Raw genomic sequence first — 56,627 nt, 5'->3', positions numbered from 1 at the left:
GTACAGATGCTCGGCGGCGACGGTGAAACTACCGAACCGTGCGACCGCAAGAAAAGCGCGCAACTGGCGCAGGGTGACATTCATCGTCACATCCGATTAATCGATCGAAAAAAACCGTTGAAACTATAAGTTTTTCGGCAATACAATGCAAGCATGACTGATGGTCGGAGGAGTCATCCGGCCCCACACGGAGGAAGACGCCATGGCACTCATCCAGAAAATCCACCACGCCGCCTATCGCTGCAAGGACGCCCTCGAAACCGCCCGCTGGTATGAAAAATACCTCGGCATGAAGCTGATCCTGTCGATCGCCGAAGACCAGGTTCCCTCGACGAAAGAGCCGGATCCGTACATGCACATCTTCCTCGATGCCGGCAATGGCAACGTGCTCGCTTTCTTCGAGCTGCCCACGCGGCCGCCGATGGGCCACGATCCCAATACGCCGGCCTGGACCCAGCATCTCGCGCTCGAGGTTGCCTCGATGGAAGACCTGCTGGCGACGAAAGAGCGGCTCGAGGCCGACGGCATCGAAGTGATCGGCCCGGTCGATCACGCCCTCTTCCAGTCCATCTACTTCTTCGATCCGAATGGCCATCGCCTCGAGCTCGCCTGCAATACGCTACGACCGGGCATGCTAGAGGCGCTCGACGAGGTGAAATGGGAGATGCTTGAGGAGTGGTCGAAGACGAAGAAAGCGCCCAAGCATGCGCGCTGGATGCACGACGGCCGCTACAAAGAGATGTTCCCGCTCGCCTGAATCCTTTGGAGATTTCCGACCGATGAAACTCGCCACGCTCAAAAGCGGCGGGCGCGACGGCACGCTCGTCGTCGTCAGCCGTGACCTCGGCCGCTGCTACCCCGTCGGCGCCATCGCCCGCACGCTGCAGGAGGCACTCGATCGCTGGGACGAAGTACGCGACGATCTGGCGCTCGTCGCCGAGTTGCTCGAACGCGGTGCCCTGAAGGACGCCCGTCCTTTCGACCCCGCCGCCTGCCACAGCCCGCTGCCGCGCGCCTACCAGTGGGCCGACGGCTCGGCCTATCTCAACCACGTCGAGCTCGTGCGCAAGGCGCGGGGGGCCGAAGTTCCCGCCTCGTTCTACGACGACCCGCTGATGTACCAAGGGGGCTCCGACAGTTTCATCGGACCGTGCGACGACATCGTCGCCGACGAATCCTGGGGGATAGACTTCGAGGCCGAAGTGGCGGTGATCACCGGCGACGTGCCGATGGGCATCGACCCCAAGGCCGCGCTCGAAACGATCCGCCTCGTGCTGCTCGTCAACGACGTCACCCTGCGCAACCTCGTGCCCGGCGAGCTCGCCAAAGGCTTCGGTTTCTTCCAGTCCAAGCCCGCCTCCAGCTTCAGCCCGGTGGCGGTCACCCCCGACGAACTGGGCGAGGCCTGGCGCGACGGCAAGCTGCACCTGCCGCTCGAAGTCCAATACAACGGCCGCCCCTTCGGCCGGCCGAACGCCGGCGTCGACATGACTTTCGACTTCGGACGCCTCATCGCGCATGCCGCGAAGACGCGCGAGATGGAGGCCGGCAGCATCGTCGGCTCGGGCACCGTCTCCAACAAGCAGGGCGGACTCTACGGCTCCAAGATCGAGAACGGCGGCGTGGGCTACTGCTGCATCGCGGAGGTGCGCATGTACGAGACCATCGAGTCGGGCGCGCCGCAGACGCCCTTCATGCGCCCTGGCGACACGGTCGAGATCGCGATGCACGACGCCAGCGGTGCCTCGATCTTCGGCAGCATCCGCAACCGGGTGAGGGGGGTGGGACGATAAAGCAGAAGGCGTTTTTCAACGAATCGATCCTCCCGAAGAGGAGGGTGTAGAGGAGACGAGCAATGGGAAAAACGAAAGCCTTAGTCTTGGCCGCGGTGATGGGATTCACGAGTCTCACCGCGATGGCGCAGGTGAAAATTGGCGTGACGTTCTCGATGACTGGGCCTCTCGCCTCGTTGGGGATTCCACCGAAGAATACGTTGGAATTGTTGCCGAAGGAAGTCGCCGGTCAGCGCATCGACTACGTGATACTCGATGACGCTTCCGATCCCACGCTCGCGGTGAGCAATGCCCGCAAGCTCATCGGTGAGAACGGCGTCGATGCCATCATCGGGGGCAGCAACACCCCGACCTCACTCGCCATCATCGACGTGGTGGCCGAGAACAAGGTGCCGATGCTCTCACTCGGGGCGAGCGACCGGATCCTCTCCCCCATGGATGAAAAACGTCGCTGGGTCTTCAAACCGACCCAGGATGACGGGATGATGGCCCGGGCCATCGCCGAGCACATGGCGGCACAAGGCATCAAGACGGTCGGCTTCATCGGTTTCGCCGATGCCTACGGCGAGAGTTGGTACCAGAATTTCAGCGCAGCGGCCGAAAAGCATGGCCTCAAACTCGTCGTGAACGAGCGCTACAACCGTACCGATACCTCCGTGATGGGGCAGGTAATGAAAATGCTGGCCGCCAATCCCGACGCGATCCTCGTGGCCGGCGCCGGTACCCCTGCCGCCTTGCCGCAGAAGACGCTGAAGGAGCGAGGGTACAAAGGGTTCTACTATCAGACTCACGGTGTGGCCAACAACGACTTTCTGCGCGTGTGCGGACGCGACTGCGAAGGGACTTTCCTGCCGGCGAGCCCCGTGGTCGTGGCGCCGCAGCTGCCTCAGGAGCATCCGGTCAAGACGAGCTCGATGGCTTACTACGGTGCGTACGAGGAGAAATTCGGCAAAGGATCGGTCAGCCAATTCGGCGCCTATGCCTGGGATGCGTGGAAACTGATCGAGGCCGCCCTCCCCGCCGCATTGCAGAAAGCCAAACCCGGTACGCCGGAATTCCGCACCGCCCTGCGTGACGGGATCGAGTCGACGAAAGAGCTCCCCGCGGCCAACGGCGTCTTCACCCTCTCGCCCCGAGGTCACCAAGGTCTGGATGATCGGGCGCGCGTCATGGTGCGCATCACCAACGGTGGCTGGGAATACGTGCGCTGACGCGATGATCCAAGGAGCAGACATGGAAACAGAACTCAGAGGAACGGCAGTCGGTCGCTGTCCGGTTGCCCACGATGCCCCGTCGAGCAATGGTTGTCCCGTGCATCTAATGGCGCAGGACTTCGATCCGTTCCAAGACGCTTACATGGCCGATCCGGCGCAATTCGTTCGTTGGGCGCGTGAGCAGGCGCCCATTTTCTACGCACCCAAGCTCGATTATTGGGTAGTGGCACGCTACGACACGATCAAGCAGATCTTCCGCGATCCGGTAACCTTCAGTCCGGCCAACGTCTTGCAATCCTTTGCGCAGCCTTCGCCCGAAGTGCGTCGGGTGCTCGAGCGCTATGGCTACGCCTTCAACCGTACCCTGGTCAATGAAGACGAGCCGATGCACCTGGAGCGGCGGCGGGTGTTGATGGAGCCTTTCACGCCCGAGCACCTGGCGGAACACGAGCCCATGGTGCGCGAGCTGGTACGCCGTGCCGTCGATCGGTTCATCGACGAGGGCCGTGCCGATCTCGTCGACCAGATGATCTGGGAAGTCCCTTTCACCGTCGCTCTGCACTTTCTCGGAGTGGATGACGACGACCGGGAGAAGATGCGCCGTTTCGCCATCGCCCATACCGTGAATGCCTTCGGTCGCCCTTCTCCCGAAGAACAGCTCGCCGTGGCCGAGACGGTGGGGCAGTTCTGGCAGTTCTGCGGGGAAGTGCTCGAGAAGATGCGGCGCACCGTCGACGGCCCAGGCTGGATGCGCTATTCGATCCGCCAGCAAAAACTCTACCCTGATGTCGTCACCGATTCCTACCTGCACTCGATGATGCAGGCGATCATCGTCGCAGCTCACGAGACGACGGTGTTTGCCACCACCAACGCCCTCAAGACCCTGCTGGAGCACGAAACCGACTGGCGCGAGATCTGCGCCGATCCCTCCCTCATTCCGGCGGCGGTCGAGGAATGCCTGCGCTACAACGGACCGGTGGCGGGGTGGAGGCGTCGCACCACCCGGGAGGTGGAAGTGGAGGGAGTGCGTCTGCCGGCCGGAGCAAACATCCTCATGATCGTCGCCTCGGCCAACCACGATCCCTCGCATTTCGACGATCCCGAGTTCTTCGACCTCGGCCGCGGCAACGCCTCCGAGCATCTCAACTTTGGCTACGGGGCGCACCAGTGCCTTGGCAAGAACCTCGGTCGCATGGAGATGCAGATCATGATCGAGGAACTCTCCCGCCGTCTGCCGCACATGCGCCTGGCCGAGCAGCGATTCGACTACCTGCACAACGTCTCCTTCCGCGCACCGCGCCATCTGTGGGTCGAATGGGACCCGGCGCAGAATCCCGAACGGCGCGATCCCGGCATCCTCAGCTTGCGTCAACCCTTGCGCATCGGCCCTCCCCGGGCGAAGGATGTCGTGCGGACCATGGAGGTCGCGGCGGTCGAGCGCCCCTCGGAGGACATCGTCGTCCTGCATCTGGCTCGCCCCGACCGGCGTCCCTTGCCGAGCTGGTCTCCCGGCGCGCACATCGACATCGAATGCGGCGACCCTGAACGCTCGCGGCAGTATTCCTTATGTAGCGATCCGGAGAATCGCGACGTATGGCGGGTGGCGGTGCAACGAGATCCCGCTAGCCGCGGCGGCTCACGCTGGATCCACGAACAGGTACGCCCGGGCATGTTGCTGCGCGTACGGGGACCACGCAACAGTTTCCGCCTCGACGAGAGCGCTCCTCGTTATCTCTTCCTGGCAGGAGGCATCGGCATCACGCCCATCATGACGATGGCGGCACGTGCCAGGGAGCTGGGGGCGGACTACGAGCTGCACTACAGCGCGCGTTCGCGTGCTTCGCTCGTTTTCGCCGACGAACTTCGCCAGATCCACGGTGAGCGGCTCCATTGTTATGTCAGCGGGGAGGGGGTGCGCAACGATCTGGCCGCGTTGATCGGCCGCACGCCTGCCGGTACGCAGATCTATGCCTGCGGACCGCAGCGCATGCTGGACGATCTGGAGCGGCTCGTCGAGGGGCGACCCGATCTCGTGCTGCGTGTCGAGCATTTCTTCGGTGAAGCCTCGCACCTCGATCCCACGAAGGAGCGGCCATTCCAGGTCGTCCTGCGCAATTCCGGCCTCACCTTGGAGGTTCCGGCCGACAAGACCTTGCTCGAAGTCCTGCGCGCCTACAACATCGAGGTGCAAAGCGATTGCGAGGAAGGTCTGTGTGGCACCTGTGAAGTCTCGGTCGTCGAGGGGGAAGTCGACCATCGTGACAGCGTACTCACCCGTGCCGAACGGCGCGAGAACCGGCGCATGATGTGCTGCTGCTCGCGCGCAAAAACCGAGCGTCTGGTACTCGACCTGTAATCCATCCTGCCGGGGAAGCCGATGAAACTCTACACCTACTTCCGCAGTTCCGCCGCCTATCGCGTGCGCATCGCGCTGGCGCTCAAGGGGCTGGGCTACGAGGCGGTGCCGGTGCATCTGCTGCGCGACGGCGGCGAGCAGCACCGGCCGCAATACCGGGCGATCCATCCCGGGGGGCTGGTGCCGGCGCTGCAGACCGACGGCGGTGAGGTGCTGGTGCAATCGCTGGCGATCATCGAGTATCTCGAAGAAACCCACCCCGAACCGCCGCTGCTGCCGCCCGATCCGCTGGGGCGGGCGCGGGTGCGCGGGCTGGCGCTGACGATCGCCTGCGACGTGCATCCGCTCAACAACCTCGGCGTGCTGCGCTACCTCACCGAACGGCTCGGCGCAAGCGAGGAGCAGAAACTCGACTGGATCCTGCATTGGATCGAACGGGGACTCGGCACGTTCGAGCGCTTGCTCGACGATTCCCGCACCGGCCGTTTCTGCCACGGCAACACGCCCACGCTGGCCGACTGTTGCCTCGTGCCGCAGGTCTTCAATGCCCGGCGCTACGAATGTTCGCTGGATGCCTTTCCGCGCATCCGCGCCATCGTCGAAACCTGCGAAGCCTTGCCGGCGTTCCAACAGGCAGCTCCAGCCCATCAGCCGGACGCACCGCAGCCTGCCTGAGAGGGCGCCGTCATTCCGATCAGGGCGGCGCAGACCGCCCGTCCGTGGAGCGTCCCGCCGCGCGCTCCCGGGGGTCTTCTTCGCGGCCGAAGGGGGGAGGAAATGCATCAGCCGAACGACGAACCGCGCAAATCCATCTATTACTGCTACCAGGTCTTCCCTCCTTATCTGCCCCACGGCGCCCAACCCCGCCAGAAAGTGGTCATCGTCGGCGCCGGACCCGTGGGCATGACGCTGGCGCTGCTGCTCGCCCGCTATCGCATCCCCAGCGTCCTCATCGAATCGGAAGTGCAGGTAAGCGAAGGCAGCCGCGCCATCGTCTATACGCGTCGCTCGATGGAGATCTTGCAGCAGGCGGGCGTGGCACGCCGCATCGCCGAAGTCGGGCTGCCGTGGCGCTTCGGCAACTCCTACTATCGCGGGCACCGGGTATTCCGCATGGAAGCGCCGCACGACGAGGACAGCCGCTTCTACCCCATGATCAACCTGCAGCAGCAATACCTCGAAGAGTTTCTGCTCGACGAGGTGCACCGCAGCGGTCTCGTCGAGGTGCGCTGGGGCAACAAGCTCGTCGGCCTGAGCCAGCGCGATGATGGGGTGGAGGCGCGCATCGACACGCCCCGCGGGGAATATACGCTCTCGACCGACTGGCTCGTCGCCGCCGACGGCGCCCGCTCGAGCGTGCGCAGCCTGATGGGGCTCTCGCTGGTCGGAGCCTCCTACACCGGGCGCTTCGTGATCGCCGACATCAAGATCGACCTCGATCTGCCCACCGAGCGGCTCGCCTTCTTTGATCCCGAATGGAATCCCGGCAACACCGTGCTGATGCACCGCCAACCCTTCGGCATTTGGCGGATCGACTTCCGCCTGCCGGAGGGCGAAGAGCCGGAGGAAGCGCTGCGCTTCGAGGTGCTCGCGGCGCGCATCGACGCCCATCTCCGGATGATCGGCTACGAAGGCAAATCCTGGGAACTCGACTGGTGCTCGGTCTATTCCGCCCGTGCCCTCACCCTTGAGGACTACGTCCATGGCAACGTCGTCTTCGTGGGCGACGCGGCGCACGTGCTGCCCATCTTCGGCGTGCGCGGCGCGAACACCGGCTTCCAGGACGCGTTCGACCTCGCCTGGAAACTCGCCTTCACGCTATATGGCTGGTCCGACCGCTCCCTGCTCGCCTCCTATTCCGAGGAACGCGTCGGTGCCGCCAAAGAGATCATCGAAGAGGCCGGGCGCAGCACGCGCTTCATGACGCCGCCCACCACGGGCCATCGCACGATGCGCGACGCCGTGCTGTCGCTGTCGATCGAGAACGGTTTCGTCGGGCCGCTCTTTCACTGGCGCACGTCCCGCCCGCACGTCTATGCGCGCTCGCGCCTCAACGCGCGTGACGACGATCAGGCGCTTTTCCTCGAAGGGCCGGTCGATGGAGCGCCGATCCCCAACGTCAAGCTCGGGCTCGACGATTTCCTGCTCGATCACTGGGACGAATCGATCCACCTGCTCGTCTTCACCGAACACGAAGCGCTGCCGGCCGACGTCACGACGCTGCAGCAACGCCTGCGGGCGCGGGGCGTGCCGCTGCGCCTGCTCGCCATCAGCCTCGGCCGGCGCCGCGTCGAGGGCGCCGACCTGACGCTGCCCGATCCCGAAGGCCGCTGCTGGCGCAAATACGGCGCGAGTGCCGACGGCGCGACCTACCTCGTGCGTCCCGACCAGCACGTCGCCGCCCGTTGGGGCAACTGCACCGCCCATCGCATCGCCCCCGCCCTCGAACGGCTCGTCAACCGCCTGGGAGAATCCGCATGAACGTCGCCGATCTGGAACGAATCTACGATCTGCTGGCCGACACGATCGACGCCGTCCCCGAAGACAAGGTCCGGCTCTTCCTCGCCAAATTCGCCCTGCTCGCCGCCCATGCGCTGGATGATGCGCGGCAGGTGACCGCGCTCATCGAAAACGCCAAGGCGGATTTGTAATTCCGGCAGACGGGGAGAGGCGTGATGGCCATCTGGTTCAGAAGATTCGCGATGTTGACGCTGGAATCGGTGACGGCGCTCAGCCTGGGCCTGATGGCCCTTCTCGTCTTCCTCAATGTGGTGTTGCGTTACTTCTTCTCTTCGGGATTGCCGGTAGCGGAAGAACTGTCCCGTCTCCTTTTCGTGTGGGTCGTCTTCCTCGGGGCCATTCTTGCCGCCCTCGAGCGGAAGAACATCGCCTATCTCGGCCTGTTGCGCCGCCTGCCGCCCCTGATCCGCACGGCTTTCGTCGTGGCCGGGGCCGTGCTCCTGCTCGTGTTCGGAGGGATGTTCCTCTACGGGGGATGGCTGCAAACCCGAATCAACATGGACAACCATTACCCCATTCTCGGCCTTCCCTATGCCCTTCTCTATCTGGCCGCGACGGTCTTCGGTTTGGGGTTGATCGTCATCGTGCTCGCGAACGCGTGGGTGGCATGGCGGCAAAGGGATCCGCGCTTGCTGGCGATCGCGGAAGGTGAGGATGAACTCGCGGTCGAAATGGCGGAAGAAGAACGAAAAGCCCTTGGGGAGGAATGATGGAGACGCTGCTTTTCGTTGCAAGCCTTCTTGGGGGGATCGCGGTCGGGCTGCCGATCGCCTACGCGATCCTCGCATCATCCCTCCTCGTGATGGCGGCAATGGGCGAGTTCGATCTCCAGGCCGTGGTACAGGGGGCGATCGCCGGCGTGGACAGTTTCGTCTTGATGGCGGTCCCTTTTTTCATTCTCGCGGGGGAGCTGATGAACGCCGGAGGGCTGTCCCGGCGCATCGTCGGCATGGCCATGGCCTTCGTCGGCCATCTGCGCGGAGGGATGGGCTACGTGGCGGTGATTGCCGCGGTCATCCTCGCGAGTCTCTCCGGCTCCGCCGTGGCCGACACCGCGGCACTGGGATCCATTCTCATCCCCATGCTGCGGCAGGCGGGATATGGTCTTGAACGCTCCTGCGGTCTCATCGCTTCGGGGGGAATCATCGCGCCGATCATTCCGCCTTCCATCGGGTTCCTGCTCTACGGGGTCGTCGGAAACGTTTCGATCACCAAGCTTTTCCTTGCCGGGGTCTTTCCGGGTCTCCTGATGGGAGCGGCATTGCTTCTCGCATGGGGATGGCTCAGCCGTTCGGAGGAAGGGATGGCCCGGCAGCGCCTGTCGTGGGGGGCACGTCTCCGGGCCCTGGCTGAAGGAGGGTGGGCACTGATGATGCCGGTCATCATCATCGGCGGCCTGAAATTCGGGGTCTTCACGCCGACCGAATCCGCCGTGGTGGCCGTGTTCTATGCGCTCTTCGTCGGGGTATTCATCTACCGCGAGCTCGACGCCAAAAAAATCTATCACGCCTTGCTGGCGGCCACCAAGACCACATCGGTCGTCCTGATCCTCGTGGCGACGTCGGCGGTTGCTTCCTACGTCATCACGATCTCCGAGATTCCCGCGCAGATCACGGCAATTCTCCACCCCTTCATGGGCAGCCCGACAGCCCTGGTGGCGGTGATGCTCCTCGTAACCTTCTTCCTGGGGATGGCCCTGGAATTCATCCCGGTCATCCTCATCCTCACACCGGTGTTTCTGCCGATCCTCGCCCAAGGGGGGATCGATCCCGTCTATTTCGGGGTCGTTTTCATGATGACCGTGTCGGTGGGCATGCTGATGCCACCGGTCGGCGTTGTGCTCAATGTCATCAGCGCCATCGGCAAACTTTCGCTGGAGCGGGCCGTGTACGGGGTGTTGCCCTTCATGGTGACAGAGATCATCCTCGTGATTCTCATGATCCTGTTTCCGGCGCTCGTCATGGTACCGCTGCGCTTTCTTGCTTGAACCACACCAGGGAGGAAATCATGTCGAAATGGGGAAGAGTCATGGCCGCGGTCCTGATGCCGCTGGTTTTCACGCTGCCGCTGCGCACGGCGCATTCGGCCGAGATACGGGCAAAGTTTGCCGTCACGATGCAGGAGGATTCGCATCAAGGACAGGGGGTGGCCAGGTTCATCGAGCTCGTGCGGCAGAAAAGCGGCGGACGGATCGTCATTAAACCCTATTACAATGCCGCGCTCGGCAACGACGTGCAGGTGACCTCGGCGTTGCAGGGAGGCAGTATCGAATTCACGGTGCCCCAGACGTCGACGCTGACCGGCTTGGTGCCGCAGTTCGAGGCCCTCGATCTGCCGTTCCTCTTCGAGAATGAAGCAGAGGCGGAAAAAGCGCTCGACGGGCCGCCGGGGCAGAAGCTACTCGAACTCCTGCCCCCGAAAGGGCTCGTGGGTTTGGCTTATTGGGAAAACGGGTTTTTTTCCTTCACCAACTCGAAACATCCGATCACGCGGCTGGAAGACTTCAGCGGTCTCAAGATCAGGGCCGTGCAGTCCAAGCTTTCCATGGATACCTTGTCCGCCTTGGGGGCGACGCCCGTGGCATTGCCGGTGCCGGAGATTTACACCGCGCTCGAGACGAAGACGGTCGACGGACAGAGCACACCACCCGCCGTTACCTACGCCCTGAAATTTCATGAAGTGCAGAAGTACGTCTCGCTCACGAATCATGCCTATGGTGCCTTTCTCCCGCTGGTGAGCAAGAAATTCTGGGACAGGTTGAGCGAGGATGACCGGCGCATCCTCGTCGAGGCGGCCAGGGAAACCGCCGCCTTCCAGCGTGGTATTGCCCGGGAGAAGAATCGCCTGGCCGTGCGGAAAATGGAGGAGGCCGGGTTGCAGGCCAACGCGATTTCTCCCGAGGAGCGCCAGCGGATGAAAGCGGCTACCGGAGCGATCTGGTCAGGGTACCGAAAGTCGCCCGAAGTGGGTCCGATTCTGGAAGAGATAGAATCCTTCCTGGGAAGGAAAGAGTGACGGACAAAAGGATGCGACGCAGAGGAACACGACGGGAGCGACGGGGTGCCGGGTTTCCCTGCCGGGAGCACGGGGCATGACCGAACTGCAAACCGTCGTCCTGCTCTCCCTTCTGCTGGGGTTGCAGCCGATCACCACCGACCTCTATCTGCCGGCCCTGCCGGGGATTACGGCGAGCCTGGGGGCGAGCGTGCCGCAGGCGCAGCAGACGCTGGCGGCGATGCTCTTCGCTTTCGGCGTGGCGCAGCTCTTCTGGGGGCCGCTGTCGGATCGCTTCGGGCGCAAGCCCATCCTGCTCGCAGGGCTGGGGCTCTACGTGGTGGCGGCGCTGGGGTGTACCTTCGCTACCTCCATGGCGCAGCTGCTTGGCTGGCGCGTGGTGCAGGGAGTGGCGCTGGGGGCGTCTGTGATGGCGGGGCGGGCGATCGTGCGCGATCTGCACGATCCCCTGGCGGGGGCGAAACTCCTGAGTCGCGCCTTCTCCGGCCTCGGGTTCCTCGCCTGCCTCAGCCCCCTCGTCGGCGGGGCGACGGTGCGCGTCCTGGGCTGGCGGGCGACGCTTTTCGTGCTGGCCGTGGCCGGGGTGGTCACGCTGGCATTTACTTGGCGCGTTTTTCGTGAAACGCTGGCGCGGCGCAATCCGCACGCCCTGCACCCGGCGGCGCTGCTGCGGGCCTGGCGCGAGGTGCTGGGACACCGCGATTTCTGGATCTTTACCTTGCTCGCCTCGTCTTCCTACGGCGGGCTCTTCACCTTCCTCGCGAGCTCTTCCTTCATCTTCATCAATTTCTACCGGTTTTCACCCACCGAATACAGCCTGGTGATGCTCGCCAGCGCCTCCTCCTATCTTTTCGGAACGGTGCTGTGCCGCCGTCTGCTCGGGCGCTTCGGGCTGAGGCGCACGGTGCAAGCGGGCGGCGTGCTCTCCTGTGCGGCGGGCGTGATGATGGTGATCCTGCTGCTGCTCGGTCGTGGCGGGCCGATGGGGTTGCTCCTGCCGTTCTGCGGCTTCATGATCGCGCATGGCATCCATCAGCCGTGCGGCCAGAGCGGAGCGGTCGGTGCGTTTCCCCAGTCGGCGGGCGTGGCCTCCGCCCTGAGCGGGTTCGTGATGATGTCGATCGCCTTTCTCACCGGGGCGGTGCTCGGCATGCTGGCGCGCGACACGCCCTGGCCCTTCGCCGGCCTGGTCGCCTTCTGGGGAGCGATGCTCTGCGTGCTCGCCTTCGCCTTCGTGCCCCGTTCCCGGCTCGTGGCCGGTGAATCGGCTCAGGGCGAACGCCCCGGCTGATTCCTGTTCCAATGGATTCATACAAGTAAATCAAGATCACAGAAGAATATGCGGGATCATCAGGTAGACTTCTTTGATCACATGTATTACACTGAAGTACAGTAATCAAAGGAGTAAATCATGGCCACCAGTCGTATGGTTCAAGCCCGCGTGCCGAGTGAAATTCAGGAGGCCGCCAATGCGGTAATCAGGGCATCTGGCCTGACCGTAAGCGATGTCATTCGCGTGCTGATGACCCGCATTGCTCAGGATAAAAGCATTCCAATGACGCTGTTCCAGCCTAACACCGAAACGCTCGAGGCCTTTGCCGAAGTCGAGCGTGGCAACCTCCAGCGATTCGATTCCGTCGATGAACTGTTCGCCGATCTTCATGCGGAAGATTGAGGTCACGACCGCATTCAAGCGGGATTTCAGGCGAGCATCCAAAGGGCCATACCGCGCCATTCTGGACATCGAATTGAAGCAGGTCATCACGCTGCTGGCAAACGATAGGCCACTGCCTGCAAAGTTTCGTGACCACGCATTGGCAGGCAAGTGGAAGGACTATCGAGACTGCCACGTCCGCCCAGACCTGGTGCTGATTTACCGACGCCTCGATGCGGACGACGAAAACCCGTGCCGCCTCGTTCTGGTACGCCTCGGTTCGCATGCGGAACTCGGTCTGTAGGGGTCTGTACCACCGAGAAGTGTCAATGACCATCAGAACGGATCCGCGTTTGGCCAATGAGTCAGTGAATCGGCTCAGGGCGAACGCGCTGGCTGATACACCGCCACGTCCAGCCCGCGCGCGGCGAGCGCCCGGCCGTGCCATTGGCTCAGCAGGCCGCGATCGCAGTAGAGCAGATAGCGCCGCGCTTCGGGCAGCTTCGCCTCGCGCAGGGCGAAGAAGGGGATCACCAGATCGGCCTCGGGCAGCGGCGCTTCGTCGGCGAGCTCGGGTGGGCGGATGTCGATGAGGATCTCGCCGGGGGCTTTGCGTGTCACGACAGGCAGTGCCTCGCCGGCCTCGGGTGGCGTGGCGAGCGCCTCGATCTTCCAGGTCTTGCGCGCGGCGAGCGCCCGATCGAGCACCGTGAAGTCGAAGTTCTGCTCCAGCTCGGCAAGCCGCTCGAAGGAGCCGTGGATCACCGGCCGCCTGGAGATGACGGCGCAGTGTTCCGGCAGATGTTCGGCAAAAGAGCGCGTACCGATGCGCTCGGCCCAGGCGATGATCTCGTTCTTGTGCAGCGCCACCACCGGGCGCACCACCAGCTTGTCGGTGGCCCGGTCGATGAGGGCGAGGTTTCTCAGCGTCTGGCTCGAGACCTGGGCGAGGCTCTCGCCGGTCACCAGCGCGTCGAGCCCGAGCTCGTCGGCCAGGCGGCTCGCGGCCATCAGCATCAGACGCTTGAGCATCACCCCCATGTAGCCCTCGCGCACGTCGGAAAGCAGCCGCTCGATCACCTCGCCGAAGGGCACGGAGACGAAGAGTGCCGGATGCGAACGGGCGTAGCGCTGCCACAGGTAGTAGCACACCTGCTGCACCGCCGCCTCGTGTTCGGCTCCACCCAGGTCGAAGAAGACGAAGTGCGTCTTGATGCCACGGCGCAGCATGAGAAAGGCGGCCACGCTCGAATCGAACCCGCCGGAGACGAGCGCGAGCGCCTCGCCCTGCGCGCCCAGCGGAAAACCGCCCAACCCTTTCTCGCGCCCTTCGACGAGCTCGAGCACGTCGCCGGAGAGTTCGATCGCCACCGTGACTTCGGGGTGCGTGAGATCGACCTTGGCCCCCGGTGCGGCGGCAAGGAGCGCGGTGCCCGCCGTGCGTTCGAGTTCGAGCGAGGTGAAGGCATGCCGCCCCTTGCGCTTGGCGCGTACGGCAAAGGTCTTGCCGGCCACCCAGGGCGCGGCGACCGCGGCCACGGCTTGCGCCACCGCCTGCGGCGAGACTTCGGACAAAGGGAGCTCGCGCACGCGCAGCACGAGATCGATGCCGGGGGTGTCGCACAGCCGCCGCTGCAGCCGCGCGCCGTCCTCGTCGGCCACTTCGACTTCGATCTTGTCCCAGAATCGGCGCACGCGGCAGGCGATGCCGTCTTTCTCGGCCAGACGCCGCACGTTGTCGGCGAGGATCTTGGTCATCGTCTTGCGCACCGAGGTGCTCTTGATGATGATCTCGGGGGAGAGCTTGAGGAGGAAACGCATGCGGGGATGGTCGGGGAAAAGGAAGCGGCGATTCTAGCAGCGCAGCCGGAGAAGCGTACCGCCGCGGCGGGAGGGACTGCCCGCCGCGGGTCGTTTCAGCGGGCGGCGAGGTCGCGGCGGACGGCGACCGGGTTTTCGGCCCTGGAGCGCGGTGTGCCGCGACGGCCGAAGGCGGCGAGTTTGCGTTCGGCTTTCTCGTAGCGCGTTTCGCGGTAGCCCTTGATGCCATCGAGCCGGCGTAACGCAAGCCCAACGTCGGTCTCGCGGGGTATTTCCTCGAGCAGCAAGGTGCGGACATGCTCGGCGATCTCGCGTTCGCGCCGGTGCCAGCCCGGCAGACGGCGCAGAAAACGGCAGTGGCGCAGCAGGCGCAGCATCCACGGCCGGGATTCGAGCGTGATTTCGATGCGTTTGCCAAAGAGTTCCAGGCGAGGCCGGTTGGGATGCGACACGCGCAGGCTGCGCCCGAGCCGGCCGTAGGTATGCTGGCGTTTCGCTACTTCGAGCGGCGAGACGAGCGCATGGGCGATGAATATTTCGTCCTTGACGAAATGCGTCCTGGTGAGCACGCGCAGCGCGAGCGCCCGGTGCTCTGGCGCGTAGCGTTGCACCACGCGTGACGCCTCGCTCAGGTAGCCTTCGAGCGTGGCGCCGCGGTCGTAAAGGAGCAGATCGTGGACGTAGCGGGCGAGGTGGGTCGGTGGCACTTCGGGAAAGAGGTGGGTCAAGCGCTGCAAGGCGTCTTCGAAGCGCGCGAGCAGCGCGTCGGCCGATGTCCACGGCGGGAGGCTCTCGACGAGACTGGTGCGCAGCAGCGCGAGTTCGGCTTCGGGTTCGTCCGCGGGCATCGGCTCGGGGCCGGTGGCAAAGAGTTTTCTGCCCAGAAGGAAGGCTTGCCAGTTCGCGGTGAGCTCGCGCGAGGGGAGGGCACGTTCGAACGCCGCGCGCATCGCTTCGAGGGGGAAAGGGATCGCTCCCGCCTGCCAGGCGGCGCCCAGAAGGAGCGCCGGGGCATAGACGCTTCTTCCCAGCCTTTGCCCCGCGGTGCGCCGTGCCGGCAGGAGATGCAGGCGCTCGCCGAGCGCGCGCCGCAACGACTCGTGCAGCCGCTGCGGGGTGAGCGGCGGCTCGCGTTCTCCTTCGTCGAGCATCAGCGAGAGGGGAAGTTGCATGTCCTCTTCGCACAGTGCCAAGCCGTGGGGGGCAAGCCAGGCGAGGGAATGCGCACCGTCGAGCAGATCGGCAGCGAGCAGCAAGTCGGCCCCGCCCCGTGGGGTGACCGGATCGTTGGCTGCATCGGCGCGGCACAGCGCCAAATGACTCGTCACTTGGCCGTTGCGCTGCGCCAGCCCCTTCTGGTCGATGAAACTGAACCCCAGCGTCTCCGGGAGCGCGAGTGCCGCTTCGGCCAAGACGCGGGTGATGGTGGTCACGCCCGAACCGCCCACGCCCGTGACCACGACGCGCCAGGTATTGCCCGCGACGATATCTTCCAGCGTCTTGCGCAACGAAGGTTCCGCAAGCCCTTCGGCCCCGATCGCCTCGTCGTGGCGCGCTACCGGCGGCAGAAAATCGATGACTCGAATCTTCTCGAAGCTGGGGCAGGCGAGGATCTTGGCGCAATATCCGTCGGCGACGCAGATCTGCGGGTCGATGCTCACTTTGGGACCGTAGGCATCTTCGGTACGGGACAAACCGGGGCAGCCGGTGGCCTCGACGCAGGCGCGGCAGTCCTCGCAGGCCGACGTATTGACGCGATAGAACACTTTCTCTGGCAGCGGCTTGCCTTGGGCGAGCGTTTTGCGTTCGTATGCCCGTAGGCGGGCATGGTAGGTCAGGCCGCATTCCTTGCGCGAGACGATCACCTTGGTGCCGGGGCGCCGGACGTAGTCGGCGAGCAGGTTGAGGTAGAAATAACGATCGCTCGGATTGACCTCGATCGCCTCGGTTACGCCCATTGCACGCACCATGCCCAGAATGTCCTGCTGCGGCCGACGTAAGCCTTCCACCGACTCGCCGCTGCGCGGGTCCACCTGATGGCCGGTCATTGCTGTGACACCATTGTCGAGTACGATGTAGGTCACGTCATGCCCCAGTTGTACCGAGTTGGAAATGGCGGTCACCCCCGTGTGGAAGAAAGTCGAATCGCCCATCAGTACCACCGACGGGGTCCCGGTGAAGAGGTCGGTGCCGGCACCGACGGCTCCGCCCTGGCCCATGGCGCCGATGTCGTGCATCTCGCCGAAGGGCGGCAGGAAGGAGAGCGAATAGCACCCGACGTCGCCGTGGGTCACGAGCGGGATGCCGACGCGCTCGAGGCTACGGCGCACGGCCTTGAGCACACTCAAGGTTTCGCGGTGCGGACAGCCGGGACAGAACGTCGGCAGGCGCGGCGGCAGTGTCTCGGGGAGCACGATGGGCTCGGCCGGGCGCCGCGGGCGTGCCGCCGGATGCAGACGCTGCAGCAGCACCTCGATCCGCTCACGCAGGATCTCGTGGCTCAGCCCGCCGTCGGCGGGGAACCCCTCTTTCTCCTCGTCGGGAAAACGGAACCGCTTGCCCATGACCCGGACTGCGAGCCCGTGCGCCTGGCATAGCGCCGCCACCTCTTGCTCGAGAAATCCGCGTTTTTCTTCGACGACCACCACCGTACGGCGGCGTACGAGCCAGGGTACGAGCGCCGACTCGACGAGGGGCCAGGAACCGGCCGGCCGGTAGAGGGCCACTTCTTCGCCCAGGCCCAGTTCATCGAGTACCTGCCGAAGGCGCGGGTAGACCGGGCCGGCGGCGATGAACCCGATCTCGGCGGTCTCGTCTCCCTCGCAGCGATCGAGGGACAGTTGGGCGAGCACCTCGAGCGCTCGGGGAAAGCGCACCCGGATCATCTCGCGATCGGCCACGCGAGAATTGGGCGGAACCATGACGTTGCGCGTCAAATCGAGCGTGTCGGGGTCGAAGCGGGCAGCGTCGCGAGGCAACGGTACCCAAGGGCGAAGGCGTACCCGGCCTCCGCCTTCGGCGAGGAAGGTGGGCACCACCACGCCGACGTAGAGCGAGGAGCGGCGCGACAACGTCAGGGCGAGGGCGATGCCGTCCTTCAGTTCCTGTGGTGTGGCCGGCTCGAGGAAGGGAATGTGCAGATGTTTGAAGAGATAGCGCGAATCGGCCGGCGTGGCCGTGGACTGACACCAAGGATCGTCGCCGACCACGACCACGACGCCGGCATGGCACGGGGCGCCGCTGATGGGGTCGATGGTGCGCGGGCCGGGATCGGCGAAATTGCCCACCGAGAGGGCATCGGCGGCCACCTGGAGTCCCATCGACTTCATCGCCAGCAGACAGTCACGCCCGGCCTGTCTTGCGCCGGCAGCCATCGCTGCGGCGTTGCCCTCGTTGTTGGCGATCGCCACGCGCACGCCGTGCCGTGTGAGTTCTTCGCGTCTGGCCTGAAGAACGTTGAAGAAATCGGCCAGCGGCGAGCCAGGATAGCCGGTGTAGAGCGATACCCCCGCTTCCAGCCCTCCTTGGATGATCAGTTCGTTGCCATCGAGGATCCGGTATTCCATGACCTCCTCCTTCATCTCTCTTTTGGGGCTGTTCATGTACTGGATTTATACGTATATTGACGAGAAAAATACAGGGATAGAAAAGTGATCTCTGAGTCGGTACAGAATGGCTTTTTTCATGCCTGTACCGGTGAAAAAAGCGCGAAACTGAGCCGGTCAGTGGAGAAACGAATGGAGGATCCAAGGTATCGCCGTCTAGCCTGCGAGCTCGCCGAGCGCATCCGCGAAGGCGTCTATCGTCCAGGAGAACGTTTCCCTTCGCTGCGCAAGACGGTCGAGCGCCATGGCGTGAGCTTGACCACGGCGCAGAGCGCCTATGCCCTGCTCGAATCCTGGCGCCTGATCGAATCGCGTCCGCGCTCTGGCTACTATGTGCGCGACGCCATCGCACCGCCGGTAGAACCTTCCCCGGCGCCGATGCAGCCGCCGGTGGCGGTGGAGATTCGCCACGAGGCGGCCGAAGTGCTGCGCCTCTGTCAGCGCGAGGGGGTACTCGATCTGGGAACCGCCATTCCGTCGGCCGAATTTCTGCCCGTGGAACGTCTGCGCCGGGCGATAGGCAGGGTGGTGCGCGAGCGCATGGCCGAAGTCGTCGGCATGCAATTCTCCGCCGGCATGGCCTGCCTGCGACGCGAGCTCGCAAAACGCATGGCAGACGCCGGCTGTGCCGTCTCTCCCGAGCACATCGTGGTTACCAACGGCGGTCAGGAGGCATTGCTCTTGAGCCTGCGGGCGATGACGCGTCCGGGCGACACCGTCGCCGTCGAGAGCCCCACCTACGTTGGGTTGCTGCAAGCGCTCGAATCCCTCGGCTTGCACGCACTGGAGATTCCTTCCCATCCGCGTGAGGGCGTCAGCCTCGAGGCGCTCGAGCTCGCGTTGGCGCAGTGGGAGATTCGCGCCTGCGCCTTCATGACGGCCAACAGCAATCCCTCGGGGGCCAGCATGCCGCTCGAGCACAAGCGCCGTCTGGTGGAGATGCTTGCTGAGCGCGGCATCCCACTGGTCGAGGACGACGAATTCGGGGATCTGGCCGAAGCGGGACGGAGGGTGCCGGCGGCCAAGGCCTTCGACCGCCAGGGATTGGTCTCCTACTGCGCCTCGGTCTCCAAGTCCTTGGCACCCGGCTTGCGAGTGGGATGGTGCGTGCCCGGCAGATTCCAGGACGAAGTCATGTTCATGAAGTCGTTCAGCAGCGTCAGTACGCCGGCGCTGTGCCAGATGGCGGTGACCGAAATGATGGCCGACGGCAGCTACGATCGCCACCTGCGCCAAGCGCACACGCGCTACGCCGCCCAGGTGCAGCGTTTTTCCGCGGCCATCGCCCGCCATTTCCCGCCGGGCACGACCGTGAGTCGACCCACGGGAGGATTCGTCCTCTGGGTCGGGTTGCCGGAAGAGAGCGACGCGACGGTGTTGTGCCGGCTCGCCCTGCGCGAAGGGGTCGGCATCATGCCAGGACATCTCTTCTCCGCCTCGGGGCGATACCGCAACCATCTGCGGCTCAATTGCGCCGTGCCATGGAGCGAACGCGTCGAGCACGCCTTGATGACGCTGGGCCGTCTGGCTGCCTCCGCAGAGGTCGTTTCGCGGTAAGCTCCTTCTTTTTTGCATTGTCTGAGGATGATCGGATGAAGGTGCTGGTGACCGGCGCGGCCGGCTATATCGGTTCGCACACCTGCGTGGAACTCTTGGCGGCGGGCCACGAGGTGGTGGCGCTCGACAATTTTTCCAACAGCCACCCTGAGGCGCTCGCGCGCGTGGCGGAACTGGCCGGGCGCGCGCCGACGGTGATCGAGGCCGACGTGCGCGACCGCGACACGCTCGTGCGCGTACTCGAGCGGCACGGCTGCACGGCGGTGATCCACTTCGCCGGCTTGAAGGCCGTGGGCGAATCGGTGGCGCAGCCGCTCGCCTATTACGACAACAACGTGCTCGGCACCCTGAGGCTGCTCGAGGCGATGCAGGCGTGCGGCGTGAAGACGCTCGTCTTCAGCTCCTCGGCCACGGTCTATGGCGAGCCGCAGCGTCTGCCGCTTACCGAAGATCACCCCTTGAGCGCCACCAACCCGTACGGCCGCACCAAGCTGGTGGTCGAAGAGATGCTGCGCGACCTCTTCTGCGCCCAACCCGACTGGCGCATCGCCCTGTTGCGCTATTTCAACCCCGTGGGCGCGCACCCTTCTGGGCGCATCGGCGAGGACCCGGGCGGCGTGCCCAACAACCTCATGCCCTACGTGGCCCAGGTGGCGGTGGGGCGACTGCCGAAACTGCGCGTCTTCGGCAACGACTACCCCACGCCCGACGGCACGGGGGTGCGCGACTACCTGCATGTGGTCGACCTGGCTCTGGGACACTTGGCGGCGCTGCGCACCCTCGCCGCCGAGCCGCCGCAATGCCTGGCGGTGAACCTCGGTACGGGAGGGGGCCATAGCGTGCTCGAACTCGTGCGCGCCTTCGAGCAGGCGAGCGGCCGCGCGATCCCTTACGAGATCGTTCCGCGCCGCCCAGGCGACGTCGCTGCCTGCTGGGCCGATCCGAGCCTGGCGGCCGAACGCCTCGGCTGGCGCGCCACGCGCGGGCTCGAAGAGATGTGCCGCGACGCTTGGCGCTGGCAGCAGGCCAATCCTCATGGCTATTCGAAGACCGTAGGATAAAGGGATTCATATGGCAAGTCTTTGATGTTTTATATAAAACTCATGACTTGCGGGGTAGAATCACCCGATCTCCCTTCCTGTTTCCTGGATCATGAGCGTGAACGACCGTATCCTCAATGCCCAGCTGCGCGGCAAGATCATGTCGGCCGACGAGGCCGCGGCCCTGATTCCTTCCGGCGTGAACGTCGGCATGAGCGGCTTCACCGGTGCCGGCTACCCCAAAGTGGTGCCGGCGGCGTTGGCCAAGCGCATCCTCGACGCGAACCTGCGCGGGCAGCGTTTCAAGATCAGCGTATGGACCGGCGCCTCCACCGCTCCCGAGCTCGACGGGGCCCTGGCCATGGTCGACGGCATCGAAATGCGCCTGCCTTACCAGTCCGACCCCACCTGCCGCAAGCGCATCAATGCCGGCGAGATGGAGTACATCGACATTCACCTCTCCCACGTGGCGCAATTCGTCTGGGGCGGTTTCCTCGGCAAGCTCGACATCGCCGTGGTCGAAGTGGCGGGTGTCACCGAAGACGGCCTGCTGATCCCTTCCTCCTCGGTGGGCAACAACAAGACCTGGCTCGACCAGGCCGAGAAGATCATCCTCGAGGTCAATGCTTGGCAAAATTCCGCGCTCGAGGGCATGCACGACATCTACTATGGCACGGCGCTGCCGCCGCACCGCAAGCCCATTCCCATCCTGAAGTCGGACGACCGCATCGGCATCCCCTACTACCGCGTCGATCTCGATAAAGTGATCGCGGTGGTGGAAACCAACCATCCCGACCGCAACACCCCCTTCTCCCCGCCCGACGAGAATTCGCGCCGCATCGCCGGCCACATCCTCGAATTCCTGCAACACGAGGTGAAAAAAGGGCGGCTGCCGGAAAACCTCCTGCCGCTGCAATCGGGCGTGGGCAACGTGGCGAACGCCGTGATGGCGGGGTTGCGCGACGGCCCCTTCGAGAATCTCACCGCCTACACGGAGGTGTTGCAAGACGGCATGCTCGAGCTGATCCGCTGCGGCAAGCTCACCTGTGCCTCGGCCACTTCCTTCTCCCTCAGCCCGGACGCGCTCTCCGAGCTCAACGCCAACCTGAAAGACTTCAAAAACAAGATCCTGCTGCGGCCGCAGGAGATTTCGAACCATCCCGAAGTCATCCGGCGCCTGGGCGTCATCGCCATGAACGGTCTGATCGAGGCCGACATCTACGGCAACGTCAACTCGACCCACATCATGGGTACCTCGATCATGAACGGCATCGGCGGCTCGGGCGACTTCGCGCGCAACGCCTTCATCTCGATCTTCATGACGCCTTCGAGCGCCAAGGGCGGCACCATTTCCTGCATCGTGCCCATGGCCTCGCACGTCGATCACACGGAACACGACGTGCAGGTGATCGTCACCGAACAGGGCTTGGCCGATCTGCGCGGCCTCTCGCCCAAGCAGCGCGCCCGCACCATCATCGAGAACTGCGCCCACCCCAACTTCAAGCCGGCGCTGCGCGAATACTTCGAGCGGGCGTTGCGCTATTCGCCGGGTAAGCACACGCCGCACCTGCTCGACGAGGCGTTCACCTTCCTGCCCAACTGGATGGCGAACAAGGCCGCGCGCGAAGCCTGGCGCGACGATTCGCTGGTGCAGGCCGACGCCTGGCGCAAGTAAGGGAGGCTACCGCCCCGCCCGCGGCGATTTCTTCACGAGCGCTCGGTTGCCGCAACGGGGCTTCGAAGCGGCATCGCCTGCTCTGGTCGGAGGATGGCAAGCCGTGGTGCGATGCGGCGGTGGCGCGCGAGGCGCAAGAGCGCCTTGTCGCGGGTAAGCAGCAAGGGCGCGTAGGCGAGCGCGCAGACGAGGAATTTCTGGTCGTCGGGATCGCGGCAGCGTGCCGGGGCTTCCAGTTCGGGAAGGGGAAGCTCGCGCCGCAGCGCTGCGTAGGTGGCTCGTGCGGCGGCGGCGCGCAGCGGGTCGAATTCGGGACGTGCGAGCACGCATTCCCATTCGGCGCTCATCGGCGCGGTGGCGACCGGCATGAGGCGGCCGGAGGCGAGCGCCGCGGCGAGCGGCGAAAGCGCCGGGTCGGCGAAATACCACAGCGCCAGCGCCACGTTGGTGTCGAGCACCACCGCCGTCGCGCCGACGGCGGTGGGGGCGGTTTCGTCGTTCAGATGCGTACCTTCACGTAGGAGCCGGGAGCATCCTCGATCACGGGAAGTTTCCCGTTGGCCGGGTCGCGCGCCGGCACGCGCGTGTCGTCCTGCGCCGCCAGCCATTCATTCCAGTTGGGCCACCACGAACCGGGGTGATGTTCGGCGCCGCGCAGCCATTCTTCCGGATCCTCGGGCAGCGGCGTGACCGGGTTGGTCCAGTAACCGTACTTGTTCGCCGAGGGTGGGTTGACGATGCCGGCGATGTGGCCCGAGCCGCCGAGCACGAAGCGCACCGGCGCGCCCGTGAGCCGGCGGGCACCCTTGTACGTGGTGCGCCACGGGGCGATGTGGTCCTCGACCGCGGAGATGAAGTAGCAGGGGTGCTTGATCTTGCCCAGGTCGATCGGCGTGCCGAGGATCTCGATTCCGCCCGGTTCGACGAGCTTGTTCTCGATGTACATCTTGCGCAGATAGAAGCTGTGCATCGCCGCAGGCATGCGGGTGGAGTCGGAGTTCCAGTACAGCAGGTCGAAGGGGAAGGGTTCCTTGCCGAGCAGGTAGTTGTTCACCACGAAGGACCAGATGAGGTCGTTGGCGCGCAGCATGTTGAAGGTGGTGGCCATCTCCGAGCCTTCGAGGTAGCCGCGCTCCTGCATCTTCTTCTCCAGCGCCGCCACGGTCTCGGGCGTGGTGAAAACGCCCAGTTCGCCCGGCTCGGAGAAATCGATGAGAGTGGTGAGGAAGGTGGTCGAACCCAGGCGCTTTTGCCGTTTGCCTGCCAGGCAGGCGGCAGCAGTGGCGAGCAGGGTGCCGCCCAGGCAGTAGCCGGCGGCATTGACGACGCGCTCGCCGGTCTGCTCCTCGATGGCGTCGAGCGCGGCGAGCACGCCTTTTTGCACGTAGTCTTCAAAGGTGGCCTGGGCGAGGCGCTCGTCGGGGTTCACCCAGGAGAGGATGAACACCGTGTGCCCTTGGTCGACCAGCCATTTGACGAGCGAATTCTGCGGCCTCAGGTCGAGGATGTAGTACTTGTTGATCCACGGAGGGACGATGAGGAGCGGCCGCTTATAGACCGTCTCGGTGGTGGGGGTGTATTGGATGAGCTGCATGAGCTCGGTTTAGTATACCACCTTGCCCGGGGTGGTGGCGATGTTCTTGCCCAGCTCGAAGGCGCTGGTGTCGGTCATGCGGATGCGCAGCTGACCGCCGCCTTCTTCGAGGTCGCGCAGGAGATTTTTCAGCCCCCGGACGAGGTTCTGGCCGTGGGTGCGCAGGGTTTCGCGGAAGACTTCGGGGTTGGTGAGGGCGAAATTCGACGGCGAGAGGGCATCGATGAAGTTGCGGGTGAAGAATTCGATGCGCTTCTTCGTGCGCTCGTCCGCGCCCTTGATGTCGCTGACGACCTCATGGATACGGCGCGCGGCGATGAGGTAGGACTGCTTGATGTAGTCGAAGAGGAAGTGCTCTTCCCAGTCCGGGTCCTTGAAGCGGCGGTCGCCCTTTTCCGGTTCGACCACGGGCGGAGTCTTCATGCCCATGAGCTTGAGCATGGAGCGCTGCCACAGGGTGAAGTAGTCCCACATCAGGTTCATCTGCGCCTGGGCGAGACGGTAGGGGTTGGCGAGCAGCCGCGCCATCATCTCCATGTAGGTCTGCGCGATGCCGACTTCGTCGGCCGGCGGATGGATTCCCTCCTTGAGCTGCTTGCGCATGGTCTCGCCCAGCAGCCGGGCGGCGCGCTCGGCCACTTCGGCGTAGATCTTCGCCATTTCCTGGGGGTTGGGGAACTCGGGGGTGACCGGCGGCGGGGCGGCCGGTTTTTGTGCTGGGGTCTGGGTCTCGCTCATCTTTGTTCCCTTGGTGCTCGTTCTCGTTCAGGGGGTCGGGCCCGTGCGCACGAAGCGCTGCCGGCCGTCGGGGCCGCGCAGCCGCTCGGCGCGTCCGAGCGCGACCAGGTGGTTGAGGTGGGCGAGCGCCTCGCCGAGCGCGAACACGACCTGGTGCGTGTCGAGCGCGCGGGAAAAGAGCGTCGGGATCACCTCGGCCGCCGTCTTCGGCGCATCGAGCGCGGCTTCGAGCACCGCCAGGCGCTCTTCGTGGTGCGCGCGCAGCTGGGCGATGCGCGCGTGCAGGCCGACGAACGGCAGTCCGTGCGATGGTAGCACAAGGGTATCTTCCGGCAAGGCTTCGAACCGCCCGAGCGAGCGCAGGAAGTCCGCGAGCGGATCGTCTTCGGGCGAGACGGCCCAAACGCCGACGTTGGTGGAAATCTTGGGCAGCAGCATGTCGCCGGAGATGAGCAGTTTCTGCGAGGGGCAGTAGAGGGCGACGTGCTCGGGCGAATGGCCGCAGCCGGTGATCACCCGCCAGGTGCGACCGCCGATGACCAGCTCGTCGCCATCGTGCAGGCGATGGAGGCGCTCGGGCAGACGTGGGGCGCCGCGGCGGTAGGCGTTGCCGCGCGCTTCCAGGGCCGTCGCGCGTTCTTCGTCGAGGCCGTTTGCGCGGAAGAGGGAGAGCATGGCCTCGACCGAATGACCGGCGACGCCGTGCCAGACGGCATGGCCGGTGAGGAATTCGGAATGGCTCATCCACAGTTCCAGCCGCCATTCGCGCATGAGCCAGTCGGCCAGGCCGAAGTGGTCGGGGTGGAAATGGGTGACGATGAGGCGGCTGGGCAGACGCAGGCGCAACGCTTCGCGCCAGGCTGCCTGCACTTGCGGTGAGGCAAAGCCGGTGTCGACGAGCGCGACCTGGTTCTCGGCATCGTCGATCAGCCACAGGTTGATGTGATCGAGCGCGAACGGCAGAGGCATGCGCAGCCAGTGCACGCCGGGAGCGACGGTGGCCACCTGTCCGAGCTCGGGGGTGGCGGGATGTGGATAGCTGAGTTCGGTGTGCATGTGGTAATGTTCCGTTGACGTCAACGGAAACCAGTCTACCGGAAAAACGACGAGGCGAGGATGAGCCGGACACAGGATTTTTTCACCATCTCGGATCTGGCGCGGGAATTCGGCATCACGCCGCGCACGATCCGCTACTACGAAGATCAGGGGCTGCTGCAGCCGCGCCGCGAAGGGAGGATGCGTATCTACGGTCGCGCCGACCGGGCCCGCCTCAAGCTCACGCTGCGCGGCAAGCGTCTGGGGCTGTCGCTCGCGCAGATCAAGGAACTGATCGACATGTACGACGGGCGCCACGATTCGGCGCCGCAACTGCGCCGTTTCCTCAGCGTGCTCGAGGAGCGGCGCCGCACGCTCGAGCAGCAGCGGCGCGACATCGAGGCAGTGCTCGACGAGATCGGCATGCTCGAGCGCCAGTGCCTGAGCCTGCTGGGGCACGATGCCCAGGGGGCGGAGGCTGCACGACAGGAATTGCAGGCGCGCGTCGAGGCGGCGGCTTCTTGAGGGGGGCTTTGCAAACGGGCCGGATTGGTTTACGTTAACGTCAACGTCAACACCAAAGGAGGAGGAAACATGGAGACGGTCGGGCTCGACTTTGGGCTGGGAGAAACACACGACCTGCTGCGCCAGACGCTGCAGTCGTTCTGCGCCCAGGAGATCGCGCCGCGGGCGGCGCAGATCGACCGGGAGAATGCCTTTCCGCCGGATCTGTGGCGCAAACTGGGAGAACTCGGCCTGCACGGCATGACGGTGGCCGAAGAGTACGGTGGCAGCGCCATGGGCTATCTGGCGCACATCATCGCCGTGGAGGAAATCTCGCGTGCGAGCGCCGCGGTGGGGCTTTCCTACGGGGCGCATTCGAACCTGTGCGTCAACCAGATCCACCGCAACGGCACCGAGGCGCAAAAGCGTAAATACCTGCCCAAGCTCGTCTCCGGCGAGTGGGTGGGGGCGCTGGCGATGAGCGAGCCCGAGGCCGGTTCCGACGTGGTGAGCATGAAACTGCGCGCCGAGAAAAAGGGCGATCGCTACGTGCTCAACGGCAGCAAGATGTGGATCACCAACGGCGGGGACGCCGACGTGCTGGTGGTCTATGCCAAGACCGATCCGGCGGCGGGCCCTCGCGGCATCACGGCTTTCATCGTCGAGAAGGGGATGAAGGGCTTTACCGCCGGCAACAAGCTCGACAAGCTCGGCATGCGCGGCTCGAACACCTATCCGCTCTTTTTCGAGAATTGTGAGGTGCCCGAAGAGAACGTGCTCGGCAAGGTCAACGAGGGGGTGAAAGTGCTCATGAGCGGGCTCGACTACGAGCGTGCCGTGCTCGCCGGCGGACCGCTGGGAATCATGGCCGCGTGCATGGACGTGGTGCTGCCCTATGTGCACGAGCGGCGCCAGTTCAACCAGCCGATCGGCCGATTCCAGCTCATGGAGGGCAAACTCGCCGACATGTATACCACCTGGCAGGCCTGCCGCGCCTACGTCTATGCGGTGGGGCAGGCGCTCGATCGCAGCGAGCACAGCCGCAAGCTGCGCAAGGACTGCGCCGGCGTCATCCTCTACGCAGCGGAGAAGGCTACCTGGATGGCGGGCGAGGCGATCCAGGCGCTGGGCGGCAACGGCTACATCAACGACTATCCTACCGGGCGGCTGTGGCGCGACGCCAAGCTCTATGAGATCGGCGCGGGCACGTCCGAGATCCGCCGCATGCTCATCGGGCGCGAGCTCTTCGACGAGACGGCCTGATTATTGACGATACGAGGAGAAACACGATGACGCAGGACAAGCGGGCCGACGACGTGGTGATCGTCGGCGTGGCACGCACGCCGATGGGCGGTTTTCTCGGGGATCTGGCCGAAGTGCCGGCCCCGCGCCTGGGCGCGGCGGCGATCGAAGCGGCGATCGGCCGCGCCGGGCTGCCCAAGGAATCGATCGAAGAGGTGCTGATGGGCAACGTGCTGCAGGCTGGCGAAGGCCAGGCGCCGGCGCGGCAGGCGGCGCTGGGCGCGGGGCTGCCGACTTCGGTCGCCTGCACCACCGTGCACAAGGTGTGCGGCTCCGGCATGAAGACGGTGATGCTCGCGCACGACGCGCTCAAGGCCGGCTCCGTGGCGCTGGCGGTGGCCGGTGGCATGGAGTCGATGTCGAATGCCCCCTACCTGCTGCCCAAGGGGCGCACCGGCCTGCGCCTGGGGCACGGCCAGCTGCTGGATCACATGTTCTACGATGGCTTGGAAGACGCCTACCAGAAAGGGCGGCTGATGGGCACGTTTGCCGAGGACGCGGCGCAGCACTACGGGTTTACCCGCGAGCAGCAGGATGCCTACGCCATCGCCTCGACCGAACGCGCCCAGCGCGCGATCAAGGAAGGGGCGTTTTCCTGGGAGATCGTGCCGGTGAAAATCGCCGGACGCGGCGGGGAGCGCGTGGTGGAGATCGACGAGCAGCCGCTCAAGGCGAAGCTCGACAAGATCCCTTCGCTGAAACCCGCGTTTCGCGAGGGCGGTACCGTCACCGCGGCCAATTCCTCGTCCATCTCCGACGGGGCGGCGGCGCTGGTGCTCACCACCCGGGCCGAGGCCGAGCGCCTGGGCTGCAGGCCGATCGCGCGCATCGTCGGGCACAGCACGTTTGCCCACGAGCCGGCATGGTTCACCACCGCCCCGGTGGGGGCGATGAAGCGCCTCTTCGCGAAGACGGGCTGGGATGCCGCTTCGGTGGATTGCTTCGAGATCAACGAGGCCTTCGCCGTGGTGACCATGATCGCGATGAAGGAGCTGAACCTGCCGCACGAGAAGGTCAATATCCACGGTGGTGCCTGCGCCCTGGGGCATCCGATCGGGGCATCCGGCGCGCGCATCCTCGTCACCCTCATCGGGGCGCTGCGGCGTACCGGCGGGCGGCGCGGGGTGGCCAGCCTGTGCATTGGCGGGGGCGAAGCCACGGCGATGGCGATCGAGCTCGAAGGGAGCGTGGCTTGCGGCTGAGCCCCGTCGCCGGCGAGGCGACCCTGTCGGTCTATGTGAAACTCGTCGCGGCGATGTTGAGCTGGGGTGGGACCTGGGTGGCCGGCCGGGTGGTGGCGCAGGCGGTGACCACGCCCATTGCCGCGGCGGCGGCGCGTTTCACGCTGGCCGCGCTCGTGCTCGGCGCCGTGATGCTCGCCAAGGGAGAGCCGATGGGCGCGGACTCGTGGCAGCGAGCCTGGCGCTCGATCGTGGGCCTGGCGCTCACGGGGGTCTTCTTCTACAACCTGTGTTTCTTCTACGGCTTGAAGCACGTCGGCGCCGGACGCGGGGCGCTGGTGGTGGCCTTGAATCCGGTGGCGGTGGCGGTGCTGGCGTGGTGGCTTGGCGGCGAGCGCGCAAAGCCGCTGGCGGTGCTCGGGGCAGTGCTCGCCTTCGTCGGCTGTCTCACGGTGATCGGCAACGGCGATCCGCTCGCGCCGCTCGCCGGCCGCATCGGGCCGGGCGAGGTGCTGTTGCTGGGCTGCGTCGTCTGCTGGACGGCCTATACCTTCGTGGGCAAACGCGCCACGCGCCTCGTCTCGGCGCTCGCGGCCACTTTCTGGTCCTGCGTCCTGGGGGCGGTGCTGCTGTGGGCGGCGGCGCTTGCCACCGGCGGCATCGACTGGGCGCAGTGGAGCCCGTCGGTGTGGGCGGCGGTGGCTTTTCTCGGCGTCTTCGGCACGGCGATCGGTTTTACGTGGTACACCGACGCGGTGCGGGTGCTGGGGGCAGCGCGCGCGGCGATGTTCATCAACTTGGTGCCGCTGGCGGCGGTGCTGATGGCGGCGCTCGCCTTGGGCGAGGCGTTTCCACCCTCGGTGGCCCTGGGCGGCGCGGCCGTGCTCGCCGGGGTGTGGCTGACGACGACGCGGCGCTGAACGAAAACGACGAACGATGAAGGAGGGGGGGATGATCCTCGATTCGGAACACGAACTGATCCGCGACACCATGCGCGCCTTCGCGCAGGAAAAGCTTGCGCCGCATGCGGCGCGCTGGGACCGCGAGCACACCTTTCCCCGCGAGGCGCTGCGCGAACTGGGCGAGCTCGGGGCGATGGGGGTGACGGTGCCCGTCGAATGGGGCGGGGCAGGACTCGACTACCTGAGCCTGGTGCTGGCGCTCGAAGAGATCGCCGCCGGCGACGGGGCGACCTCGACGGTGGTGTCGGTGCAGAATTCGCTGGTGTGCGGCATCACGCTCGCCTACGGTTCGCTGCGGCAGAAGCAGGAATGGCTGCCGCGGCTCGCGCGCGGCGAGGCGCTGGGCTGCTTCTGCCTCACCGAGCCGCATGTGGGGTCCGACGCGTCGGCGATCCGCACCGTGGCGGTGCGCGAGGGCGACTCCTGGGTGATCGACGGCGTCAAGCAGTTCATTTCCACAGGAAAAAACGCCGACGTGGCGCTGGTGCTGGCGGTGACCGATCCGGCCGCCGGTAAGAAGGGGATTTCCTGCTTTCTCGTGCCCACCGACACGCCGGGCTATCTCGTCACGCGCCTCGAGGAGAAGATGGGGCAGCGCGCGAGCGACACGGCGCAGATCACCTTCGAGCGCTGCCGCGTGCCGCTCGATGCCCTGGTGGGTGCCGAGGGTGAGGGCTACAAAATCGCCTTGTCGCAGCTCGAGGCCGGACGCATCGGCATCGCCGCCCAGAGCGTGGGCATGGCGCGCGCGGCGTTCGAGGCGGCGCTGCGCTACGCGCATGAGCGCGAGGCTTTCGGCAAGCCGATTTTCGAGCACCAGGCGGTGCAGTTCAAGCTCGCCGACATGGCCACCAAGATCGAGGCGGCGCGTCAGCTGGTGTGGCACGCTGCGAGCCTCAAGGATGCCGGCCGTCCCTGCCTGCAGGAAGCCTCGATGGCCAAGCTTTTTGCCTCGGAAATGGCCGAATGGGTGTGCTCGGCGGCGATCCAGATCCACGGCGGCTACGGCTATGTGAGCGATTTTCCGGTGGAGCGCATCTACCGCGACGTGCGCGTGTGCCAGATCTACGAGGGCACGAGCGAGATCCAGCGCCTGGTGATCGCCCGCGGCCTGGCGGGCTGAAAGAATGATGCAAAGGAGGAGGGGATGAGCCGTATCGTATCGAAGGTGGATCCGCGCGGCGCGGAGTTCGCCGCCAATGCGCAATGGATGCGTGGGCTGGTTGCGGATCTGGAAGAGAAAGTGGCCCGCGTGCAGCAAGGTGGAGGGGAAGAGGCACGGCGGCGACACACTGCTCGCGGCAAGCTGCTGCCGCGCGAGCGCGTCGAGCGCCTGCTCGACCCGGGCTCACCCTTTTTGGAGATCGGGCAGCTGGCCGCCTGGGGGATGTACGACGACGAAGCCCCGGGGGCCGGCATCGTGGCCGGCATCGGGCGGGTGCAGGGCGTGGAGTGCATGATCGTGGCCAACGACGCCACCGTCAAGGGCGGCACCTACTACCCGATCACGGTGAAGAAACACCTGCGGGCGCAGGAGATCGCGCAGCAGAATCGCCTGCCGTGCATCTACCTGGTCGACTCGGGCGGCGCCTACCTGCCGCTGCAAGACGAGGTCTTCCCCGACCGCGACCACTTCGGGCGCATCTTCTACAACCAGGCCAACATGTCGGCGCAGGGCATCCCGCAGATCTCGGTGGTGATGGGCTCGTGCACGGCGGGCGGGGCCTACGTGCCGGCGATGTCCGACGAGACCATCATCGTGCGCAACCAGGGCACCATCTTCCTGGGCGGGCCGCCGCTCGTGAAGGCGGCCACGGGCGAAATCGTCACGGCCGAGGAGCTCGGCGGGGGCGACGTGCACACGCGCATCTCCGGTGTGGCCGACCACCTCGCCGAAAACGACGCGCACGCGCTCTATCTGGCGCGGCGCATCGTGGCGCACCTCAACGCGCGCAAGCCCGTGGATCTGTCGTGGCGCGAGGCCGAGGAGCCGGCCTACGATCCGCAGGAGCTCTACGGCGTGGTGCCGCAGGATACGCGCAAGCCCTACGACGTGCGCGAGGTGATCGCGCGGCTGGTCGACGGGTCGCGCTTCGACGAGTTCAAGGCGCGCTACGGCACCACCCTGGTGACCGGTTTTGCCGAACTCTACGGGTTTCCCCTGGGGATCGTGGCCAACAACGGCATCCTCTTCGGCGAATCGGCGCAGAAAGGGGCGCACTTCATCGAGCTGTGCGCCCAGCGCGGCATTCCGCTTCTTTTTCTGCAGAACATCACCGGCTTCATGGTGGGCAAGAAGTACGAGAATTCCGGCATCGCCAAGGACGGGGCGAAGATGGTCACGGCCGTGGCCACCGCCCAGGTGCCCAAATTCACCGTCATCATCGGCGGGTCGTTCGGCGCCGGCAACTACGGCATGTGCGGCCGGGCCTATTCGCCGCGCTTTTTGTGGACCTGGCCCAACAGCCGCATTTCCGTGATGGGCGGCGAGCAGGCCGCGAGCGTGCTGGCCACCGTGCGACGCGACGCGATCGAAGCCAAGGGCGGAACCTGGTCGCGCGAGGAAGAAGAAGCCTTCAAGGCGCCGATCCGCGAGCAGTACGAGCGCCAGGGGCACCCCTATTACGCCACGGCACGTCTGTGGGACGACGGCGTGATCGATCCGGCGCAGACGCGGCGCGTGCTGGGGCTGAGCCTGTCGGCGGCGCTCAACGCTCCCATCGCCGAGACGCGCTTCGGCCTGTTCCGCATGTAACGGAAAAATCGAGGAGGAGAGGAATGTACGAGACGCTGGTGATCGAGACGAGGGGGCCGGTGGCCACGGTATGGCTCAATCGCCCGGAGGTGCACAACGCCTTCAACGCCAAGGTGATCGAGGAGCTCACGGCCGCCTTCACGCGGCTCGATGCCGACGCGCAGGTGCGCGTGGTCGTGCTCGCCGGGCGCGGCAAGAGCTTTTCCGCCGGGGCCGATCTCAACTGGATGAAAGCGGCTGGTGCGGCTTCCTTCGAGGAAAACCTCGAAGACGCGCGGCGGCTCGCGCGCATGCTGTGGCAGATCGCGCATATGGGCAAGCCGACCATCGCGCGGGTGCACGGTGCGGCGCTGGGCGGCGGCATGGGGCTGGCGTGCGCCTGCGACCTCTGCATCGCTTCGCAGCGGGCGGTGTTCGCCACTTCCGAGGTGCGCTTCGGCATCATTCCTTCGGCGATCAGCCCCTACGTGATCCGGGCGATCGGCGTGCGTCAGGCGAAGCGCTATTTCCAGAGCGCCGAGCGCATCGACGCTACCCGGGCCTTTGCCCTGGGCCTGGCGCACGAGGTGGTGGAGGAAGAAGCGCTGGATGCCAAGATCGACGAGGTGGTGCAGGCGCTGCTCAGCGGCGGGCCCAAGGCACAGGCGGCGGCCAAGGAGCTCATCGACGCGGTGGCCGACCGTCCGCTCACGCCCGAGGTGCTCGAAGACACGGCGCAACGCATCGCCCGTTTGCGTGCCACCGACGAGGCGCGCGAAGGGCTGAGCGCTTTCCTGGAAAAACGTCCTGCTGCCTGGGTGCCGCGTCCTTGAGGAGGGAGCAATGTTCCAAAAGATTTTGATCGCCAACCGCGGCGAGATCGCCTGCCGCGTGATCGCCACAGCGCGGCGGCTCGGCATCGCCACGGTGGCGGTCTATTCCGACGCCGATCGCAACGCCCGCCACGTGCGGCTCGCCGACGAGGCCGTGTGGATCGGCCCGCCGCCGGCGCGCGAATCCTACCTCGACATCGAGCGCATCCTGGAGGCGGCGCGGCGTACCGGCGCCCAGGCCATTCACCCCGGCTATGGTTTCTTGTCGGAGAACGAGGCGTTTGCCCAGGCCTGCCTCGATGCTGGCATCGTCTTCATCGGCCCGCCGGTGGAGGCGATCCGCAAGATGGGCTCCAAGGCCGAGGCCAAGCGCCTGATGGAGGCTGCCGGCGTGCCGCTCACCCCCGGCTATCACGGCGAGGAGCAGGGGCCGGCCTACCTCTTCGAGCAGGCCATGCGCATCGGCTTTCCGGTGCTCATCAAGGCGAGTGCCGGCGGCGGGGGCAAGGGGATGCGGCGCGTCGACCGGCCGGAGGACTTCGCCGAGGCGCTCGAATCCTGCCGGCGCGAGGCGCGTTCGAGCTTCGGCGACGACCGGGTGCTGATCGAGAAGTACATCCTGCGGCCGCGGCACATCGAGATGCAGGTCTTCGGCGATGCCCACGGCCAGGTGATCCACCTCTACGAGCGCGATTGCTCGGTGCAGCGCCGCCACCAGAAAGTGCTGGAAGAGGCCCCGGCCCCCGGCATGACGCCGGAGCGGCGCGCCGCCATGGGCGAGGCGGCGGTGGCGGCGGCCAAGGCGGTGGGCTACGTCGGCGCGGGCACGATCGAATTCATCGTCGAGCCCTCCGGTGCCTTTTACTTCATGGAGATGAACACGCGGCTGCAGGTCGAACATCCGGTCACCGAGATGATCACCGGGCTCGACCTGGTCGAATGGCAGCTGCGCGTGGCCGCCGGCGAACCGCTGCCGCTTGCCCAGGACCAGATTCCGCTTGAAGGGCACGCCATCGAGGCGCGCATCTATGCCGAGGATCCGGCCAAAGGCTTTCTGCCCTCGGTGGGGCGGCTCGTGCACCTGCAGCCGCCGCCCGAGAGCGTGTGGGTGCGGGTGGATACCGGCGTGGAGCAGGGCGACGAGATCACGCCCCATTACGATCCGATGATCGCCAAGCTCATCGTCTGGGGCGAGAACCGGGCACAGGCGCTCACGCGCATGCGGCAGGCGCTGGCGCAGTATCGCATCGTCGGCGTGGCGAACAACGTCGAATTCCTGGGAAAACTGGTCGACTCTCCGGCCTTTCGCCAAGCGGATCTCGACACCGGTCTCATCGAGCGCGAATCGGCCTTCCTCTTCGGGGGGGCCGAAGAACCGCCGCCGGCGGCATGGTTCGCCGTCTCCAGCGCGGAACGCCTGGCCGAGGCGCGCCGCATGCAGGAAGCCGCCCGCCGCGCACCCGACCCCACGTCGCCCTGGCACGCCGTGGACGGCTGGCGCGTGAACGCGCCGGCGCTGCGGCGCTGGCAGTGGCGCGCCGGCGAGACGACGCGCCGCGTGCAGGCCCGTTGCCTGGGTGAGAAGCTGCAGCTGCAGCTCTTCGACGAGAAAGGCGAATCCGTGGCAAGCGCTACCGCCTGGGGCGCGATGCTGGGCGAGGACAGCCTGAGGCTCGAGCTCGACGGCCGGCGCACCACGGTCACGGCGGTGACCGCCGGCAGCCGGCGGCACGTCTTCCTCGACGGCCGCGCCTGGGTGTTCGACCTCTGTGGTCAGGAAGGAACGGAAGGCGCTGGCACCGGGGTGGATGCGGCAGGGCTCACCGCTCCCATGCCGGGGCGCGTGATCGCGGTGAAAGTCGAGCCGGGCGCGAAGGTCGCACGCGGACAGACGCTGGTGGTGCTCGAAGCCATGAAAATGGAGCACGCCATCGTCGCGCCGACCGACGGCACCGTCAAGGCGGTGCGCTTCGCCGTGGGCGAACAGGTGCCCGATGGGGCCGAGCTGGTCGACTTCGAACCGGTCAAGGAGGAAGCGTGATGGAAGGCCCCGCCAAGGTCACGCTCGTCGAAGTCGGGCCGCGCGACGGGCTGCAGAACGAGAAGACGCCGATCGCCCTCGAGCACAAGCTGGCGCTGATCGAGCGGCTCGCCGCCTGCGGCCTGAAGGTGATCGAGGCCACCGCCTTCGTCTCGCCCCAATGGGTGCCGCAGATGGCCGATCATGCCGAAGTGATGCGTGCCCTGCGCGGGCGTCGCCGCCCCGGCGTGCGTCATCCGGTGCTCGTGCCCAATCTCAAGGGGCTGGAAGCGGCGCTCGCGGCCGGCGTCGACGAGATCGCCGTCTTCGGCGCCGCTTCCGAGACCTTCAGCCGCAAGAACATCAACTGCGGCATTGCCGAAGCGCTGGAGCGTTTCCGACCGGTGGTGGCACAGGCGCGCGCCGCCGGGGTGCGGGTGCGCGGCTACGTCTCCTGCGTGGTGGGCTGTCCCTACGAAGGGCCGGTGGCGCCGGAGAAGGTCGCGGAGGTCGCCGCCGCCCTCTTCGAGATGGGTTGTGAGGAGATCTCGCTGGGCGACACCATTGGTGTGGGGACGCCGCAGCAGGTGGTCGCCATGCTCGAGGCGGTGGCGCGGCGCGTGCCGCTGGAACGGCTCGCCGGACATTTCCACGACACCTACGGCATGGCGGTGGCGAACGTCTACGCCGCCTGGCGCTTCGGCGTGGCCACGTTCGACGCCTCCGTCGCCGGCCTGGGCGGCTGTCCCTACGCCAAGGGGGCCTCGGGCAACGTCGCCACCGAGGAGCTGGTCTATCTCTTCCACGGACTGGGCGTGGAGACGGGCGTGGATCTGAAAGCGCTCACCGAGACCGCCTGGTGGGTGAGCGGGCTGCTCGGGCGCGAACCGGCCTCGCGCGTGGCCCGTGCGCTGGGCGGATCGTGCGCAGTGCCGCAGCCATGACGGTCGTGGCCTCGCCCTGCATCGGCGTGTGCCGGCTCGACGAGCGGGCCGGCTGGTGTGTCGGCTGCCTGCGCACGCGCGAGGAAATCGCCCGCTGGCGCGACGCGGACGAGGCCGAGCGCCGCCGCATCCTCGCGGCGGTGGCGCGGCGGCGGGCAGAATGCGCCGAGACGGACCGGAACGGAAGCTCCTGAGCGATGGAATCCGAGTGCGTGGGCATCTGCACGATCGAAGACGGGGTGTGCGTCGGCTGCGGCCGGCGCGTGTATGGCGAAGAGGTGGAAGACACGATGACGACGCAGACTCTGCCCCAAGGGATGGTGGTGCTGCAGCGCGGCTGGCTGTCCTCGAACTCGGTCTTGCTGCGCGGCAAGGAAGGGTGGACGCTGGTCGATAGCGGCTACGTGACGAAAGCCGGGGAGACGCTGGCGCTGCTTGACGCCGCGGTGGGCGGGGAGCCCGTCGTGCGCCTGGTCAACACCCATTCGCATTCGGATCACCTGGGCGGCAACGCGGCGGTGGCGCGGCGTTTCGGCTGTCCCATCTGGGTGCCGGAGGGGCTGGCCGACCCGATCGGGCGCTGGGACGAAGCCGCCTTGCTGCTCTCCAATGCAGGGCAACAGGCCGAGCCCTTCTCCTATTCGGCCACCATCGCGGCCGGCGACACCGTGCCGATGGGCGAGTGGGAGTGGCGCGCGGTTTCCGTGCCGGGACACGACATGCACGCGCTCGCCTACTTCGAACCCTCGCACGGCGTGCTCATCAGCGGCGACGCCCTGTGGGAAGACGGTTTCGGCATCCTCTTTCCCTCCTTGCTCGGCCAGGCGGATGCCATCGCCGCGGCGCGGGAGGCGCTGGCGGCGATCGAACGCCTGCCGGTGCGTTGGGTGATCCCGGGGCACGGTGCGCCCTTTCGTGACGTGGCCGGCGCCCTGCAGCGCGCCTGGGGGCGGCTCGAAGCCTTCGCCGCCGATCCCCGGCGCATCGCGCGCAACGCCCTGCGCGCCTGCGTCACCTTCACCCTGCTCGAACGGGGGCGCATGGAGGAAGACGAACTACGCGCCACCTTGGCGGGGGTCGAACTCTTCCAGCGCGCCCTCGACTGGATCGAACTGACGCCCGACGAGGCAGTGCGCTGGCTGGGCGACGAGCTCGAACGCGCCGGGGCGATCCGCCGCAACGAGGGGCGATGGCAAGCGATGCTGCCGGCGTGAGCACTCGGGAAGGAACGAGGTCCGTAGCGCCCTGCTGCTGGGGGTGATACCATCGCTCTTCGATGTCGAAAGACGGGTAGAGCCCGGTATGCTCAAACGCGAAGATCTCCGCAAGAACGCCGCCATCGCCGGGATCGAGGCGCGCGGGACCGTGCTTGTCGTCACATCCGGCTCGCTGGTCGGGCAGTGGCAGGATTTGCGACGGCGCACGCAAGGTGGACGTCTCCGACCGGTGACCAGCATCAACCTCGACCTCGGCGCGCTGCTTGCGCGTACTCCGCCCCCAGGCACGGTATGACGAATCACGAACGCTTCCACGAGCGCTGCCAAGATTTCCTCAAGGCCACCGAGCGGCTTGCCGAAGCCTGCGCCCAGCCGTACTCGGAATTCCTCCGCGACTCGGTCATCCAACGTTTCGAGTTCTGCTGGGAGCTCGCATGGAAGGTCCTGCGACTCAAACTGCTCGAGGAGGGAATCGAGGCACTGACGCCCCGGGAAGTCTTCCGTGAGGCCTTGGCCGCGGGGCTGCTGCACGATGGCAACGCCTGGAGCCAAGCTCAGCGCATGCGCAACCTCACCAGCCACACGTACGACGAATCGTTGGCAGAAGAAGTCTATCGTTTCGTTTGCCACACAGGGTTGCCCCTTTTCCGGGAACTCGCGCAGCAGGTGCGCCAATGGTTGCCACGGTGACGACCGATCCCTCCGGCCTGGCGGACGAAATCCTCGCCGACTTGTGCCGCGTCTTCGCCCGCCATCCTACGATCGAGGAAGTACGCCTCTTCGGTTCCCGCGCCAAGGGAATGCATCGTCCCGGCTCCGACATCGATCTGGCCGTTTTCGCCCCCTCGATGAGCGAGGAGGAATTCTCCGCCCTGTGGAACGAGATCGACGAACTCCCCATCCTCTTCAAGATCGACCTCCTGCACTGGGATCGCCTCGCCAACTTGGCCCTCAAGGATAAAATCCGCCGAGAGGGAAGGTGCATTTATCCAGAACGAAATCCATGATTTCCCTTCAGACTCCGGATGCGCCTCGGTGGCCAAGCGCCGGTGAGGCTTGCTGCCGCCGCGTGAGAAATGGCATCGACCGCGAGCGGGCGGTGCGAGAAATGGCTCCGTGCTACGCTTCGAGAACGCGGAGTTTGAGGAGGGGGAATGAGCGCGGCATTGGGGATGTGCGGTGATACCATCGATTTTCAATGGGATCATTGGAGAGGCAAAGATGCGCATCATCCTGGTGAGCGGGCTTTCGGGCTCCGGTAAGACGGTGGGCCTGCGGGCGCTGGAAGACGCCGGGTTCGTGGCCATCGACAACCTGCCGGTGGCCTTTCTCGCGCCGGTGGTCGAGCACCTGGCGAGGCAGGCGGTGGCGCAGGTGGCGATCGCCATCGACGCGCGCACCGGCGGGTTGGAGGCGCTTCCCGGCACGCTCGAGCGCCTGGCGGAACAGGGGCATCGCGTCGATCTGCTCTTTCTGGAAGCGCGCGATGGGGTGCTGCTCGAGCGCTTCTCCGAGACGCGGCGCACGCATCCGCTGGCGCGCGAAGGACGGCCCCTGGTGGAGGCGATCGCGCTCGAGCGCGAGGTGCTGGGGCCGCTGTCGCAGCGGGCGCATCGCATCGACACGAGCGACCTCTCGGCCGGAATGCTACGCGCGTGGATCCGCGAGTTCGTCTTTGCCGGACAGGGCGGCTGGCTCACCCTCACTTTCGAGTCCTTCGGTTATAAGCACGGCGTGCCGCTCGATGCGGATCTGGTGTTCGACGCGCGATGTCTGCCCAATCCTTACTACGACAAGGCGCTGCGGCCGCTCACCGGGCGTCACGAGCCGGTGGTGCGCTGGCTGGAGGCCATTCCCGAGGTGGAGGCGATGTTTGCCGAGATCGCCGGTTTTCTCGATCGCTGGTTGCCGTGCTACGAGCGTGAGCATCGTGCCTATCTCACGGTGGCGGTGGGCTGCACCGGCGGGCAGCATCGCTCGGTGTATCTGGTGGAGCGCCTGGGGCGGGCGTTCGCGGCGCGCGGCCGTGTGCTGGTGCGCCACCGCGACTGCCCGGCCGTGCTTTCTGCCTGAGGGGGCGTCCCGCTCAGGCGGCATGCGGCGGCAGCGCCGCCTCGCCCAGCAGCCGCGCGGCGGTGAGCAGGTTCTCGGTGATGCGGCGCACGTAGGCCGTGTCGTTCATCATCGAGGTGGCCTCTTCCGGCGAGAGTTCGCCGTTTTTCAGCCATTCTTCCAGCAGGCCGTTGGCCAGCGGGTCGAGCTGCGCCAGCGAGGTGTGGGTGACCAGCGTGAGCTCGGCGGCACTGCCGTCGCAGCCCGGTTCCCGCGGCAGATGGGCGATGGCGTAGAGCGTCTCGACGAGGTGGCGGCGGTAGCGCAGGTACTGCCGCTGCACGATGGAGTTGGGGTGCTGCAGGCCGGGAACGAGATTCTTCTGCAGGTGCTTGGTGTCCTTGACCGCTTCCTGGATGGCGGCGCTCGCCTGAAGGATGTGCTGCAGTTTGGCCGCCAAGGGAGCGGGCGGCGCGAGGCGCGCGGCGAAGTCTACGATGAGCCCGGAGAGCGGCTTGATCCGCGCCCGGTAGAGACCGTCGATGTCGATCGTATGAACCCGCGCGGGTGGGTGGTCGAGCTCGTGCGGATCTTCTCCGGCGCGCATGGCCTTGGGGTCGACCTGCATCACCAGGGCGATGAGGTCGATCGCCCGGTCGAACAGGCGCCAGGTTTCCTTGCGCAGCGATTCGATCGCCACGTCGGGCGTCTTGAGCTGGGTCGGCGAGAGGTATTTTGGAGCGGTCAGGGCCGGGGTCGTGTCGGGCAAGAGGCGCTGGAGCAGCCGCAGGAAGCGTGAGAGGTTCGGCAGCGCGAGGCACACGCCCACGGCGTTGAAGAAGGTATGGAAGAAGGCAAGCTGCAGCAGCGCATCGTCTTCCGGCAGGCCGAGCAGCCTGGCACCGAGCCGCGTGCCGGTGCGAAAGAGGGGGAAGGCGGCTAGAGCCAGCACAGCGGCGAAGAGGTTGAAGAAGAAATGCCCGAGGGCGAGCCGTTTGGCCGCGACGTCGGCGCCGATCGCGCCGAGCAGGGCCGTGGCGGTGCTGCCGATGTTGGCCCCGATCGCGATGGCGAGCGCGTTGTCGAATCCGATCTGGCCGGACGCAAGTGCGGCCACCGTGAGCAGCATGGTCGCGTGGCTCGATTGCATCACCACCGTGGCAAGGGTGCCGACCGCGGTGTAGGTCAAAAGCCCGGCGTACCCCGGCGGGGCATAGGCGCGCAGGTCGAACTGCTGCTGAAAGAGCTCGGAGCCGATCTTCAGGTAATGGATGCCGAAGAGGATCAGCCCCAGGCCGATGAGGATGTGGCCCGTGGCCGCGAAAGCGCGTTCACGCGAAAAGCGCAGCACCATGCCGAGCGAGACGAAGGGCAGCGCGTAGCGTGCGAGATCGAGCGAGGCCCCCAGCGTGGCGAAAATCCAGGTGCCCGTGGTGGTGCCGATGTTGGCCCCCAGGATGAGCGCGAGTCCGCTGTTCAAGGAGATCATCTTCGCCGAGACGAAAGACATGGTCATTAGCGAGACGATGCCGCTCGACTGGGTCGCGACGGTGGCGAAAAAGCCGAAAACGAGGCCGCCGAGGGTGCTGCGGGTGCTGGTGCGCACCAGCGTTTCGAGCCCGCTGCCGGCCAGCGCCCTGACGCCGTCTTCGAGCGAGCGCATGCCTAGCAGGAAGAGGGCCAGGCCGGCGGCGATCTCGTTGGCGGTGGCGCTATTGACGAGCCACCAGCCGAGCAACCCCAGCAGCAGCAGGCGCGGCAGGTTGCGCGCCCAGGCCGGCCACAGCGCGATCGGCTTCATCGGCGCGAGGGCGGGGGGACGAGCAGCCGTCCGCCGCGGCGCCGCACGGCTTGCGCCGCGTAGGGGTGGGTGCTTTGGTGGGCGTGGCAGATGGCGCAGGCGAGCGCATCGGCCGCGTCCGGCCCCGGGGTGGCATCGAGGCCGAGCAGCCGCGTCACCATTTCCTGCACCTGCACCTTGTCGGCCTTGCCGTAGCCGACCACGGCCTGTTTCACCTGCAGCGCCGTGTATTCATGCACCGCGGTGCCGCCGAGCAAGGCCGCGCAGAGCACGGCGCCGCGCGCCTGTCCCAGGAGCAGGGTCGATTGGGGGTTGAGATTGACGAAGACTTTTTCGACGGCGGCCTCGGTCGGCCGGTAGGTGGCGATGAGCTCGTCCACGCCGCGAAAGAGGGTGGCGAGCCGCTCGGGCAGGGTGCCTTCGCCGCTGCGGATGCAGCCGCTGGCCACATAGGCGAACCGGGTACCGTGCCGCTCGATGACGCCGAAGCCCGTGATGCGCAGCCCCGGGTCGAGGCCGAGGATGCGCACCGCCGTCATGGCTCCTCTTCGTCGAAGACGGCCGAAGTGTAGACCGCCTGCACGTCGTCGAGCGATTCGAGCGCGTCGATGAGCTTGCGCATCTTGGCGGCGTCTTCGCCCGTGAGCTCGATCTCGTTGAGCGGCTTCCACACCGCTTCGGCCACTTCCGGGGTGAAACCGGCCGCTTCCAGCGCCGCGCGGATGCGCTCGAGCTCGAAAGGCGGGGTGATGACCTCGATCGAGCCGTCCTCGTTGGTGATGACGTCCTCGGCCCCGGCTTCCAGTGCCGCTTCGAGCAGCGCATCTTCGTTCGTGCCAGGGGCGAAGATCATCTGGCCGCAGTGCTTGAACTGGAAGGCGACGCAGCCCTCGGTGCCGAGGTTGCCGCCATGCTTGCTGAAGGCGTGGCGCACTTCGGCCACGGTGCGGGTGCGGTTGTCGGTGATGCAGTCGACGAGCACCGCCGCGCCGCCCGGGCCGTAGCCTTCGTAGCGGATCTCTTCGTAGCTCACCCCCTCGAGCTCACCGGTGCCGCGCTTGATGGCCCGCTCGATGTTCTCGGAGGGCATGTTGTGCTCTTTGGCTTTGTCGATGGCGGCGCGCAGACGGGGGTTGAAGTTGGGGTCGCCGCCGCCGTTGCGCGCGGCCACGGTGATCTCGCGGATGAGCCGGGTGAAGATCTTGCCGCGTTTGGCGTCCTGCCGTTCTTTGCGGAAACGGATGTTCGCCCATTTGGAATGGCCAGCCATTGCCTCTCCTGCCGCGTTGCGATTGAGTTTGCACCTTTGGCCAATTATACTGTGCGATCCCCTTTCCCCGGCGTGAGCGCAATGAATCCGGCAGAACGCAACCGTCGTCGTCTCGAGTGGTTGAGGCTCCACGTCTTCGGTCCCGTCTACTGGTCACGGGGAGAGGATTTGGTGCAACGGGATAGGGTGCGCTCCTATGAGTTTTCTGGCGACGAGCAGCATTGGCACATCGAGGGCCGGGTTCAGGGAACGCAGCGTTCTCCTTACGTGCAGCATATCGATATATCATGGGACGAAGAAAGCGACGTCAAACCTTCGTCCATTGAATGTTCCTGTACCTGCCCCATCGGTGAGGCGTGCAAGCACTGTGCGGCGCTGCTCATCGAATTCGCCGGGCGGCTTGCAGAGCGGGAGGCTGCCAGGGGGCAAGAGGTCGAGGTGCCAGGTTCCGGAAATCCCCTCCCCCCCTCGGAGGAAGAGGGACGGATCCACTTGGGCGAGCTGGTCGAGCTCATGCTCGGCAACCGGTCTCTTTCGCCGGACAAGGAAGGCGTGTCTGCCGCAGTCGCGCGAATCGCCAAGGACCAGGAGGCCAAGCGCTCCCCGGCCATGCGCTGGATCGAGGAGACGGCCCGCCAGCGCCGTCTGCGCCACGAGCCGCACCCTTACCCGGGGCCGGACCAGCAGCCGCCGGAGCGCATCCTCTACGACGTGCGGCTCGACGAGCGCCGCGGCCTCTTCGGCTGGAATGCCTTTCTCACCCGTCCCTACAAGCGCGATCCGCGCCGCTTCGTCGCCGGCAAGCCCGTCGATCTGCTCACGGTCTACTACCATCGGGAAATCTATGAGGCGCTCACCGTCGCCGATCTGATGGGGCTGGCGGTGGCGTCGATGCACGGTCCTCCGCGTACCTGGCTGGGTGCGGCCTTTGCCGCCATCGTCCAGAGCGGACGCGCCTGTCTTGGATCGCACACGGAGGGCGTCTTCCTGCGCTGGGGCGAGCCAAGGCGCTTGCTGTGGCTATGGCGCGAGACGGCGCGCGGGGCATTCCAGGGCGTGTGGCACGTGGAGGGCAATGGCGAGGCGGGCATCGTGCCGCTGCGCTTCATGCTGCCTTGGCACTATTTCGAGCGCAAGACCCATACCGTGGGGCCACTGATCCTGCCCGAGGGAGTGGAATGGGCCGACGTCGAGCGGCTCGACGCCTTGCCGCCGGTGCCGCAGGCGGAAGCGCCGGTGTTCGCGCGGCGCTGGAGCGAGCTCTTCGGCGAAGCATTGCCGGCTCCGGCCCCCGTGGCGACGGTGCGGGTCGAGGAACCCGCGCACTTTCGCCTCGTCCTGTGGCGCGACGAGCAAGGAAAACGGCGCATCCGTCCCGAAGTGCGCTACGGCGAAGTCGTGGTCGATGCCCAGGGGCGGGTGCATCATCCGTTCGGGGACGAGGTGCGCCTCGAGCTGCCGCACCGTTCCGTGGCCCGGGAGAAGCAGTGGTTCGGCACGGTGCGGGTGCTGCTGGAGCCGCTGCGGATGGCGCTCGCCTGGCCCGATTTCACCGAATACGAGGCGCAGGCCGAATCCCCCCTGCTGTGGCACGAGCTGCGCGAGCGGCTCGAAGCCGGGGTGCTGGGCGAGTTCTCGCCCGAGATCGAGGTGGGGGACGATTTCTGGCCGCAGGAGTGGGAGGCGAGCACGGCGGAAGTGGAACTCGCCCAGGCCGACGAAGGAGGCGACTGGTTCGCGTTCGACGCCAAGGTGAAAGCGGGCGAGCGCGAGATCGACCTCACGGAGCTCGCGGCGGAGGTCTTCGAGCGCTATGGCGAGGACGACTGGCCGGAGAAAATCGTCTATCCCTTTCCGGAAGAAGACGCCTGTGCGGTGGTGCCGCTCGAGCCGATCGCACCCATCCTGAAGCTGACGCTGGAATTGCTGCGGCGCGAACCGCGGCGCGAGGGGCCGGTGCGGCTGTCGCGCTACGATTTTTCCCTGCTGCGCGAGCTGCCGCCCGGAACCTTGGCCCAGATCCAGGCACCGACGCTGTCGGCCATGCTCGAAGAGCTGGAGCGCTACGGCGGCCCCATGCCGGTGGAGGAACCGCCGGGCTTGCAGGCGCAGATGCGGCCCTACCAGCGCACGGGCCTGGCCTGGCTGCAGTTCTGGCGCCGGCATCGCTTGCACGGGATCCTGGCCGACGACATGGGGCTGGGCAAGACGCTGCAGGCGCTCGCGCATCTCTTGGCGGAAAAGCGCGCCGGCCGGCTCGAGCAACCGGCGCTGGTGGTGGCGCCCACGAGCCTCGTGGGCAACTGGGCGCGCGAGGCGGCGCGCTTCACCCCCGATTTGCGCGTGCTCGTCTGGCACGGGGCGCAGCGGCGCGAACGGCTCGAGTCGATTCCCGGCCACGATCTCGTCATCACCACCTACCCGCTCGTGTGGCGCGACGTGGAGCTCCTGCGCCCGCAGGCGTGGTCGGTGATGATCCTGGACGAAGCGCAGATGATCAAGAATCCGCGGGCGCAGATCTCGCAGCACGTGCGCAAGTTTCGCGCCGAGCAGCGCCTGTGCCTGACCGGCACGCCGATGGAGAACCATCTCGGCGAGCTGTGGTCCCTCTTCGATTTCCTCATGCCGGGCTTTCTCGGCTCGCTCGAGACCTTCAACCGCTGGTATCGCCATCCGATCGAGCAGGAGGGCGACGCGGCGCGTCTCGAGCATCTGCGCCGGCGCATCCGCCCGTTCCTGCTGCGGCGCACGAAGGCAGAGGTGGTGGCGGAACTGCCGCCCAAGACCGAGATCGTGCAGACCGTGACGCTGGGCGAGAAGCAGGCCAAGGTCTACGAGGCGATCCGGCTGACCATGCAGGAGCGCGTGCGCCGGGCGCTGGCCGAAAAGGGGCTTGCCCGCAGCCAGATCACGGTGCTCGATGCGCTCCTCAAACTACGGCAGGTGTGCTGCGATCCCACGCTGGTCGACCTGCCGCAGGCGCGCCAGGTGAAGGAATCGGCCAAACTCGACTGGCTGCGCGAGACCCTGCCCGAACTCGTCGAAGAGGGGCGGCGCATCCTCATCTTTTCCCAGTTCGTGCAGATGCTCGAGCGCATCGAGCCGGTGCTCGCCGAGCTGAAAATCCCTTACGTGAAGCTCACCGGCAGCACGCGCCGGCGCGACGAGGTGATCGATCGCTTCCGCCAGGGCGAAGCGCCGGTCTTCCTCATCAGCCTCAAGGCGGGCGGCGTGGGCTTGAACCTCACCGAGGCCGACACGGTGATCCTCTTCGACCCCTGGTGGAACCCGGCGGTGGAGGAGCAGGCGATTGACCGCACGCACCGCATCGGTCAGGACAAGCCGGTCTTCGTCTATAAACTGATCGCGGCCAATACGGTCGAAGAAAAAATGCTGGAAATGCAGGCGCGCAAACGCACGCTTGCCGAAGGCACGCTGGAGACGGGCGAGGCGGGCGGATTTGCGCTCACCGAAGAGGACGTGGCGGCACTGCTGTCTTCTTCGCCCGTGGAAGCTTGACGACAGGAGCAAGGACGATGCAACAACGCTACGAAGTGAAAGGGATGAGCTGCGCGCACTGCGAGAAGGCCGTGGCCGAGGCGCTGAAGAAGGTACCGGGCGTGACGCGTGTCGTCTCGGTGAGCCGGGAGCGGGAGGAAGTGGTGATCGAAGGCGATCCGAGCCCGCAGGCGGTGATCGAGGCGATTCTCGAAGAGGGCTATGACGCAAGACTCGCCTGATTCCGCGCCCGCCGCCGAGGCCGAGCTCGAACTGGGCATCCGCGGCATGACCTGCGCCGCCTGCGTGCGGCGCATCGAACGGGGCCTGCAGCGGCTGTCGGGCGTACGGCAGGCGAGCGTCAATCTGGCGCTCGAGCGCGCCACGGTACGCTACGATTCGAGCCGGGTCGACGAGGCCGCCATCCGGCGTACGATCCGCGAACTCGGCTACGAGCCGGTACCGCGGGCGTCACAGTCTTGCACCGACGAGGAAGACGAGGCCGCGCGCGCGGCGCGGCGCCGGGTGCTTTGGGCCGTAGGGCTCGCGGTGCCGCTCGTGCTGCTCGCCATGGGGCCGATGCTGCCGGGCGGAGAAGCGCTCTTTGCCCGCCTCGCCCCGATGTGGCTGTGGCAGGCGCTGCAGGCGGCGCTCTCCTCGCTCATCCTCTTCGTCTGCGGCGCGCCGCTGCTGCGCGCCGGCTGGTCGGAACTGCGCCACGGCGCCCCGGCGATGAACGCGCTCGTCCTGCTGGGGGCCGGCGCCGCCTGGGGCTATTCGCTGCTCGCCTGGCTCGCGCCGGGGATCTTCCCGCCAGGCAGCGCGCATCTGTATTTCGAATCGGCCGGAGTCATCGTCGCCCTGATCCTGCTCGGGCGCATGCTGGAGGCGCGCGCCCGCGGCCGGGCATCCCGCGCCATCTCGCGCCTGCTGCGGCTGCAGCCGCGCACGGCACGGGTTTTGCGCGAAGACGGCTCGGTGTGGGAATTGCCTGTCGAGGAACTGCGCCCCGGCGACCGGGTGCAGGTGCGCCCGGGCGAGCGCCTTCCCGCCGACGGCATCGTGCGCGAGGGAGCGGGCTGGGTCGACGAGTCCATGCTCACCGGCGAACCGCTGCCGGTGGAAAAGCGCCCCGGCGATCGGGTCGTCGGCGGCAGTGTGCTCACTTCCGGCGGCTTCGCCATGGAGGTGACCGAGGTCGGCCGCGAGACGTTGCTCGCCCGCATCATCGCCCTGGTCGAGCGGGCGCAAGCCGAGAAGCCGCCCATCCAGGCGTTCGCCGACCGCGTGGCCGGCGTTTTCGTGCCGCTGGTGCTCGCCGTGGCCGTGCTCACCTTTGCCCTCTGGCTGGCCTTTGGGCCCGAACCGCGGCTCTCCTACGCTTTCGTCACTGCAGTGAGCGTGCTGCTCATCGCCTGCCCCTGCGCGATGGGGCTCGCCACGCCCGTCGCCCTCATGGTCGCCACGGGGCGGGGGGCGGAATGCGGCATCCTCGTGCGCCGCGGCGCCGCCCTGGAGCGGCTCGCCGCGATCGACACCGTGGTCTTCGACAAGACGGGTACGCTCACCGCTGGGCGACCGGCGCTGGTGGAAGCGTGCTGGAATGCGCCGGGCGAGGCGCGGCAGTGGCTGCTGCGCGTGGCCGCACTGGAAAAAGCGAGCGAGCATCCGATTGCCGGCGCCCTGCTCGCGGCCGTGGGCGAGGTGCCGCTGCCGCCGGCCGAGGAGGTCGAACCGGTGCCGGGCGGCGGCATCCGCGGCCGCGTCGAAGGGCTGCGGCTCGCGGTGGGTTCGCGCCGCTTCCTGGAGAAGGAGGTGGGAACGCGGGCGCCGGATGCGGCGTTGGCGTCCTGGGCCGAGGCGCAGGCCGGCGAAGGCAGAACGCTCGTGTGGGTGGCGGCCGACGGCGTTCCCGTGGGGGTGCTGGCGTTTGCCGATCCGCTCAAGCCCACGAGCGCGGCGGCGGTGGCCGAACTCCATGCGCTCGGTCTGCGCGTGGCGCTTCTTTCCGGCGATTTGCGCCGCAGCGTGGAGGCAGTGGCCCGGGCGCTCGCCATCGAGGAAGTTCGCGCCGAGGTGCGCCCCGAAGAAAAGGCCGAGGCGCTGCGTCAATGGCAGGCCCAGGGGCGGCGGCTCGCCTTCGTGGGCGATGGCATCAACGACGCGCCGGCGCTCGCCCAGGCCGACGTGGGCATCGCCATGGGCACCGGTACCGACGTGGCGATCGAGACCGGCGACGTGGTGCTCATGCGCGGCGACCCGGCCGCCGTGCCGCAGGCCGTGCGCCTTGCACGCGCCACGCGTCGCACCATCGCCTGGAATTTCGTCTGGGCCTACGGCTACAACGTGGTGCTCATTCCGCTCGCGGCTGGCATCTTCCACCCCTGGACCGGCTGGCTGCTCGACCCCATGCTCGCCGCCGCGGCCATGAGCCTCTCCAGTCTCTTCGTGGTGACCCACTCGCTGCGCCTGCGCCGGGCGATATGAGCGCCATCGACCTGGTGCTCTTCGGCGCCTTCGACCGGCACAATTACGGCGACCTGCTGCTCGCCCGGCTCGCCGCCGAGGCCGCCGGCGAGCGCAGTGTGCACTTCGCTGGCCTGCGCGCCTGGGATGCGCGTTCCGTGGCCGGATTCGCGGTGCACCCCCTGCCCGAAGTGATCGCGGACCTGAAGCAAGGCTACGACCTGTACCACGTCGGCGGCGAGATCCTCGATTGCGACGCCTGGACCGCAGCGGTGATGCTGCTCGACGAAGAAAGTGCCGCACGGGCGATCGCCTGCTTCGATGCCGACCCCTGCGCCCGCCGCCGCGAGGCGGTGCGTCGGTTGGGCACGCACCGGCCGCTACCCTACGTGCTGCGCCGAGGGGACGCCCCCGGAGTGCGACGCCTCGGTTTTGCTCCCTGCGGCGGCACGGGGCTCGACGCATTGCCGCGCAGCGTGCAGCGCGCCGCGCTCGCGGCACTCGCCGCGGCGGACGAAGCGCGCGTGCGCGATGCCCGCACCCGAGCGCTCTTTGCCCGCCAGGGGCTTTCCCTGCCGCTCGCGCCGGACCCCGCCGAGGGGCTTGCCGCCTCGAATCTGGCAGCGGCGCTCGAAACGCATGCCGCCGGCTGGCGCGCACGGCTCGGTGCCTATCGCCTGGTGCAGTTCGCTGCTGAATGCGCCACCGACCCGTGGCTCGCGGCGCTCGCCGCCTGGCTGGAAGCAGGCCGCGAAGCAGGCGAGTGCTTCGCCCTCGTGCGTGCCGGCGCCGCCCCGTGGCACGACACGCTAGAAGCGCTCGAGCGCCTGTCCCGCTTCCTATCGCCGTCGAACCGGGCGGCGCTGCGCCTGATCGACGAGCTCCGGCTGGAGGCAATCGGCGGGCTCGCTGCCGGGGCGGTGGAAGTCTGTGCCACCAGCCTGCATCTGCTGCTCACGGCCCGCGCCTTCGGGGTGCCGGCCGTGGCGCTGGAACGGGAGCCGCACGCTGCGCGCAAGCTGCGCGCCTATTTCGGCACCTGGCACCCGGAGCAAATCTTCTGGGCGCCGGGTGTCGCCTGCCGTCCGGTGGGACGGTTTTCCATGGAGTGAAAGAAAGACGATGACGATCCGGGAACACCCTGCGCTCGGCTGGTGGATGGCTTTTGCCGGCGCGTTCGGCTTCTCCTTCAAGGCGGTGCTCGTCAAGCTCGCCTACCGCTACGGCGTCGACGCCGAGACCATCCTCGCCCTGCGCATGGGCTTCGCCTTGCCGTTCTTCCTGCTGCTCGGCTGGGCGGCGGAGCAAAGGGCGGCACACCGCCTCAGCGTGCGGCAGTGGGGCATTCTCTTCGTGCTCGGTTTCCTCGGCTATTACGGCTCGAGCTACCTCGACTTCCTCGGGTTGCGCTACATCAGCGCCGGCCTGGAGCGCATGATCCTCTTCTGCTACCCGACACTGGTCGTGCTGATGTCGGCGGCCTTCCTCGGCACGCGGCTCGACCGTCGAACCCTCGCTTCACTGGTCGTCTGCTACGCCGGGCTCGCGCTCGCGCTGGTGCACGACCTTGGCCAGAATCCCGGCAGCGCGCACGACGTCTGGCTGGGCGGCGGGCTCGTCTTCGCCTCGGCCGTGGCCTACGCACTCTACCTTCTCGGCACCGGCCAGGTGGTGGCGCAAATCGGCGCTTCCCGCCTGAGCGCCTGGGCGACGACTTTCGCCTGCCTGCTCGTGCTCGGCCAGTTCGCCGTCATGCGCCCCCTGCCTTCGCTGTGGCAGCAACCGGCGCCGGTGCTGTGGCTCGGCCTCGCCATGGCGCTCGTCTCCACCGTCGCCCCGGTATGGCTCGTCTCCGAAGCCATCCGTCGCCTCGGATCCGGACCCGTTTCGATGAGCGCCACCCTCGGCCCCGTGCTCACCCTGCTGCTCGGCGCCTGGCTGCTCGACGAACCGCTCGCTTTCACCCAGCTCGCCGGCTGCGGCCTGGTGATCGCCGGCGTGGTGATGATGAGCCGGCGGCCAAAATCCGGCTCCGCGCCCGCCGCAGCCGGGGAAGGGCAGTGACGGATCTTTCGCTCCTACAGCCGCGCAGCATAGCGGAGGCGATCGCCCTGCAGCGCGAGATCGCCCGTCGAGTCGTGTGCGAGGACGCGCACGGGCCGGTACGGCGCGTGGCCGGGGTCGACGTCGGCTTTCCCGGCGGCGGCACCCAGGGGCGCGCCGCCATCGCCGTGCTCGACTTTCCCTCGCTCGCCTTGAGCGAGACGGCGGTCGCGGAAGCCGAAGTGAACTTCCCCTACGTGCCGGGGCTGCTCTCCTTTCGCGAGCTGCCGGTGGTGCTGCAGGCGCTGGCGCGGCTCTCGGCCCCGCCCGATCTACTGCTCGTCGACGGCCACGGCCGGGCGCATCCGCGCCGCTGCGGTATCGCCTGCCATCTGGGCGTGCTCACCGATCTGCCCAGCATCGGCGTGGCCAAGTCGCGCCTCGTCGGCAGGCACGAACCGGTGCCGCAACGGCGCGGCGCCTGGGTGCCGCTGCGCGACGGCAGCGAAATCATCGGCGCCGTGCTGCGTACCCGCGTGGGCGTGCATCCGGTCTACGTCTCCATCGGCCATCGCGTGAGCCTCGAGCGCGCCGTAGACTGGGTGATGGCCTGCACCACCCGCTACCGCCTGCCCGAGACGACCCGCGCGGCCCATGCGCTCGCTTCAGGGACTGTCCGGAAGCGGGGAATGAGATAACGGGTCGTGGAACGTCATTTGCAGGAGATCATCGATGCCTGGCACAAGCACTTCGACCGTTGAAGTGACACATATTTCCAAAAATGGCTTTTGGTTGCTCCTCGACGAAGAAGAATTGATGCTTCCCTTCGCGAATTTTCCTTGGTTCAAAAAGGCGAGCGTCGAGCAAATCTGCGACGTGGAAAGGCCAAGCCCCAATCACCTCTATTGGCCGAAACTCGATATCGATCTGTCCATCGAGTCCATTCGCCATCCGGAGAATTTTCCTCTGGTCTCGAGAGCGAACGAGTTTATCGAAAAAGCATAAATAGGGATTGCGAACAAGTCTCTGGCGACGATAGGTGGGTGCCTCTGGGCGCTGACTTTCAGTCCGCGCCGTTTTCACTCGGCGCCGAGCGGGCCATCGTTGGCAATGAGCAACAGCATCACCTCTTTGAGCCGACGCAGATCATAGCGCCTTGATCGGCTCAGTCGCTCCCGATCCTGGCGAAACGCGCGCGTATAGTCGGCCGCTCGCGGTGGCCTGGTCCGCTTACTGGTAGGCGGTTTCTTCGAGGTCGTCGAAGAGCACCTCGGCGGAGGAAAAACGGGCTCGCCGGGTCTGTCGTATCGCCCGGGCTTCGGCCATCGCTTCGCGTGTGGCTGTGTTGGGCACTTTCAGTTCCAGGGGACTTATTGCTCCCGTTCTCTGTCGTGACTGATAAATTCTTTTAGATTATATAAAACTGCAAAAAATGTGCTTCTACCGACTATGTTGCCTCGTTACCATGGGGTCATCATCAGTCGGGAGATCGTCATGCGTTTCACTCCTCGTTCGTTCTTTGTCGCCGCCGCGGCGGCCTTGGCGCTGGGCAGCGCGCGCGCCGACGTGTCGCTCCTCAACGTCTCCTACGATCCCACGCGGGAGTTCTACCAGGCCTACAACGTCGCCTTCGCACGCTACTGGAAAGATCGCACCGGCGAGGCGGTAACGGTCCGCCAGTCGCACGGCGGCTCGGGCAAGCAGGCGCTGGCGGTGATTCATGGGCTGGAGGCCGACGTCGTCACCCTGGCGCTGGGCTACGACATCGACGCCATCGCCCAGGCGGGCAAGCTCGCCCTCGACTGGCAGCAGCGCCTGCCGCAGCGCAGCGCCCCCTACACTTCGACCATCGTCTTCCTCGTGCGCAAAGGCAATCCCAAGGCCATCCGCGACTGGGACGATCTCGTCAAAGGCGACGTCTCCGTCATCACGCCCAACCCCAAGACTTCCGGCGGGGCGCGCTGGAACTACCTCGCGGCGCTCGCCTGGGCGCACAAGCGCTGGCCCGGCGATGAGCGCAAGGCCACCGACTATTTGCGCGAACTCTATCGCCGCGTGGCCGTGCTCGACGCCGGCGCCCGCGGCGCCACCAACACCTTCGTCCAGCGTGGCCTGGGCGACGTGCTGCTTGCCTGGGAAAACGAAGCCTTCCTTGCCCTGCAGGAATCCGGCCCGGACACCTTCGAGATCGTCGTGCCGTCGGTATCGGTACTCGCCGAACCGCCGGTGGCGGTGGTCGACAGTGTCGTCGCGCGCCGCGGCACCGCCGAGATCGCCCGCGCCTACCTCGAATACCTCTATTCCCCGGAGGGCCAGCGCCTCGCGGCCAAGCACTACTACCGCCCTGTCTATCCCCAATACGCCGACCCGGCCGACCTCGCCCGTTTTCCCAAGCTCGAACTGCTGACGATCGAGGATTTCGGCGGTTGGCAAAAAGTGCAGCAGGAGCATTTCGCTGACGGCGGCGTGTTCGACCGCATCGTGGCGAAGTGAGGAGAGCGAACATGAATCCCGTTTCCCGCCGTACTGTCCTGAAAACGCTCTTCGTCTCGGCCGCGCTCGCCCTGGGGCCAACGCGCTTCGTTCGAGCACAGACCCCGGGCGAATTGCGCCTGGGGTGGCAAAAGGGCAGCGTTCTTGCCGTGATGCGTGCCCGCGGCACGCTCGATCGTGCTCTGGCGCAGGGCGGTGTGAGCGTTCGCTGGATCGAATTCCCCGCCGGACCGCAGATGCTGGAGGCCCTTGCTGTCGGCAGCATCGATCTTGGCGAGGTGGGCGAGACGCCCCCCGTGTTCTCGCAGGCCGCAGGAGCCGAGTTGCGTTACGTCGCCAACCGTCCTCCTTCCCCCCGCGAGGAAGCGTTGCTCGTGCCGCAGGATTCCCCTCTGCGCACGGTGGCCCAACTCGCCGGCAAGCGGGTGGCGCTCAACAAGGGGTCCAACGTCCACTACCTCTTGCTGCGCCTGCTGGAGAACGCCGGGCTGTCTTACCGTGACGTGAAGACCGCCTTCCTTCCCCCGGCCGATGCCCGTTCCGCCTTCGAGCGCGGTGCCGTCGATGCCTGGGTGATTTGGGAACCCTTCGCCAGCGCGGCTGAAGTGCAGATCGGCGCCCGGCGGCTGGCCGATGCCACGGGCGCGGCGGCCAATCACGGTTTCATGATCGCCACCCGCGCCTTCACCGAAAACGCCCCGGATCTGCTGCGCCAAGTGCTCGGAGCCTTGCAGGAAGAGTACCGCTGGATCGGGGTACACGTCGACGAATCCGCCCGCATCGCCGCGCCACAGCTGGGACTTTCCACCGAAATCGTCCAGCGGGCATTCCAGAATTATGCCTTTGGCCTCGAATGGCCGCTCTCCGAATCCGTCGTGCAGAACCAGCAACGTATCGCTGACGCCTTCCGCGCCTTGGGGCTGCTGCCCCGGCCGGTGAGCGTGCGCGACGTCGTCTGGGCCGGCTGATCCTTTTTTCTCACCACCACTCGGAGTACATCATGTCCAAACCGCAGAGCTTCGTTCCTTCCTATACCCGACTCGCGCTCGAACCCTATACGCCCAACATCGGCGCGATCGTCCACGACCTGCAGCTCGCCGACGCTATCCAGGACGAGATCACCCGCGACGAGTTGCGCCGGGCGCTGGCCGAATACGAAGTCCTCTTCTTCCGTGACCAGGCACTCACCCCCGAGCAGCAGACGGAAGTCGCCCGCATCTTTGGTGACCCCGACAAGGCCAAAGCCTTCTTTCCGCGCCACGAGCGCATCGCCTCGATCGAGGTGATCGAGGCCAAGCCCGGCGGTCACGTCTATGGTACCGACCAGTGGCATACGGACATCACCTTCTCGTCCAATCCGCCCACCGGCACCGTGCTCTACGCCAAAGTCATTCCCCCTGCCGGCGGGGATACCCTCTGGACCAGCGCCACCAAGGTCTACGAATCCCTCTCCCCGGGCCTGCAAGCCGAACTGGAAACGCTGCGCGCGGTGCACAGCTTCGAGCACAGCGGCTGGCCGAGCTTCTTCCTCTCCCAACCCGACGGTGAGGCGCTCTACCGCAAGGCCCGCGCCGAACACCTGCCCGTGGTGCACCCCGTGGTGCAAACCCATCCCATTACCGGTAAGAAACTTGTCTACGTCAATCCCAATTTCACCGACCGCATCCTCGGCCTGTCGCGGCAGGAGAGCGACGAACTGCTCGGATTTCTTTTCCGCCGCTTCGAGCGCCCGGAATTCCAGGCCCGGCTGCGCTGGGAACGGCATACCGTGGCCATTTGGGACAACCGCGCCACCCAGCACTACGCCGCCAAGGACTACGGCAGTCACCACCGCCTGATGCACCGCATCACCTTCGGCGAAGACCGTGCTTTCTGACCCCGCCATCCTTCCCCGGCCGCGTGGCCGGGGAATCTGAGAGGAGAAGCTCCCATGAGTGCGAACCCCGTGCGTACCCTGCTGGCCGAACGTGCCGTCCCCTGGATGCTGCCCCTGCTGCTGCTCGGTTGCTGGCAGATGGCTGCCTCCTCCGGCTGGATCTCCACGCGGGTGGCTCCTTCGCCCGCCGCGGTGGCGGCTGCCGGCTGGGCCCTGCTCGCGGACGGCACCCTCTTTCAGCATCTCCTGGCCAGCAGTCGGCGCGCCGTGGCCGGATTCCTCATCGGCGGCGGCATCGGACTGTTGCTGGGGCTGCTATGCGGCGGTGTTCGTGGCTGCGAGCGCCTGCTCGACACCTCCGTACAGATGATCCGCAACGTGCCGCACCTCGCCCTCATTCCCCTGGTGATCTTGTGGTTTGGCATCGACGAAGGCGCCAAACTCTTTCTCGTCGCCCTGGGCGTATTCTTCCCCATCTACCTCAACACCTTTCACGGCATTCGCGGCGTCGATCCCACTCTCGTGGAGATGGGCCGATCCTATGGCCTGCGCGGTTGGACACTCTTTCGTCATGTGATGCTGCCCGGTGCCTTGCCCTCCCTGCTCGTGGGCGTGCGCTTCGCGCTGGGCTGGATGTGGCTGACCCTCATCGTCGCCGAGACCATCGCCGCCAACGACGGCATCGGCTACCTCGCCATGAACGCACGCGAATTCATGCGTACCGACGTCGTGGTGCTCGCCATCCTTCTCTACGCCCTTCTCGGCAAACTCGCCGACCTTGGCGCGCGCGGCCTGGAACGCATCCTCCTGCCTTGGCGTCCCGCCAATGCCCCCCATTGATTCCCAGGAGAACGCCCGCATGAACGCACGGCATCCTCGCGAAATCGAAATCGCTTCCGTCCAAGGGCTCGGCCTGCGGCTCGACGCCGTGGAAAAACACTACGGCCCACGCCGCGTGCTCTCCCATCTCGATCTGCACATCTCCCCCGGCCAGTTCGTCGCCATCGTCGGTCGCAGCGGCTGCGGCAAGAGCACCCTCCTGCGCCTGCTCGCCGGCCTGGAACGCCCCGACGGCGGCACCCTGCGCTTCGACGGCGTTCCGCCCGCATATCACCGCAACGCCATCCGGCTCATGTTTCAGGACGCCCGTCTGCTGCCGTGGAAACGCGTCGCCGACAACGTCGCCCTCGGCCTGGGCGGCGGACGCACCGCGGCACGACGCACGGCCCTCGAGGCACTTGAACACGTCGGCCTTGCCGAGCGCGCCAACGAATGGCCCGGTCGCCTCTCCGGCGGCCAGCGCCAGCGCGTCGCCCTCGCCCGGGCGCTCGTTCACCGCCCGCGACTGCTGCTCCTCGACGAACCCTTCGGCGCGCTGGACGCCTTCACGCGCCTGGAGATGCACGCCCTCCTCGAGCGTTTGTGGCAGGAAGAGGGATTTACCGCCGTCCTCGTCACCCACGACGTCTCCGAGGCCGTCGCCCTGGCCGACCGGGTCATCCTGCTCGACGAGGGGAGCGTTGCACTCGATCTGCCCATCGAAATTTCCCGCCCGCGCGATCGCACGGAGGCGCGATTTGCGGAGCTGCAACGGGTGATATTGAAAAGGGTTATGGAAGATTGATTTTTTGTGGGACGTAGTTATGATGAAAGAAACGCCGGAGATGTTGGGGGTATCGTTAGGGAACCTCGATCAACCCCCATTTTCCGGGAAACTCGCGGTGAAACCGGCTCTTCATGACACTCGGCACTGAATGCCACTCGTTTCCCCCCGTTTTGGCCGTTCGTTGCGGCCTCGTGCCCCGGTTTTTTCC

Annotated in this window: 52 protein-coding genes and 2 pseudogenes (1 of these 54 running past the window's edge); 43 read left to right on the top strand and 11 right to left on the bottom strand. The window is 66.4% G+C overall.

The features are described 5' to 3' along the window. Positions 1-84 carry the 5' portion of a LysR family transcriptional regulator gene (locus OA56_RS00835; protein WP_461583170.1) on the bottom strand. The gene continues 825 nt to the left of window position 1, outside the view, so 84 of the gene's 909 nt are visible here — the first part of the coding sequence; it begins with the start codon at positions 82-84; its stop codon lies off the left edge, out of view. Positions 85-202: 118 nt separating this feature from the next. Between OA56_RS00835 and OA56_RS00830 the strand changes: the two genes are divergently transcribed. The 13 genes from OA56_RS00830 (at position 203) to OA56_RS00770 (ending at position 12,856) form a co-directional block, all read left to right on the top strand. Further along, positions 203-757, top strand: coding sequence for a VOC family protein (locus OA56_RS00830; RefSeq protein WP_141055646.1), 555 nt, complete (start codon positions 203-205; stop codon positions 755-757). Between the two features lie 22 nt (positions 758-779). Next, positions 780-1,793 carry a fumarylacetoacetate hydrolase family protein gene (locus OA56_RS00825; protein WP_461583169.1) on the top strand — a complete coding sequence of 338 codons (1,014 nt, stop codon included), beginning with the start codon at positions 780-782 and terminating at the stop codon, positions 1,791-1,793. A gap of 62 nt (positions 1,794-1,855) precedes the next feature. Further along, positions 1,856-3,004, top strand: coding sequence for an ABC transporter substrate-binding protein (locus tag OA56_RS00820; RefSeq protein WP_461583168.1), 1,149 nt, complete (start codon positions 1,856-1,858; stop codon positions 3,002-3,004). Between the two features lie 22 nt (positions 3,005-3,026). Next, positions 3,027-5,363, top strand: a complete 2,337-nt coding sequence (locus OA56_RS00815) for a cytochrome P450 (RefSeq protein WP_461583167.1) — start codon at positions 3,027-3,029, stop codon at positions 5,361-5,363. 21 nt (positions 5,364-5,384) lie between these two features. After that, entirely contained in the window at positions 5,385-6,038 is a 654-nt protein-coding gene (gene maiA, locus OA56_RS00810; RefSeq protein ID WP_461583166.1) for a maleylacetoacetate isomerase, read from the top strand. A 102-nt stretch (positions 6,039-6,140) separates the two neighbouring features. Next, positions 6,141-7,844, top strand: coding sequence for an FAD-dependent monooxygenase (locus OA56_RS00805; protein ID WP_461583165.1), 1,704 nt, complete (start codon positions 6,141-6,143; stop codon positions 7,842-7,844). After that, the gene (locus tag OA56_RS00800) at positions 7,841-8,014 is read left to right on the top strand and encodes a hypothetical protein (RefSeq protein ID WP_461583164.1); all 174 of its coding nucleotides are present in this window, start codon (positions 7,841-7,843) and stop codon (positions 8,012-8,014) included. The genes OA56_RS00805 and OA56_RS00800 overlap by 4 nt, the downstream gene beginning before the upstream one ends. 24 nt (positions 8,015-8,038) lie before the next feature. Then, positions 8,039-8,593 (top strand): TRAP transporter small permease, encoded by a 555-nt coding sequence (locus tag OA56_RS00795; RefSeq protein ID WP_461583163.1) that lies wholly within the window; start codon positions 8,039-8,041, stop codon positions 8,591-8,593. Further along, complete coding sequence (locus OA56_RS00790) at positions 8,590-9,870, top strand: TRAP transporter large permease (protein ID WP_461583162.1); 1,281 nt, start codon at positions 8,590-8,592, stop codon at positions 9,868-9,870. Before OA56_RS00795 ends, OA56_RS00790 begins: the two co-directional genes overlap by 4 nt. A gap of 41 nt (positions 9,871-9,911) precedes the next feature. After that, positions 9,912-10,898 carry a DctP family TRAP transporter solute-binding subunit gene (locus OA56_RS00785; RefSeq protein ID WP_461583161.1) on the top strand — a complete coding sequence of 329 codons (987 nt, stop codon included), beginning with the start codon at positions 9,912-9,914 and terminating at the stop codon, positions 10,896-10,898. A gap of 76 nt (positions 10,899-10,974) precedes the next feature. After that, positions 10,975-12,189, top strand: a complete 1,215-nt coding sequence (locus tag OA56_RS00780) for a multidrug effflux MFS transporter (RefSeq protein ID WP_461583160.1) — start codon at positions 10,975-10,977, stop codon at positions 12,187-12,189. Between the two features lie 120 nt (positions 12,190-12,309). Beyond that, on the top strand, positions 12,310-12,573 hold the full coding sequence (locus OA56_RS00775) for a type II toxin-antitoxin system RelB/DinJ family antitoxin (protein ID WP_461583159.1): 264 nt from the start codon (positions 12,310-12,312) through the stop codon (positions 12,571-12,573). Continuing rightward, on the top strand, positions 12,560-12,856 hold the full coding sequence (locus OA56_RS00770; RefSeq protein WP_461583177.1) for a type II toxin-antitoxin system YafQ family toxin: 297 nt from the start codon (positions 12,560-12,562) through the stop codon (positions 12,854-12,856). The genes OA56_RS00775 and OA56_RS00770 overlap by 14 nt, the downstream gene beginning before the upstream one ends. 74 nt (positions 12,857-12,930) lie before the next feature. On the opposite strand, the gene thiI is transcribed toward OA56_RS00770, so the two are convergent. After that, on the bottom strand, positions 12,931-14,373 hold the full coding sequence (thiI, locus tag OA56_RS00765) for a tRNA uracil 4-sulfurtransferase ThiI (RefSeq protein ID WP_461583158.1): 1,443 nt from the start codon (positions 14,371-14,373) through the stop codon (positions 12,931-12,933). A 95-nt stretch (positions 14,374-14,468) separates the two neighbouring features. After that, complete coding sequence (locus OA56_RS00760) at positions 14,469-17,939, bottom strand: thiamine pyrophosphate-dependent enzyme (protein WP_461583157.1); 3,471 nt, start codon at positions 17,937-17,939, stop codon at positions 14,469-14,471. A gap of 171 nt (positions 17,940-18,110) precedes the next feature. Here OA56_RS00760 and OA56_RS00755 point away from each other — a divergent pair, with 171 nt between their 5' ends. From OA56_RS00755 to OA56_RS00745, 3 genes are all read left to right on the top strand, one after another. After that, a complete protein-coding gene (locus OA56_RS00755) occupies positions 18,111-19,535 on the top strand; it encodes an aminotransferase-like domain-containing protein (protein WP_461583156.1) in 1,425 nt (474 codons plus the stop codon). Between the two features lie 35 nt (positions 19,536-19,570). Then, entirely contained in the window at positions 19,571-20,596 is a 1,026-nt protein-coding gene (gene galE, locus OA56_RS00750) for a UDP-glucose 4-epimerase GalE (RefSeq protein WP_461583155.1), read from the top strand. A gap of 91 nt (positions 20,597-20,687) precedes the next feature. Next, positions 20,688-22,250 carry an acetyl-CoA hydrolase/transferase family protein gene (locus tag OA56_RS00745; protein WP_461583154.1) on the top strand — a complete coding sequence of 521 codons (1,563 nt, stop codon included), beginning with the start codon at positions 20,688-20,690 and terminating at the stop codon, positions 22,248-22,250. A 32-nt stretch (positions 22,251-22,282) separates the two neighbouring features. On the opposite strand, the gene OA56_RS00740 is transcribed toward OA56_RS00745, so the two are convergent. The 3 genes and pseudogenes from OA56_RS00740 to OA56_RS00730 form a co-directional block, all read right to left on the bottom strand. Further along, on the bottom strand, positions 22,283-22,708 hold the full coding sequence (locus tag OA56_RS00740) for a PIN domain-containing protein (protein WP_461583153.1): 426 nt from the start codon (positions 22,706-22,708) through the stop codon (positions 22,283-22,285). 41 nt (positions 22,709-22,749) lie between these two features. Next, a pseudogene (phaC, locus tag OA56_RS00735) lies at positions 22,750-24,582 on the bottom strand (class I poly(R)-hydroxyalkanoic acid synthase). Between the two features lie 27 nt (positions 24,583-24,609). Further along, positions 24,610-25,638, bottom strand: coding sequence for an MBL fold metallo-hydrolase (locus tag OA56_RS00730; RefSeq protein WP_461583152.1), 1,029 nt, complete (start codon positions 25,636-25,638; stop codon positions 24,610-24,612). Positions 25,639-25,698: 60 nt separating this feature from the next. Between OA56_RS00730 and OA56_RS00725 the strand changes: the two genes are divergently transcribed. From OA56_RS00725 to rapZ, 15 genes are all read left to right on the top strand, one after another. Beyond that, positions 25,699-26,142: a MerR family transcriptional regulator gene (locus OA56_RS00725; RefSeq protein WP_461583151.1), complete on the top strand. Its 444-nt coding sequence runs from the start codon at positions 25,699-25,701 to the stop codon at positions 26,140-26,142. A gap of 69 nt (positions 26,143-26,211) precedes the next feature. Then, positions 26,212-27,384: an isovaleryl-CoA dehydrogenase gene (locus tag OA56_RS00720; protein WP_461583150.1), complete on the top strand. Its 1,173-nt coding sequence runs from the start codon at positions 26,212-26,214 to the stop codon at positions 27,382-27,384. Between the two features lie 26 nt (positions 27,385-27,410). Next, a complete protein-coding gene (locus OA56_RS00715) occupies positions 27,411-28,625 on the top strand; it encodes an acetyl-CoA C-acyltransferase (protein WP_461583149.1) in 1,215 nt (404 codons plus the stop codon). Continuing rightward, entirely contained in the window at positions 28,616-29,524 is a 909-nt protein-coding gene (locus OA56_RS00710; protein ID WP_082438367.1) for a DMT family transporter, read from the top strand. Before OA56_RS00715 ends, OA56_RS00710 begins: the two co-directional genes overlap by 10 nt. 31 nt (positions 29,525-29,555) lie before the next feature. Further along, entirely contained in the window at positions 29,556-30,689 is a 1,134-nt protein-coding gene (locus tag OA56_RS00705; RefSeq protein WP_461583148.1) for an acyl-CoA dehydrogenase family protein, read from the top strand. Positions 30,690-30,713: 24 nt separating this feature from the next. After that, positions 30,714-32,321, top strand: a complete 1,608-nt coding sequence (locus tag OA56_RS00700; protein ID WP_461583147.1) for a carboxyl transferase domain-containing protein — start codon at positions 30,714-30,716, stop codon at positions 32,319-32,321. A gap of 23 nt (positions 32,322-32,344) precedes the next feature. Then, on the top strand, positions 32,345-33,133 hold the full coding sequence (locus OA56_RS00695; RefSeq protein ID WP_461583146.1) for an enoyl-CoA hydratase/isomerase family protein: 789 nt from the start codon (positions 32,345-32,347) through the stop codon (positions 33,131-33,133). Positions 33,134-33,143: 10 nt separating this feature from the next. Next, complete coding sequence (locus tag OA56_RS00690) at positions 33,144-35,174, top strand: acetyl/propionyl/methylcrotonyl-CoA carboxylase subunit alpha (RefSeq protein ID WP_461583145.1); 2,031 nt, start codon at positions 33,144-33,146, stop codon at positions 35,172-35,174. Further along, positions 35,174-36,097, top strand: coding sequence for a hydroxymethylglutaryl-CoA lyase (locus tag OA56_RS00685; RefSeq protein WP_461583176.1), 924 nt, complete (start codon positions 35,174-35,176; stop codon positions 36,095-36,097). The genes OA56_RS00690 and OA56_RS00685 overlap by 1 nt, the downstream gene beginning before the upstream one ends. Next, positions 36,094-36,291 (top strand): DUF1289 domain-containing protein, encoded by a 198-nt coding sequence (locus tag OA56_RS00680; protein WP_461583144.1) that lies wholly within the window; start codon positions 36,094-36,096, stop codon positions 36,289-36,291. Before OA56_RS00685 ends, OA56_RS00680 begins: the two co-directional genes overlap by 4 nt. 3 nt (positions 36,292-36,294) lie before the next feature. Beyond that, positions 36,295-37,311, top strand: coding sequence for an MBL fold metallo-hydrolase (locus OA56_RS00675; protein ID WP_461583143.1), 1,017 nt, complete (start codon positions 36,295-36,297; stop codon positions 37,309-37,311). A gap of 88 nt (positions 37,312-37,399) precedes the next feature. Next, positions 37,400-37,609 carry a hypothetical protein gene (locus OA56_RS00670; RefSeq protein WP_055423179.1) on the top strand — a complete coding sequence of 70 codons (210 nt, stop codon included), beginning with the start codon at positions 37,400-37,402 and terminating at the stop codon, positions 37,607-37,609. Beyond that, positions 37,606-38,004, top strand: a complete 399-nt coding sequence (locus OA56_RS00665) for an HI0074 family nucleotidyltransferase substrate-binding subunit (RefSeq protein WP_461583142.1) — start codon at positions 37,606-37,608, stop codon at positions 38,002-38,004. Before OA56_RS00670 ends, OA56_RS00665 begins: the two co-directional genes overlap by 4 nt. Continuing rightward, complete coding sequence (locus OA56_RS00660; protein WP_461583141.1) at positions 38,001-38,321, top strand: nucleotidyltransferase family protein; 321 nt, start codon at positions 38,001-38,003, stop codon at positions 38,319-38,321. The genes OA56_RS00665 and OA56_RS00660 overlap by 4 nt, the downstream gene beginning before the upstream one ends. 214 nt (positions 38,322-38,535) lie before the next feature. Next, positions 38,536-39,387: an RNase adapter RapZ gene (gene rapZ / locus OA56_RS00655; RefSeq protein ID WP_461583140.1), complete on the top strand. Its 852-nt coding sequence runs from the start codon at positions 38,536-38,538 to the stop codon at positions 39,385-39,387. A gap of 13 nt (positions 39,388-39,400) precedes the next feature. Here rapZ and OA56_RS00650 read toward each other — a convergent pair whose 3' ends face one another. Genes OA56_RS00650 through OA56_RS00640 form a run of 3 tightly spaced genes read right to left on the bottom strand, consistent with a single transcriptional unit; the run spans position 39,401 to position 42,437 of the window. Beyond that, positions 39,401-41,167, bottom strand: a complete 1,767-nt coding sequence (locus OA56_RS00650; RefSeq protein WP_055423183.1) for a Na/Pi cotransporter family protein — start codon at positions 41,165-41,167, stop codon at positions 39,401-39,403. Then, complete coding sequence (ruvC, locus tag OA56_RS00645) at positions 41,164-41,706, bottom strand: crossover junction endodeoxyribonuclease RuvC (RefSeq protein ID WP_055423184.1); 543 nt, start codon at positions 41,704-41,706, stop codon at positions 41,164-41,166. Before ruvC ends, OA56_RS00650 begins: the two co-directional genes overlap by 4 nt. After that, positions 41,703-42,437 carry a YebC/PmpR family DNA-binding transcriptional regulator gene (locus OA56_RS00640; protein WP_055423185.1) on the bottom strand — a complete coding sequence of 245 codons (735 nt, stop codon included), beginning with the start codon at positions 42,435-42,437 and terminating at the stop codon, positions 41,703-41,705. The genes ruvC and OA56_RS00640 overlap by 4 nt, the downstream gene beginning before the upstream one ends. A gap of 171 nt (positions 42,438-42,608) precedes the next feature. Here OA56_RS00640 and OA56_RS00635 point away from each other — a divergent pair, with 171 nt between their 5' ends. The 7 genes from OA56_RS00635 to OA56_RS00605 are packed head-to-tail and all read left to right on the top strand — an operon-like array spanning position 42,609 to position 51,449. Next, positions 42,609-45,956 carry a DEAD/DEAH box helicase gene (locus OA56_RS00635; RefSeq protein ID WP_461583139.1) on the top strand — a complete coding sequence of 1,116 codons (3,348 nt, stop codon included), beginning with the start codon at positions 42,609-42,611 and terminating at the stop codon, positions 45,954-45,956. A 17-nt stretch (positions 45,957-45,973) separates the two neighbouring features. Then, positions 45,974-46,177 carry a heavy-metal-associated domain-containing protein gene (locus OA56_RS00630; RefSeq protein WP_055423187.1) on the top strand — a complete coding sequence of 68 codons (204 nt, stop codon included), beginning with the start codon at positions 45,974-45,976 and terminating at the stop codon, positions 46,175-46,177. Continuing rightward, positions 46,158-48,422, top strand: coding sequence for a heavy metal translocating P-type ATPase (locus OA56_RS00625; RefSeq protein ID WP_461583138.1), 2,265 nt, complete (start codon positions 46,158-46,160; stop codon positions 48,420-48,422). The genes OA56_RS00630 and OA56_RS00625 overlap by 20 nt, the downstream gene beginning before the upstream one ends. Then, positions 48,419-49,513, top strand: coding sequence for a polysaccharide pyruvyl transferase family protein (locus tag OA56_RS00620; protein WP_461583137.1), 1,095 nt, complete (start codon positions 48,419-48,421; stop codon positions 49,511-49,513). Before OA56_RS00625 ends, OA56_RS00620 begins: the two co-directional genes overlap by 4 nt. Positions 49,514-49,523: 10 nt before the next feature. Further along, the gene (locus tag OA56_RS00615) at positions 49,524-50,465 is read left to right on the top strand and encodes a DMT family transporter (RefSeq protein WP_461583136.1); all 942 of its coding nucleotides are present in this window, start codon (positions 49,524-49,526) and stop codon (positions 50,463-50,465) included. Then, entirely contained in the window at positions 50,462-51,142 is a 681-nt protein-coding gene (gene nfi, locus OA56_RS00610) for a deoxyribonuclease V (protein WP_461583135.1), read from the top strand. Before OA56_RS00615 ends, nfi begins: the two co-directional genes overlap by 4 nt. Positions 51,143-51,176: 34 nt before the next feature. Further along, entirely contained in the window at positions 51,177-51,449 is a 273-nt protein-coding gene (locus tag OA56_RS00605; protein ID WP_028873850.1) for a DUF2442 domain-containing protein, read from the top strand. A 77-nt stretch (positions 51,450-51,526) separates the two neighbouring features. Here OA56_RS00605 and OA56_RS00600 read toward each other — a convergent pair. Further along, positions 51,527-51,700 (bottom strand): annotated as a pseudogene (locus OA56_RS00600) (type II toxin-antitoxin system YafQ family toxin); the annotation flags it as partial. After that, positions 51,675-51,797: a hypothetical protein gene (locus tag OA56_RS00595; protein WP_276607289.1), complete on the bottom strand. Its 123-nt coding sequence runs from the start codon at positions 51,795-51,797 to the stop codon at positions 51,675-51,677. The pseudogene OA56_RS00600 and the gene OA56_RS00595, both read right to left, overlap by 26 nt. A 141-nt stretch (positions 51,798-51,938) precedes the next feature. On the opposite strand from OA56_RS00595, the gene OA56_RS00590 reads away from it, so the two are divergent. Genes OA56_RS00590 through OA56_RS00570 form a run of 5 tightly spaced genes read left to right on the top strand, consistent with a single transcriptional unit; the run spans position 51,939 to position 56,437 of the window. After that, positions 51,939-52,937, top strand: coding sequence for a sulfate ABC transporter substrate-binding protein (locus OA56_RS00590; protein WP_461583134.1), 999 nt, complete (start codon positions 51,939-51,941; stop codon positions 52,935-52,937). An 11-nt stretch (positions 52,938-52,948) separates the two neighbouring features. Beyond that, a complete protein-coding gene (locus OA56_RS00585; RefSeq protein ID WP_461583133.1) occupies positions 52,949-53,905 on the top strand; it encodes an aliphatic sulfonate ABC transporter substrate-binding protein in 957 nt (318 codons plus the stop codon). Between the two features lie 32 nt (positions 53,906-53,937). Next, the gene (locus tag OA56_RS00580; protein ID WP_461583132.1) at positions 53,938-54,813 is read left to right on the top strand and encodes a TauD/TfdA dioxygenase family protein; all 876 of its coding nucleotides are present in this window, start codon (positions 53,938-53,940) and stop codon (positions 54,811-54,813) included. A 54-nt stretch (positions 54,814-54,867) separates the two neighbouring features. Next, positions 54,868-55,653, top strand: coding sequence for an aliphatic sulfonate ABC transporter permease SsuC (gene ssuC, locus OA56_RS00575; RefSeq protein ID WP_037989185.1), 786 nt, complete (start codon positions 54,868-54,870; stop codon positions 55,651-55,653). Positions 55,654-55,672: 19 nt separating this feature from the next. Continuing rightward, positions 55,673-56,437, top strand: a complete 765-nt coding sequence (locus OA56_RS00570; protein WP_461583131.1) for an ATP-binding cassette domain-containing protein — start codon at positions 55,673-55,675, stop codon at positions 56,435-56,437. The last annotated feature ends 190 nt before the right edge of the window (positions 56,438-56,627 follow it).

The sequence above is a fragment of the Tepidiphilus sp. HLB4 genome (assembly GCF_054823945.1).
Note: the sequence above shows the minus strand (reverse complement) of the source record. Positions and strands in the feature narration are given on the sequence as shown.

Bases quoted from the DNA above. Each gene is read 5' to 3' on its own strand.
- OA56_RS00830 (WP_141055646.1), top strand. From the start codon at position 203: ATGGCACTCATCCAGAAAATCCACCACGCCGCCTATCGCTGCAAGGAC.
- OA56_RS00825 (WP_461583169.1), top strand. From the start codon at position 780: ATGAAACTCGCCACGCTCAAAAGCGGCGGGCGCGACGGCACGCTCGTC.
- OA56_RS00820 (WP_461583168.1), top strand. From the start codon at position 1,856: ATGGGAAAAACGAAAGCCTTAGTCTTGGCCGCGGTGATGGGATTCACG.
- OA56_RS00815 (WP_461583167.1), top strand. From the start codon at position 3,027: ATGGAAACAGAACTCAGAGGAACGGCAGTCGGTCGCTGTCCGGTTGCC.
- maiA (WP_461583166.1), top strand. From the start codon at position 5,385: ATGAAACTCTACACCTACTTCCGCAGTTCCGCCGCCTATCGCGTGCGC.
- OA56_RS00805 (WP_461583165.1), top strand. From the start codon at position 6,141: ATGCATCAGCCGAACGACGAACCGCGCAAATCCATCTATTACTGCTAC.
- OA56_RS00800 (WP_461583164.1), top strand. From the start codon at position 7,841: ATGAACGTCGCCGATCTGGAACGAATCTACGATCTGCTGGCCGACACG.
- OA56_RS00795 (WP_461583163.1), top strand. From the start codon at position 8,039: ATGGCCATCTGGTTCAGAAGATTCGCGATGTTGACGCTGGAATCGGTG.
- OA56_RS00790 (WP_461583162.1), top strand. From the start codon at position 8,590: ATGATGGAGACGCTGCTTTTCGTTGCAAGCCTTCTTGGGGGGATCGCG.
- OA56_RS00785 (WP_461583161.1), top strand. From the start codon at position 9,912: ATGGCCGCGGTCCTGATGCCGCTGGTTTTCACGCTGCCGCTGCGCACG.
- OA56_RS00780 (WP_461583160.1), top strand. From the start codon at position 10,975: ATGACCGAACTGCAAACCGTCGTCCTGCTCTCCCTTCTGCTGGGGTTG.
- OA56_RS00775 (WP_461583159.1), top strand. From the start codon at position 12,310: ATGGCCACCAGTCGTATGGTTCAAGCCCGCGTGCCGAGTGAAATTCAG.
- OA56_RS00770 (WP_461583177.1), top strand. From the start codon at position 12,560: ATGCGGAAGATTGAGGTCACGACCGCATTCAAGCGGGATTTCAGGCGA.
- thiI (WP_461583158.1), bottom strand. From the start codon at position 14,373: ATGCGTTTCCTCCTCAAGCTCTCCCCCGAGATCATCATCAAGAGCACC.
- OA56_RS00760 (WP_461583157.1), bottom strand. From the start codon at position 17,939: ATGGAATACCGGATCCTCGATGGCAACGAACTGATCATCCAAGGAGGG.
- OA56_RS00755 (WP_461583156.1), top strand. From the start codon at position 18,111: ATGGAGGATCCAAGGTATCGCCGTCTAGCCTGCGAGCTCGCCGAGCGC.
- galE (WP_461583155.1), top strand. From the start codon at position 19,571: ATGAAGGTGCTGGTGACCGGCGCGGCCGGCTATATCGGTTCGCACACC.
- OA56_RS00745 (WP_461583154.1), top strand. From the start codon at position 20,688: ATGAGCGTGAACGACCGTATCCTCAATGCCCAGCTGCGCGGCAAGATC.
- OA56_RS00730 (WP_461583152.1), bottom strand. From the start codon at position 25,638: ATGCACACCGAACTCAGCTATCCACATCCCGCCACCCCCGAGCTCGGA.
- OA56_RS00725 (WP_461583151.1), top strand. From the start codon at position 25,699: ATGAGCCGGACACAGGATTTTTTCACCATCTCGGATCTGGCGCGGGAA.
- OA56_RS00720 (WP_461583150.1), top strand. From the start codon at position 26,212: ATGGAGACGGTCGGGCTCGACTTTGGGCTGGGAGAAACACACGACCTG.
- OA56_RS00715 (WP_461583149.1), top strand. From the start codon at position 27,411: ATGACGCAGGACAAGCGGGCCGACGACGTGGTGATCGTCGGCGTGGCA.
- OA56_RS00705 (WP_461583148.1), top strand. From the start codon at position 29,556: ATGATCCTCGATTCGGAACACGAACTGATCCGCGACACCATGCGCGCC.
- OA56_RS00700 (WP_461583147.1), top strand. From the start codon at position 30,714: ATGAGCCGTATCGTATCGAAGGTGGATCCGCGCGGCGCGGAGTTCGCC.
- OA56_RS00695 (WP_461583146.1), top strand. From the start codon at position 32,345: ATGTACGAGACGCTGGTGATCGAGACGAGGGGGCCGGTGGCCACGGTA.
- OA56_RS00690 (WP_461583145.1), top strand. From the start codon at position 33,144: ATGTTCCAAAAGATTTTGATCGCCAACCGCGGCGAGATCGCCTGCCGC.
- OA56_RS00685 (WP_461583176.1), top strand. From the start codon at position 35,174: ATGGAAGGCCCCGCCAAGGTCACGCTCGTCGAAGTCGGGCCGCGCGAC.
- OA56_RS00680 (WP_461583144.1), top strand. From the start codon at position 36,094: ATGACGGTCGTGGCCTCGCCCTGCATCGGCGTGTGCCGGCTCGACGAG.
- OA56_RS00675 (WP_461583143.1), top strand. From the start codon at position 36,295: ATGGAATCCGAGTGCGTGGGCATCTGCACGATCGAAGACGGGGTGTGC.
- OA56_RS00670 (WP_055423179.1), top strand. From the start codon at position 37,400: ATGCTCAAACGCGAAGATCTCCGCAAGAACGCCGCCATCGCCGGGATC.
- OA56_RS00665 (WP_461583142.1), top strand. From the start codon at position 37,606: ATGACGAATCACGAACGCTTCCACGAGCGCTGCCAAGATTTCCTCAAG.
- rapZ (WP_461583140.1), top strand. From the start codon at position 38,536: ATGCGCATCATCCTGGTGAGCGGGCTTTCGGGCTCCGGTAAGACGGTG.
- OA56_RS00650 (WP_055423183.1), bottom strand. From the start codon at position 41,167: ATGAAGCCGATCGCGCTGTGGCCGGCCTGGGCGCGCAACCTGCCGCGC.
- ruvC (WP_055423184.1), bottom strand. From the start codon at position 41,706: ATGACGGCGGTGCGCATCCTCGGCCTCGACCCGGGGCTGCGCATCACG.
- OA56_RS00640 (WP_055423185.1), bottom strand. From the start codon at position 42,437: ATGGCTGGCCATTCCAAATGGGCGAACATCCGTTTCCGCAAAGAACGG.
- OA56_RS00630 (WP_055423187.1), top strand. From the start codon at position 45,974: ATGCAACAACGCTACGAAGTGAAAGGGATGAGCTGCGCGCACTGCGAG.
- OA56_RS00625 (WP_461583138.1), top strand. From the start codon at position 46,158: ATGACGCAAGACTCGCCTGATTCCGCGCCCGCCGCCGAGGCCGAGCTC.
- OA56_RS00620 (WP_461583137.1), top strand. From the start codon at position 48,419: ATGAGCGCCATCGACCTGGTGCTCTTCGGCGCCTTCGACCGGCACAAT.
- OA56_RS00615 (WP_461583136.1), top strand. From the start codon at position 49,524: ATGACGATCCGGGAACACCCTGCGCTCGGCTGGTGGATGGCTTTTGCC.
- OA56_RS00605 (WP_028873850.1), top strand. From the start codon at position 51,177: ATGCCTGGCACAAGCACTTCGACCGTTGAAGTGACACATATTTCCAAA.
- OA56_RS00590 (WP_461583134.1), top strand. From the start codon at position 51,939: ATGCGTTTCACTCCTCGTTCGTTCTTTGTCGCCGCCGCGGCGGCCTTG.
- OA56_RS00585 (WP_461583133.1), top strand. From the start codon at position 52,949: ATGAATCCCGTTTCCCGCCGTACTGTCCTGAAAACGCTCTTCGTCTCG.
- OA56_RS00580 (WP_461583132.1), top strand. From the start codon at position 53,938: ATGTCCAAACCGCAGAGCTTCGTTCCTTCCTATACCCGACTCGCGCTC.
- ssuC (WP_037989185.1), top strand. From the start codon at position 54,868: ATGAGTGCGAACCCCGTGCGTACCCTGCTGGCCGAACGTGCCGTCCCC.
- OA56_RS00570 (WP_461583131.1), top strand. From the start codon at position 55,673: ATGAACGCACGGCATCCTCGCGAAATCGAAATCGCTTCCGTCCAAGGG.